This is a genomic window from Micromonospora sp. DT201, from assembly GCF_049841575.1.
Lineage (GTDB): Bacteria > Actinomycetota > Actinomycetes > Mycobacteriales > Micromonosporaceae > Micromonospora.
This window is the reverse complement of the sequence record NZ_JBNCKP010000030.1, coordinates 1-57,497: the sequence shown is the minus strand read 5'-3', so window position 1 is coordinate 57,497 and position 57,497 is coordinate 1. Positions and strand designations below refer to the sequence as shown.

The 57,497-nt window shown below is 66.7% G+C and carries 50 protein-coding genes and 2 pseudogenes; 16 read left to right on the top strand and 36 right to left on the bottom strand.

Features of this window, described 5'->3' with window-relative positions:
- Window positions 1–299 precede the first annotated feature (299 nt).
- Window positions 300–776: a hypothetical protein gene (locus tag ACLQ28_RS31610; RefSeq protein ID WP_425689916.1), complete on the bottom strand. Its 477-nt coding sequence runs from the start codon at window positions 774–776 to the stop codon at window positions 300–302.
- 1,148 nt (window positions 777–1,924) lie between these two features.
- Between ACLQ28_RS31610 and ACLQ28_RS31605 the strand changes: the two genes are divergently transcribed.
- Entirely contained in the window at window positions 1,925–4,447 is a 2,523-nt protein-coding gene (locus ACLQ28_RS31605; RefSeq protein WP_425689915.1) for a CHAT domain-containing protein, read from the top strand.
- Between the two features lie 12 nt (window positions 4,448–4,459).
- Here ACLQ28_RS31605 and ACLQ28_RS31600 read toward each other — a convergent pair whose 3' ends face one another.
- On the bottom strand, window positions 4,460–7,573 hold the full coding sequence (locus tag ACLQ28_RS31600; RefSeq protein WP_425689914.1) for a CHAT domain-containing protein: 3,114 nt from the start codon (window positions 7,571–7,573) through the stop codon (window positions 4,460–4,462).
- A gap of 73 nt (window positions 7,574–7,646) precedes the next feature.
- On the opposite strand from ACLQ28_RS31600, the gene ACLQ28_RS31595 reads away from it, so the two are divergent.
- The 3 genes from ACLQ28_RS31595 to ACLQ28_RS31585 all read left to right on the top strand — a co-directional run bounded on the left by ACLQ28_RS31595 (window position 7,647) and on the right by ACLQ28_RS31585 (window position 12,191).
- Complete coding sequence (locus tag ACLQ28_RS31595) at window positions 7,647–10,646, top strand: CHAT domain-containing protein (protein WP_425689913.1); 3,000 nt, start codon at window positions 7,647–7,649, stop codon at window positions 10,644–10,646.
- Window positions 10,647–10,732: 86 nt separating this feature from the next.
- The gene (locus tag ACLQ28_RS31590; RefSeq protein WP_425689912.1) at window positions 10,733–11,275 is read left to right on the top strand and encodes a TIR domain-containing protein; all 543 of its coding nucleotides are present in this window, start codon (window positions 10,733–10,735) and stop codon (window positions 11,273–11,275) included.
- 70 nt (window positions 11,276–11,345) lie between these two features.
- Window positions 11,346–12,191: a macro domain-containing protein gene (locus ACLQ28_RS31585; RefSeq protein WP_425689911.1), complete on the top strand. Its 846-nt coding sequence runs from the start codon at window positions 11,346–11,348 to the stop codon at window positions 12,189–12,191.
- An 81-nt stretch (window positions 12,192–12,272) separates the two neighbouring features.
- On the opposite strand, the gene ACLQ28_RS31580 is transcribed toward ACLQ28_RS31585, so the two are convergent.
- Window positions 12,273–14,456: a CATRA conflict system CASPASE/TPR repeat-associated protein gene (locus ACLQ28_RS31580; protein ID WP_425689910.1), complete on the bottom strand. Its 2,184-nt coding sequence runs from the start codon at window positions 14,454–14,456 to the stop codon at window positions 12,273–12,275.
- On the bottom strand, window positions 14,434–14,802 hold the full coding sequence (locus ACLQ28_RS31575; protein ID WP_425689909.1) for a CATRA system-associated protein: 369 nt from the start codon (window positions 14,800–14,802) through the stop codon (window positions 14,434–14,436). Before ACLQ28_RS31575 ends, ACLQ28_RS31580 begins: the two co-directional genes overlap by 23 nt.
- Window positions 14,803–14,862: 60 nt before the next feature.
- On the opposite strand from ACLQ28_RS31575, the gene ACLQ28_RS31570 reads away from it, so the two are divergent.
- Window positions 14,863–15,336: a toprim domain-containing protein gene (locus ACLQ28_RS31570; protein WP_425689908.1), complete on the top strand. Its 474-nt coding sequence runs from the start codon at window positions 14,863–14,865 to the stop codon at window positions 15,334–15,336.
- Window positions 15,337–15,394: 58 nt separating this feature from the next.
- Window positions 15,395–15,883, top strand: a complete 489-nt coding sequence (locus ACLQ28_RS31565; RefSeq protein ID WP_425689907.1) for a hypothetical protein — start codon at window positions 15,395–15,397, stop codon at window positions 15,881–15,883.
- Between the two features lie 389 nt (window positions 15,884–16,272).
- Here the strand turns inward: ACLQ28_RS31565 and ACLQ28_RS31560 are convergent, their stop codons facing one another.
- The 4 genes from ACLQ28_RS31560 to ACLQ28_RS31545 all read right to left on the bottom strand — a co-directional run bounded on the left by ACLQ28_RS31560 (window position 16,273) and on the right by ACLQ28_RS31545 (window position 21,585).
- Window positions 16,273–16,557 carry a hypothetical protein gene (locus ACLQ28_RS31560; protein WP_425689906.1) on the bottom strand — a complete coding sequence of 95 codons (285 nt, stop codon included), beginning with the start codon at window positions 16,555–16,557 and terminating at the stop codon, window positions 16,273–16,275.
- Window positions 16,558–16,742: 185 nt separating this feature from the next.
- The gene (locus tag ACLQ28_RS31555) at window positions 16,743–18,971 is read right to left on the bottom strand and encodes a UvrD-helicase domain-containing protein (protein ID WP_425689905.1); all 2,229 of its coding nucleotides are present in this window, start codon (window positions 18,969–18,971) and stop codon (window positions 16,743–16,745) included.
- Entirely contained in the window at window positions 18,968–19,798 is an 831-nt protein-coding gene (locus tag ACLQ28_RS31550) for a hypothetical protein (RefSeq protein WP_425689904.1), read from the bottom strand. Before ACLQ28_RS31550 ends, ACLQ28_RS31555 begins: the two co-directional genes overlap by 4 nt.
- Window positions 19,799–20,379: 581 nt before the next feature.
- Window positions 20,380–21,585 carry a hypothetical protein gene (locus ACLQ28_RS31545; RefSeq protein WP_425689903.1) on the bottom strand — a complete coding sequence of 402 codons (1,206 nt, stop codon included), beginning with the start codon at window positions 21,583–21,585 and terminating at the stop codon, window positions 20,380–20,382.
- A gap of 328 nt (window positions 21,586–21,913) precedes the next feature.
- Between ACLQ28_RS31545 and ACLQ28_RS31540 the strand changes: the two genes are divergently transcribed.
- Entirely contained in the window at window positions 21,914–22,048 is a 135-nt protein-coding gene (locus tag ACLQ28_RS31540) for an ATP-grasp domain-containing protein (RefSeq protein ID WP_425689919.1), read from the top strand.
- Here ACLQ28_RS31540 and ACLQ28_RS31535 read toward each other — a convergent pair.
- The 6 genes from ACLQ28_RS31535 to ACLQ28_RS31510 form a co-directional block, all read right to left on the bottom strand.
- On the bottom strand, window positions 22,002–22,229 hold the full coding sequence (locus ACLQ28_RS31535; protein WP_425689902.1) for a hypothetical protein: 228 nt from the start codon (window positions 22,227–22,229) through the stop codon (window positions 22,002–22,004). The genes ACLQ28_RS31540 and ACLQ28_RS31535 overlap by 47 nt on opposite strands.
- Window positions 22,230–22,286: 57 nt before the next feature.
- On the bottom strand, window positions 22,287–23,102 hold the full coding sequence (locus ACLQ28_RS31530; protein WP_425689901.1) for a class I SAM-dependent methyltransferase: 816 nt from the start codon (window positions 23,100–23,102) through the stop codon (window positions 22,287–22,289).
- Entirely contained in the window at window positions 23,099–24,661 is a 1,563-nt protein-coding gene (locus tag ACLQ28_RS31525; protein WP_425689900.1) for a carbamoyltransferase C-terminal domain-containing protein, read from the bottom strand. The genes ACLQ28_RS31530 and ACLQ28_RS31525 overlap by 4 nt, the downstream gene beginning before the upstream one ends.
- Before the next feature lie 59 nt (window positions 24,662–24,720).
- Window positions 24,721–26,205, bottom strand: a complete 1,485-nt coding sequence (locus ACLQ28_RS31520) for a hypothetical protein (protein WP_425689899.1) — start codon at window positions 26,203–26,205, stop codon at window positions 24,721–24,723.
- 718 nt (window positions 26,206–26,923) lie between these two features.
- Complete coding sequence (locus ACLQ28_RS31515) at window positions 26,924–28,306, bottom strand: helix-turn-helix domain-containing protein (RefSeq protein ID WP_425689898.1); 1,383 nt, start codon at window positions 28,304–28,306, stop codon at window positions 26,924–26,926.
- Between the two features lie 23 nt (window positions 28,307–28,329).
- On the bottom strand, window positions 28,330–28,605 hold the full coding sequence (locus tag ACLQ28_RS31510; RefSeq protein ID WP_425689897.1) for a hypothetical protein: 276 nt from the start codon (window positions 28,603–28,605) through the stop codon (window positions 28,330–28,332).
- A gap of 247 nt (window positions 28,606–28,852) precedes the next feature.
- Here ACLQ28_RS31510 and ACLQ28_RS31505 point away from each other — a divergent pair, with 247 nt between their 5' ends.
- Window positions 28,853–29,188, top strand: a complete 336-nt coding sequence (locus tag ACLQ28_RS31505; RefSeq protein WP_425689896.1) for a hypothetical protein — start codon at window positions 28,853–28,855, stop codon at window positions 29,186–29,188.
- 171 nt (window positions 29,189–29,359) lie between these two features.
- Here the strand turns inward: ACLQ28_RS31505 and ACLQ28_RS31500 are convergent, their stop codons facing one another.
- Complete coding sequence (locus tag ACLQ28_RS31500; RefSeq protein WP_425689895.1) at window positions 29,360–30,034, bottom strand: HNH endonuclease family protein; 675 nt, start codon at window positions 30,032–30,034, stop codon at window positions 29,360–29,362.
- Between the two features lie 572 nt (window positions 30,035–30,606).
- Window positions 30,607–30,795, bottom strand: a complete 189-nt coding sequence (locus ACLQ28_RS31495) for a hypothetical protein (RefSeq protein WP_425689894.1) — start codon at window positions 30,793–30,795, stop codon at window positions 30,607–30,609.
- Between the two features lie 53 nt (window positions 30,796–30,848).
- Between ACLQ28_RS31495 and ACLQ28_RS31490 the strand changes: the two are divergent.
- Window positions 30,849–31,502 (top strand): annotated as a pseudogene (locus ACLQ28_RS31490) (endonuclease/exonuclease/phosphatase family protein); the annotation flags it as partial.
- 181 nt (window positions 31,503–31,683) lie between these two features.
- On the opposite strand, the gene ACLQ28_RS31485 reads toward ACLQ28_RS31490, so the two are convergent.
- From ACLQ28_RS31485 to ACLQ28_RS31470, 4 genes are all read right to left on the bottom strand, one after another.
- Window positions 31,684–32,343, bottom strand: coding sequence for an HAD family hydrolase (locus ACLQ28_RS31485; RefSeq protein ID WP_425689893.1), 660 nt, complete (start codon window positions 32,341–32,343; stop codon window positions 31,684–31,686).
- 733 nt (window positions 32,344–33,076) lie between these two features.
- Window positions 33,077–34,090 carry a ComEC/Rec2 family competence protein gene (locus ACLQ28_RS31480; RefSeq protein WP_425689892.1) on the bottom strand — a complete coding sequence of 338 codons (1,014 nt, stop codon included), beginning with the start codon at window positions 34,088–34,090 and terminating at the stop codon, window positions 33,077–33,079.
- 8 nt (window positions 34,091–34,098) lie between these two features.
- Window positions 34,099–34,803 (bottom strand): hypothetical protein, encoded by a 705-nt coding sequence (locus tag ACLQ28_RS31475; RefSeq protein WP_425689891.1) that lies wholly within the window; start codon window positions 34,801–34,803, stop codon window positions 34,099–34,101.
- Complete coding sequence (locus ACLQ28_RS31470) at window positions 34,800–37,028, bottom strand: ATP-binding protein (protein WP_425689890.1); 2,229 nt, start codon at window positions 37,026–37,028, stop codon at window positions 34,800–34,802. Before ACLQ28_RS31470 ends, ACLQ28_RS31475 begins: the two co-directional genes overlap by 4 nt.
- Before the next feature lie 623 nt (window positions 37,029–37,651).
- Between ACLQ28_RS31470 and ACLQ28_RS31465 the strand changes: the two genes are divergently transcribed.
- A complete protein-coding gene (locus ACLQ28_RS31465) occupies window positions 37,652–38,017 on the top strand; it encodes a hypothetical protein (RefSeq protein WP_425689889.1) in 366 nt (121 codons plus the stop codon).
- 483 nt (window positions 38,018–38,500) lie between these two features.
- Here ACLQ28_RS31465 and alaS read toward each other — a convergent pair whose 3' ends face one another.
- From alaS to ACLQ28_RS31405, 12 genes are all read right to left on the bottom strand, one after another.
- The gene (gene alaS, locus ACLQ28_RS31460) at window positions 38,501–41,164 is read right to left on the bottom strand and encodes an alanine--tRNA ligase (RefSeq protein WP_425689888.1); all 2,664 of its coding nucleotides are present in this window, start codon (window positions 41,162–41,164) and stop codon (window positions 38,501–38,503) included.
- Window positions 41,165–41,354: 190 nt separating this feature from the next.
- Window positions 41,355–42,119: an HAD family hydrolase gene (locus ACLQ28_RS31455; RefSeq protein WP_425689887.1), complete on the bottom strand. Its 765-nt coding sequence runs from the start codon at window positions 42,117–42,119 to the stop codon at window positions 41,355–41,357.
- Complete coding sequence (locus ACLQ28_RS31450; protein ID WP_355493831.1) at window positions 42,116–42,664, bottom strand: orotate phosphoribosyltransferase; 549 nt, start codon at window positions 42,662–42,664, stop codon at window positions 42,116–42,118. Before ACLQ28_RS31450 ends, ACLQ28_RS31455 begins: the two co-directional genes overlap by 4 nt.
- Complete coding sequence (locus tag ACLQ28_RS31445; RefSeq protein WP_425689886.1) at window positions 42,658–43,233, bottom strand: LOG family protein; 576 nt, start codon at window positions 43,231–43,233, stop codon at window positions 42,658–42,660. The genes ACLQ28_RS31450 and ACLQ28_RS31445 overlap by 7 nt, the downstream gene beginning before the upstream one ends.
- Complete coding sequence (locus ACLQ28_RS31440; protein ID WP_425689885.1) at window positions 43,230–44,093, bottom strand: hypothetical protein; 864 nt, start codon at window positions 44,091–44,093, stop codon at window positions 43,230–43,232. The genes ACLQ28_RS31445 and ACLQ28_RS31440 overlap by 4 nt, the downstream gene beginning before the upstream one ends.
- Before the next feature lie 34 nt (window positions 44,094–44,127).
- On the bottom strand, window positions 44,128–44,973 hold the full coding sequence (locus ACLQ28_RS31435; protein WP_425689884.1) for an aspartyl/asparaginyl beta-hydroxylase domain-containing protein: 846 nt from the start codon (window positions 44,971–44,973) through the stop codon (window positions 44,128–44,130).
- A gap of 199 nt (window positions 44,974–45,172) precedes the next feature.
- Window positions 45,173–45,943, bottom strand: a complete 771-nt coding sequence (locus tag ACLQ28_RS31430) for a class I SAM-dependent methyltransferase (RefSeq protein WP_425689883.1) — start codon at window positions 45,941–45,943, stop codon at window positions 45,173–45,175.
- A 17-nt stretch (window positions 45,944–45,960) separates the two neighbouring features.
- Window positions 45,961–46,842, bottom strand: coding sequence for a hypothetical protein (locus ACLQ28_RS31425; protein WP_425689882.1), 882 nt, complete (start codon window positions 46,840–46,842; stop codon window positions 45,961–45,963).
- Between the two features lie 176 nt (window positions 46,843–47,018).
- Window positions 47,019–48,233 carry a histidine decarboxylase gene (locus ACLQ28_RS31420; protein WP_425689881.1) on the bottom strand — a complete coding sequence of 405 codons (1,215 nt, stop codon included), beginning with the start codon at window positions 48,231–48,233 and terminating at the stop codon, window positions 47,019–47,021.
- Window positions 48,230–49,201: a hypothetical protein gene (locus tag ACLQ28_RS31415; RefSeq protein ID WP_425689880.1), complete on the bottom strand. Its 972-nt coding sequence runs from the start codon at window positions 49,199–49,201 to the stop codon at window positions 48,230–48,232. Before ACLQ28_RS31415 ends, ACLQ28_RS31420 begins: the two co-directional genes overlap by 4 nt.
- A gap of 10 nt (window positions 49,202–49,211) precedes the next feature.
- On the bottom strand, window positions 49,212–50,657 hold the full coding sequence (locus ACLQ28_RS31410) for an APC family permease (protein ID WP_425689918.1): 1,446 nt from the start codon (window positions 50,655–50,657) through the stop codon (window positions 49,212–49,214).
- Between the two features lie 11 nt (window positions 50,658–50,668).
- The gene (locus ACLQ28_RS31405) at window positions 50,669–50,974 is read right to left on the bottom strand and encodes a hypothetical protein (protein ID WP_355493824.1); all 306 of its coding nucleotides are present in this window, start codon (window positions 50,972–50,974) and stop codon (window positions 50,669–50,671) included.
- A 219-nt stretch (window positions 50,975–51,193) separates the two neighbouring features.
- On the opposite strand from ACLQ28_RS31405, the gene ACLQ28_RS31400 reads away from it, so the two are divergent.
- Window positions 51,194–51,544, top strand: coding sequence for a hypothetical protein (locus tag ACLQ28_RS31400; protein WP_425689879.1), 351 nt, complete (start codon window positions 51,194–51,196; stop codon window positions 51,542–51,544).
- A gap of 314 nt (window positions 51,545–51,858) precedes the next feature.
- Here ACLQ28_RS31400 and ACLQ28_RS31395 read toward each other — a convergent pair whose 3' ends face one another.
- Window positions 51,859–52,422, bottom strand: coding sequence for a hypothetical protein (locus tag ACLQ28_RS31395; RefSeq protein WP_425689917.1), 564 nt, complete (start codon window positions 52,420–52,422; stop codon window positions 51,859–51,861).
- A 6-nt stretch (window positions 52,423–52,428) separates the two neighbouring features.
- Window positions 52,429–52,863, bottom strand: a pseudogene (locus tag ACLQ28_RS31390) (FAD-binding oxidoreductase); the annotation flags it as partial.
- 486 nt (window positions 52,864–53,349) lie between these two features.
- Between ACLQ28_RS31390 and ACLQ28_RS31385 the strand changes: the two are divergent.
- The 5 genes from ACLQ28_RS31385 to ACLQ28_RS31365 all read left to right on the top strand — a co-directional run bounded on the left by ACLQ28_RS31385 (window position 53,350) and on the right by ACLQ28_RS31365 (window position 56,254).
- Window positions 53,350–54,222, top strand: coding sequence for a helix-turn-helix domain-containing protein (locus ACLQ28_RS31385; protein ID WP_425689878.1), 873 nt, complete (start codon window positions 53,350–53,352; stop codon window positions 54,220–54,222).
- Complete coding sequence (locus tag ACLQ28_RS31380; protein WP_425689877.1) at window positions 54,219–54,413, top strand: DUF397 domain-containing protein; 195 nt, start codon at window positions 54,219–54,221, stop codon at window positions 54,411–54,413. Before ACLQ28_RS31385 ends, ACLQ28_RS31380 begins: the two co-directional genes overlap by 4 nt.
- 207 nt (window positions 54,414–54,620) lie before the next feature.
- Window positions 54,621–54,827, top strand: a complete 207-nt coding sequence (locus ACLQ28_RS31375; RefSeq protein ID WP_354945072.1) for a hypothetical protein — start codon at window positions 54,621–54,623, stop codon at window positions 54,825–54,827.
- 2 nt (window positions 54,828–54,829) lie between these two features.
- Window positions 54,830–55,357 carry a DUF6879 family protein gene (locus tag ACLQ28_RS31370; RefSeq protein ID WP_425689876.1) on the top strand — a complete coding sequence of 176 codons (528 nt, stop codon included), beginning with the start codon at window positions 54,830–54,832 and terminating at the stop codon, window positions 55,355–55,357.
- Window positions 55,358–55,399: 42 nt separating this feature from the next.
- Window positions 55,400–56,254 (top strand): helix-turn-helix domain-containing protein, encoded by an 855-nt coding sequence (locus tag ACLQ28_RS31365; RefSeq protein ID WP_425689875.1) that lies wholly within the window; start codon window positions 55,400–55,402, stop codon window positions 56,252–56,254.
- A gap of 26 nt (window positions 56,255–56,280) precedes the next feature.
- Here ACLQ28_RS31365 and ACLQ28_RS31360 read toward each other — a convergent pair whose 3' ends face one another.
- Entirely contained in the window at window positions 56,281–56,964 is a 684-nt protein-coding gene (locus tag ACLQ28_RS31360) for a prepilin peptidase (RefSeq protein WP_425689874.1), read from the bottom strand.
- 9 nt (window positions 56,965–56,973) lie between these two features.
- Window positions 56,974–57,282, bottom strand: a complete 309-nt coding sequence (locus ACLQ28_RS31355; RefSeq protein ID WP_425689873.1) for a winged helix-turn-helix transcriptional regulator — start codon at window positions 57,280–57,282, stop codon at window positions 56,974–56,976.
- Between the last annotated feature and the right edge of the window lie 215 nt (window positions 57,283–57,497).

The following is a 57,497-nucleotide window of genomic DNA, read 5'->3' as shown; positions in this document are numbered from 1 at the left end:
AAGGATCTCCGATCCCCGTCCTCAGGTCAGCACCCCCAACTCACACGGGGTGTCTCACACCATCCTGACCAAGAGGGATGAACCGATCGACCACAACCTGCAGGTCCCGCACGGGGTCATTCTCTCCAGACCGGGATCCACAAGGCCACTGGCTTACCTGGTGGGGCCCTGCACGCCGGTGAACCTGTGCACCGTCAACTTGGAAGAGCGCAATCAACCGGTCGTGATGCCCGAAACGCCTAGTCGCGGCGGCCATGCGGCTACGGTTCGCGCCCGCTCGTGCCCGTCCATCCTCGTGACTACTGGCCCGTGGAAGGCCCACGGCGGTCCCCGGCGTGCGGCTTCGGCCAATCGACGACCGGGCACGCCTGTGCCCCGGAAGCGAGGCAGTGGTTGAGATCGCGGGCGTCGAGCCACGCCTGATGGGCTGCGTGGATCCTGCTCAGCCCGTCATGCTCCTGGCGCAGCGCCAGGAAGTCGTCCAAGCACTGAAACAGCGTTTCGATGGCTCGTGCATCAGTCTCGGGGTCCATGTCCCCCAGGCTCGTCGCGCCTTCCGGATCCGTCAGCCGAAGAACCAGGTGCCACCAGACCACGTTGTTCCCGCACCCGGCACGGGTCACCAGCCACTTCTGGAGGCCAGTGAGCAGGTTGAAGTCGTTGCCGTGGTTGCAGCCTTCCACGAAGGCAACGACACTAGCGAAGTCTCCCCGGGGCATGTACATGTGCGGTCGCTTACGCACCGCCGCGAACAGCTCCCGGTAGTTCCCAATCACCAACGCATTTCACCACCCATGCAGCCCCGCTGTCCGTGCTGATCCTGCCCGCTTACTGCCATGGTCATAGGGGCAGAAGGCGAGTCGTGCCAGGAACGATACGGCTTGGGTAGCGGATCTCCTCGTCGGGCAGTCGCAGACCGTCCAGCCTCCCCAGACGGGGACAAGGTGGAGCGCCTCACCAGCCGAACGACCTTGTCCCCGTCCGGGGAGGCTGGTAGCCCTTGTGGTGCCCGGTGAGGGGATCCGCGGCGGCATCTCTGAGGAGGTCCGGGGTCCGGGGCGGAGCCCCGAGGTCTTCTGATCGCGTCGTCCCCAAGCGTGGCCGGCCGGCCCGGCCGATGCCGGCCAGAGGTCGCCAGCAGGCCGGGGCCGGGCCGGCGCGGCCCGCTTTGCGGGCCGCCTTGATACAGCAAGAGAAGAATTCGGCAATCAACCGCACTGGTCGCACTGGCCGCTGAAGCTTGACCGACGGTCAAGCAGCGCCAGGCCAACTCCAACTTGACTGATCTTGGTCCCCAAAACGGCGAAAGGGCCGACCCGATTTCCGGATCAGCCCTCTGACCTGCGTCGGGACGGCCGGATTCGAACCGACGACCCCTTGTTACCGTCCGTAGCCACCCCAACCTTGTCATTGACTGTCAGAAGTAGGCGCTGAGCTGCGCAGACATGATCAAGCGGTCACCGCTACTTGTCACTGGTTGTCAACCACACGCGGGGTTTTCGGGGGGTAAACGGGGGGCCGACAGGGCGTCACCAGTCCAGCGCGTCCCGCTCCCCCATCAGCAGAACACCCGTCACCAACGGAACGGCGCGCCCCTACCCATCGCTACACGCTGGCCGCAGGCATGGGGGTTCGTGTCGGTGGGTCGACGACAACCGGACATCCATAATCGCCATCAAGGGTAGCGTGCAACTGGTGCCGCAATAGCGAGCGCCAACCGGCTGACGATGGGTGGTGCCGGCGACTCACAGCCGATCGACGCTGCATCCTCAGCCGCAGGTGGAGCCCGGAGGCCCGGTCCTTAGAGCTCCTAACTGTTTGAGCGTTGTACTCGGCGCCAGCAGATGATGCCGCGGGCGAGGGTGAGGAACGCTTCGTGGATGTCGTCGAGCAACACCGCGAGCGGCGACCGGAGGTGGCTGCCATGAACGACGAAGCGCTCATGGCGTGGCGCGCAGCCGCTGCACATGTCGACCGGCATGAGCTTGGTGAGGCGCAACGGCTGCTGCGCCTGTGGGTCGACTGCGAGGGTCTTGCGCCCCTCACGCGGGCTCGGATCCTACTGGAGTGGAGCTGGCTGCTCGCTGCCCAGGGACATCGGGCGGAGGCCTCCACCGGCTACCGGAAGGTGATCGCTCTGGCTGCCGCCGACGACCGGCTGTGGGACCTACGGGCTGAGGCGTTGCTGGAGGCGGGAATCCTGGAACGCAATAACGGAGGGCTCGCGGACGCAGAACAGCTGCTGGCGCAGGCCGGCGAGGTTGCGGCACACCACAACGACTGGCTGCGGGCGGGGCAGGTTCTGGCACAGCGGGCCGCGGTGGCCCATCAGCGCTACCAATTTCTGCAGGCACGAGAGCGGCTCACCGAGCTCGCGGAGGTGCTGTGGCGTTGTCCGCCCTCGGACCGGACCGAGCAGCTACGGGCCGATCTCTGTCATCGCGTCGCCGTGTCGGCGCGTATCGCCCGGGACTTCGACCGGGCCCGCGAATCGCTGGCCGAAGCCCGGGAGCGGTACGCCGGACTCGGTCGCAGGATCGGGGTGGCCAACACCGAGCGGGAACTCGGTGCGGTGCTGGAACAGGTGGGTGACGCGGCGGGCGCACGCCGGGCGTACGAGCGGGCCCTCGCCCAATATCTGCGGGCCGGAAGGGCGTTGGGCGCGGCGCACGCCGCGCGGCGACTCGGGCAGATGCGTTTGCTCGACGTGCCGGAGGATCCCGGCGCGGCCGGCTACGCGCGCCGCCGGTTCGAGCAGGCGTTGCGTCTCGGCGACGGCGAGCCGGGCAATCGCATGCTCTGCGAGATCTACCTGGCCCGGCTCGACCGGTTGACCGGCCGTCTCAACGCGGCGGAGAACCGGCTGGCGGCATTGCCGTACGGCGACGACCCTGATGCCCGCGACCTGTCCCAGGCCGCTCTGGAATGGGCCATGGTGGCCCGCGATCGTGGTGACCGGGCCTCGGCCATCGAGTTGCTTGAACAGGCGGTGCTGCCGCTGGACGCCGATCGGGACCCGAGCGCCGCCTCGATCGCGCACTACCAGCTTGCGTATCAACTCATCCTCGACGACCAGGTGCTGGCCGCCCGGGATCACGCGGTCATCGCGTTCACTCTCGCCGAGAAGGCCGGCCGCCGGCTGGCCGACCCGGACGACCGCGAGACCTTCTACCGGGATCAGCGGCAAGCCTACATTCTTGCAATGCATTGCGCCGCACGCGCGGGCGACGGTCCGGCGGCGTTCGCCGTGGCGACGGCGGCTCGAGCCGAGGCGGTATCCGCGTTCGTGCACAGCGGCGCACGCCTCAGCGATGAGCTGCGCGAGCTCGTCGATGCCATCGCCCTGGCGCGTGACACCCCGCAGCTGCCTGAGCTGTACCGGCGGCTAGAGCGGGCGACCACCACAGAGCTGCGCCGCGCGGTCACCCCGCAACCGGCCGACCTGGCGGAGACCCTGGCCACGCTGCCACCGGGCGGGCACGCGCTCATCGTCGACGTGCTGGAGGACGAGTCCACGATTTGCAGCCGGGTCTGGTTGCCGCCCGACGGCACCCCACGGGTGGACGAGGTACGTATCAGCGACGAGTTACGGTCCTGGCTAGACCGGTACCACGCGGCTGAGCCCGGCGTGGCCGCGGTCGTCCAGGACGCCGAGCTGGCCGCTCTGGGAGCGGCGATCATCCCGCCGGGACTGGCGCAGGTGCTCGCTGCGGGCGAGGAACCGGCGCTGGTCGTGTCGACCGGTGGGCTTCTCGGCCCGGTGCCGCTGGCCGCGGTCCGACTGGGCTCGCGCTACCTGGCGGAGTTAGCCCGCATCGTCGTGGTTCCGGCCATCACGCTGTGGACCTCCCTGCGCGGGCGGGCGCCGCGTACCGGTTCGGGCTTCTGCGCGTACCTCGACCCCGATCTGCCCGGAACGCAGCGCGAGAGGAAGTTGCTACAAAAGGCCTTCCCGCGAGCGCGGCTCCTGCCCCGCACAGCCGTACGTCCGGCCCTGGCAGATGCGGGCGGTTCGGCGGGGCTGCTGCTCAGCATGCACGGAACCGCTGCGAGCGGGCTCGGTCAGGCGCTGCTGCTGGCACCGGGCGACCCGCTGACCGCGGCGGAGCTGCTCACTTGCCGGCTGCCGGACGGGGTGCTGATGCCGGGATGCTGGGCCGGGCGGCTCGATCTGCGCGGAGTGCAGGAACCGCTCGGCCTGCCCACTGCGGCGCTGCTGGCCGGTGCACGTTGGGTGCTTGCCGGTACGGTTGACGTTGCCGGAACGAGAACGGCCACGTTGATGGGTGCCTTCTACCAGCGGCTGGCGGATGGCCTTGCGCCGGTCGACGCCTTGCGCGCTGTGCAGCTTGGCTATCTGAGCCGATATCGCACGGTTCCGCCGATCCTGTGGGCAGGCCTGACCATCGTGGGTGACGGGTACACGCCTGCAACGTTCGGAGCCTGACCGGCGAAGCTCTCACACCCCGATGTGCACGAAGGACGCCCAGATGCTCGGATTCCTCGGGAAGCGTTTGCGCAGGCTGCGTAGCGTCTCCTGCAGGGCACGGGCGGACGCGGAGGAGTCGAGCCGGCCGGCCACGACGATGCGCCGGTAGACGGAGATGCTGACCTCGGCGGCCCGCCGGTCGGACACCGACCAGAGCGTACCGATGACGCGTCGGTATCCAACGTGGTGCAGCGCCACAGCGACGGTCAGCCCCTCGTCCAGCAGCCGAACCCCGCCGACGGCCGTTTTGCAGGCCGAGAGGAAGGCAAGGTCACCGCGCAGCGCCGGCGCACCGGCGCGCAGATCCGCCACAGTGAGAAATCCGTCGTGCACCGCGAGCCCGTTGCGGCCGGGATTCCGCAGATCCTGTACGCCGTGACAGCTGAAGTGCGCGACCCGGTGCTCAGCGACCTGCGCGACGACCGCTGCGCGCGTGGCCCGCGCGCCCACCAGCTCAGTGAGATCTCCGCCGGTCAGCTCACGCAGCGCGTCGAGTTCACGGACGGCGTTGGGCAACGGATCCGATCCGGGAGTCGCTGGCTGGATCACGGCGAGGACATCGGTGACCGACGTCGTGGCTTCCGGCTCGCGGCGCTCGGTCAGTGCGCGCACCGTCGGCGTGTACGACGCGACCACCCGGTCCAACGCGCTCTCCCGGCCGTCGATGCTGCTGGCGGCGTGCAGCGGAAGCAATGTCAACGGGCCGGTGGGGCACCACCAGACGCGGTGGTCGGGCCCAGGTGGGCTTATCTCGGCGAGCACCGGGGCGACCACGGTCCGCCACAGCCAGGACAGCGTCGTGGTGACGGCCTTCTCGTGGGTGGCCGGGTCACCGCCGGCGTCGGCCGTCTCATGGGCGCGCAGCAGGTCGTTGGTCAGGTCGTACGCGTCGTCGAAGGTCAGGTCGGGCAGCCGGACGACCCGTACGCCGTCGCATCTGGTCAGAAGCAGGGCGTCACAGCGGTGCCGGCTGACGGTGACAACGACCGTGGTGCCGTCCGGAAGCCCGGCACGCAGTTGCTCGAATGTCGGCAGCCTGAGGAAGCGGGAAAGACCCGGTAGCCGACGTGCCCGTGTCACCGCAGCTTCCCACGCTTGGGCGGCGGTCATCCGTTGCTCGTGGGCTCGCGGGTCGGCGGGAGACCCACCGGGGTCGCGGTCGAGCACCGTACGCAGGGCTTGCAGTTGCGCGCCCAGCTCCGGGGACGCGGCAACCACCTCGGAGAGGTCACCGCGGGTGGCAAGCCACTGCCCCCACAGCACTGCGCGGCCACCTTCGACCAGTTCGACGGCCTCTTCAGGGCGGCCCGCCTCGGTCGCGGCGGCGGCCGCGTCGTCGATCAGGCCGGCGTACGCACCCACAAGATTCTCGCGTTCGGTCGTCGGCAGGCTGCGCCAGGCGAGAAGAGGCAGCAGTTCGACCGCCGTCCGATAGGCGGTCACGTTCTGTGCGCTGCCGAACTGCAGATCTGATTCCAGATCCGCCCAGGTGCGGGCGGCGTCCAGGCGGAGCTTCGCGGGGGCGGCGACCGATTCGGCGGCCTCCCGGAATAGCGCAGCGGCCTCTCTGGCGTCGGCGGGGTCCGTCGACTGCTGAAAGCGGGCCATCAGCGATTGGCCTAGGTTCAGCGCATCGAGAGCGCGGGAGGGGTCATCCGTGTTCAGGGTGGCGTGCCCGGTTCGGCCGGCGTCGACGGCGGCGTCCAGGTCGACACGATCGCCGGTGCATCCGAACAATGCGCGGAGCCCGATGCCGAGGTTGACCGACGCCGGGCCGTAGAACCGATGCTCCGGTTCGATTGCGGCGAGCGCTGTGCGAAGCATGTCGACCGCCTCACGGACATCTCCCACTTCGTTTGCAGCGTGATAACGGTCCAGCAGAGCGCATCCCAGATGGATGGCGCACGGCACGACGTGCGGGCTACCGTCCCGTGCCGCACGAAGACCATGACGTGCCGCGTCAATGGCCGCCTCCAGATCCGCGTGATCACCGGCCAGCCGGAACCTCTCCCGCAGCGCCGCGCTGTAGTTCGACCACATCGCTGCCGCCTCATGGTGGTCCCGAGCGATGTCGAGCGCCTCGGCACCCGCCGTGATCGCTTGGTTGAGATCATCGCGGTGCCGGTAGTGCTCGTAGCGGATCCGCAACAGGTTGCCCAAGTTGGTGAGGTGACCGGCACGCCTCATGCGGTCGGCATCTCGGGCGGTCACCGCCTCTCGCGCTGCGGTCACCGCGGCTGTCAGGTCCGACGGCCGCCCGGTCATCTCAAACAGGCTGCCCAGTGTGACTGCGAGAGTCGACAGCGCGCCGGCTCGTAGGGGGTCGCCGACAGGCATCAGCTCGACCCGCCGGCGGGCCAGGTCCGCCGATCGAGCGAGATCGTCGTGCCGACGCGTAAGCTGAAACCGGTGTCGCAGGGCGACAGCCAGGTTGGACGACAGGATGTGCGTTCCCCGCTCGTCCGCGCCGGGCAGCTCCTCGTCGATCAACGCGATGACCTCATCCAGTACCGCGAGGTCCGCGAAGCCCCGCAGCATCAGAGCACCGGCGAGGTTGGCGACCAGCACCGACGTCTGCGGGTCGCCGGCCGTCCGTGCCAGCGTGACGGCTTCGCGGTAGGCGCGTACAGCATCATCGGCATCGCCGGGTTGCGGCCGGTGCCGACAGCGTGCGGCCAGTGCGGCGCCCCACTGAGCCAGCGCCGCGATCCGGCGCTCGACGGCGGCCGGGTCATCGGGACTGTCGCCCGCCGGGCGCAGGCCCAGCACCGGCCAGAGCGGCTGCGGCACCCGCTCGGGGGACAGCGGGGCGATGTAACCGAAGAACTGTTTGGCCGCTAGGTAGTCGAGTTCCTGCCGGCCGGGCGGTAGCACTCGATACCGGGCCCAATGCAGCGCTGCCACGAGGTACAGCGCTCTGGCGATGCCCTGCTGATCGAAACGACCGGTCCGCACGGCCTGCAGCACCGATCGCGCGTCGGACAGCGCCTCGTCGGAGGTGACCGCGGCACCGTCGTGATTTTCCACGAACGACCGGACTCGGTCGGCCAGCGCGGTCAGCAGCACCTCGTCAGCATCCTCCATCCCGGCATTGTCGCGGAGACTCGCCGGTATCCGTCGCTCCGTCTATTCTCGATCGTGACGGCGGGAGGACGCGGTGCCCGATCGCATGGCGTTGGCGGCGGCGGTGCGGGCAGCCACCACCGGAAGCGAAGCCTGGGTCACGGCGATGGACGATCTGGCCGAGTCGTGGGCGGGCGACGGTGAACTCAACAACGCCATCAGCATCCGGCGGCAGGCGCTGGACGGTCTCGGTGCTGAGGTTCCGGCGTGGATGCGTCTCGACCGGTCCACGAACCTCGGCATCGATCTGATGGACCGCTACCGGCGCAACCGCAGGATCGCCGACCTCAGGGAAGCCTGCGCAATCGCCGAGCAGGTCTGGGCGGCCTCACCGCCTGCTGCCCGGCTCGAGGCCACCGCCAATCTCGCCGGCCGCCTCGCCACACGATCAGATGTGCCCGGCGAGCCGGATTCCCTCGAGCGGGCCCGGCAGCTGCTGGAGGACGCACTCATGGCGGCGACTACCGACGATCCGGAGCGGCCGGTGGCGATCTCCGCGCTGGCCGGCGTCCACCTGCAGCTCTGGCGGCGCGGCGGCGAGCGAGACCGGCTCGACGCCGCGTTGCGGACCGTGACCGCGGGCCTGGAGCAAGCGACGGCGGGTCCCGAGATGGTCAACGTGGCCGGCCTGGTCGCCGAGGCCGCCGAGCAGCGCTACGACCGAAAACTCCTCGCCCTTGCCGAGCAGTTGGCCCGGTCCGCGATCACGGTCGGACGCCCCGCCACCGCCACGGTCCGGGTGGCGCTGCACCGGTTGCTGGCGTCGGTGCTGCTCACCCGATACGAGTGGACCGGCAAGCGGGACGCCCTCACCGAGGCGTCGGTGTCCGCCCAGAACGCGGTGCGGGAGGCAACCGTCGACGCGGATCGGGCCCTGGCGTTGTCTGTCCGGTCGACGGTGCGCTCAGTCATGGCACGACTGCGTGACGACCAGCCCGGGTTCGCCGCCGCGATCGGCGACGCCCGGGCAGCTCTGGACCTCGTCCGCGGGCAGGGGCGTGACGGCGAGTACGCCACGAACCTCGCCTCCCTGCTGGCCGAGCGCTACGACCTGCTCGGCGACAGCACCGACCTGGACGAGGCAATCAGGCTTCTCGATCGCCTGCTGGCCGAGGGCGTGGACCGGGACACCCGCCCCACCGTCGCCAATAACCAGGCGAACAATCTACTGGCCCGATTCGAGCTTCGTGCCGAACCCGGCGATCTCGACCGGGCGGTCGCACTCGCAGAGGAGGCCGTCGAGGCAACCGCACCCGACAGCTGGGACCTCGCGGCGCGCCACGACACCGCGGGCCGCCTCCACGCGGCTCGGGCGCACCATCGCGGCAGCCGGGACGATCTCGTCACCGCCGAACGGCACGCCGAGCAGGCCGTCGCCGCCACCCGCGAGGGCTCTCCGGACCTGGCGCTGTACCTGAACAACTGGGCAATGTGGCTGACAGATCGATGGGAACAGGACGGCGCGGAGGACGCGCTGTCGCACGCCATCGACCGCCTGCAACAGGCACTGGCCGCGGCAGGCCGGGCCGAGGACGACATCGAGGGGTCGATGACGGCGACGATCGCGTTCAACCTCGGCGCCCGGCTGCAGGACCGGTTCGACCTCGATCTGCGTCGCGGCCGTACCGACATGGAAACTCTGCAACGTGCCGCCGACCTGTTCGACGAGGTGCTCGGTGCCGGTTACCCGCATCTGGCGGTGGTCGCCGGCAGGCGGCTCGGTGACATCGCCTGGCGGGTGGGGATGTGGCCAGAGGCGGAGCAGGCGTTCGGGGCCGCGCTGGAGGCCGCCGGGACGCTGACCGGGATGCGGCCACGGCATCCCGACAAGGAACGCGCCCGCTCGGGTGTGCAGGGCATTGGCGCGCTCGCCGCCCTGGCCGCGGTCCGGGCCGGCGATGTCGCGGCGGCCGCCGTCCACCTGGAACAGGCGTCGGCGACACTGATCGCCGAGGCGACGGGCATCCACGCGGACACCGTGTCGTTCGCCGGCATCTTGGCGGCAGCCGCAGACATGGACCGGCACGTGCTGCTCCTCGGCTGTACCCGAGCCGGCGGCGTAGCGGTCCTGATCGCGCCGAACGGGAGCGCCCAGTACGCGGAGCTGCCGCAGGCGATCGAACCGGCCGTGGCGGATCAGGCGAGCCGCTTCCGTGAGGCGCTGCGCCGTGCCGAGGACAGCCCGGACGCGATGCCGATCCTGCTGGAGGCGGCTGACCAGTTCGCCGCCTGGACCCTAGACTCGTTGGTGGCTCCGCTGTTGCCGCTGGTCGCCACAGCCGGACGGCTGGCCGTGCTCCCGCTGGGACGGCTGGCCTGGCTGCCGCTCACGACCTGCGGCGTACCGGGCCAACGAGCCGCGCTGGGCGCCTACGACCCGATCCTGCTGATCCGGGCCACCGCCCCCAGCCGGAAGCCCCCAGCCAAGGCCCCGGCCGTCGCGCCCCGAGTCGTGGTGTGGGCCGACACCAGCCCGGCTGACCGGCCGATCCCGGCCGCGGGTCGCGAGGCGGCACGGGTGGCTCGCCGGCACGCGGGCGCGGTGACGCGCATTGACCGCATCGCCGCGACCGGTGGAGTGTTCGCCGACGACACCGTGCTCGACGGCCTGCTCGCCGCTGACATCGCGCACCTGGCCTGTCACTGCGACGTCGACGTCGACCACCCGCAGCAGACGGTGCTGCGAGTCCGACCACCGATCCGCGTGGGGTTGCGCGCGCACTCGGCACGCCGGCGGGTCCATGTCGTACTCAGCGCCTGCGACGCCGCGCTCACCGGCGCGGCCCTGCCGGACGAGGCTCTGAGCGCCGCGACCGCCTTCCTGCTGGCCGGCGCCGCAGTCGTCACCGCACCGTTGTGGCCGGTCAACGACACCACCGCGCCCGCTCTGATGAGCGATTACCACGCGGAGCTGGCCGCAGGGGTCCCACCAGCGGCGGCGCTGTCCGCAGTACAGAAGCGGTGGGCGGGCCGCCCGGCATACGTTTACGGGCCGTGGGTGGTTACCGCATGGCCGGACACTGCGGACGGCTGACCTGAGCCCGCACCCACGCTGGCGTACCGCCCGGGTTATTCTCCCCGTCTCGCCTCCGTCCGGAACCGACAGGAGTGTCATCGCTCATGCCCGACAACCGCGACGTCTTCGTCATCCACGGCCGGGACGGGCAGGCACGCCGGGCGCTGTGGCGCTTCCTCCAGTCCATCGACCTGCACCCGCTGGACTGGGAGGAGGTCGTACGGACCACGGGCGGCCCGTCGCCGTACATGGGCGAGGTCCTCGCCAAGGCCTTCGAGACCAATCAGGCCGCCGTCGTCCTGATGACCCCCGATGACGGTGCGATCCTGCACGAGAGCCTGCGCGACCGCGGCGACCGGGCATTCGAGGGAGAACTCACCGGTCAGGTCCGCCCCAATGTCCTGCTGGAGGCCGGCATGGCGCTGGCACTCCAGCGCGACCGCACGGTCATCATCGAGATCGGCACCCTGCGCCCGGTCTCCGACCTGGCCGGTCTCAACACCATTCACTTCGACGGCACGGTCGAGAGCCTCCACAAGATCGTCCAACGCCTTAAGGGCGCCGGATGTGCCATCAATACGAACGGCACCGATTGGCTGGACGTCGACCGATTCAAGAACCTGGCGGCGTACGACCGCACGTTCTGACACCGCGGTCGGACGAGCCATTGCGACATGCTGCGGTCCTCGAGGAGGATCGAGGCATGGGCGGCAGTCGATGACCAGGCGGGCAGTGCGTATCTGGGCCACTCAGTCCTTCGCCGCCTTCGGCGTGATCGCCCTGCTGGCCCAGTCCTACCAGGCGGTGTGGGATCGCTCACCGGTCCCCGGACGGGCCGGTCTGGTCGCCGTCGTGATGGTCGCCGGATCAGTCGGGTTCGGGCTGCTCCGCGTCCGTCCGGAGTCGATGATCGCTCGATCATTTGACCATCCCCGATGCCGGGTCGAGATCGTCCCGGGAGACCTGTTCGAACAGAAGGACTCACATCTGGTCGTCGGGTTCACCGACGTCTTCGACACCGATCCGAGTGACAGCCGGATCGTGGACGAGGGAAGCCTTCAGGCACAGTTTCTCCGGCGTGAGTACGATGGCGACCTGCATCGGCTGGATGCCGACCTGCGGACCGCGCTGGCCGGTACGCCGATCCTGTCGACGGTGCTCCGGGCAGACAAGGCCCACGGCAAGCTAGAGCGCTACCCGCTCGGAACCGTGGCCGTGCTGGGCATCCCACGTCGGCGCTTCTTCTGTGTCGCCTACAGCACGATGTCCGGCGGTCTGGTCGCACGTTCCTCGACGGATGTCCTGTGGCACAGCCTCTCCCTGCTATGGGATGCGGTGGAAGAACATGGCGGGCGGCAGCCACTGGCCATGCCGGTTACCGGAGCGGCCCTGGCCCGGGTGGACGCGCTGGACCAGCAGTCGATCGTGCGGCTCATCCTTCTGTCGTTCGTCGCCGCGTCCCGTGAACGCCTGCGCACCAGTCAGCTCCGCATCGTGCTGCGACCGAAGGATTTCGCCAGGATTGATCACCTGGAGCTGCGGGCGTTCCTCGACTCCCTGTAGGGCATCCACCGCACCGATCCGTCACGCCCCGGCCCCGCGATCTTGCACTTTCTGCCGCCGTCTAGCGGGGTGGTGGACGTTTCAAAGGTCCTTGAACCGGTCCGTGTCCAGCCAGTCTGTGCCGTCCGTCTTGACGGCGTAGCCGAGACGTCGCAGCAGCTGGGCCAGCTGGTGAAGGCCGCGACTGCTGGCACCGTCGAGATGGACGGCGAACCGGCCGCTGAGCTCGTCCGGTAGAACCGCCCCACCCAGCCGCACCAGGACCGTGCGGTCGGGCTGCAGTGCGACGGCCATACCGGCGAGCACGTCAGGTGACCCGCCGGGACCGGGCGCGAAGAGCACCAGCGCGGCGGTGTGGTTGGCGAACGCCTGCCGGAGCACCGCACTGCGCTCAGGGGCGACGCTGCCGGTCTGGGCGACCAGATCATCCCATTCCAGGGGTCGCAACCTGATATCGCGAAGAAGATCGAAGAGCGCTTTGCGGGCACGTTCAGCATCGCCGTGGATGACGAACAGATCGCGCTTCGGCTCATCCCACGGTGCGTGCGGCGAAGGTAGATCCGGCGGCGTCTCCGGCGCCCGAGGCGGTACCGGACCGCCGAGCCAGAGCCAGGCCTGACCGTCGTACGATTTGGCCCGCACCCGCAGCTGCGTGAAATGGCCCGGGTTCAGGCCGGGATGCCCCTCGGCGATGACGTCCGCGTGCAGACGGTCTGAGATCAGGGCAACGAGGTCTGCGTCGGAATGGTCGGTGGCGGCCCTGCGCAGGGCCTCACTGTCCAGCAGCCGGGCGATCTCGATGATCGTGGCGCCGGCGATCCCGATCGCCGCCGCGTGGAACGACCCGGCTGCCACCGACAGACGCAGCCGGATCCGATCCTCCGGATGCATGGCGTTGTCGGCCGCCACTAGCGCGCTCCAGCCGTTGAGCAGCTTCGGAAGTGCCAGGTGCGGCCGGATGTGCGCGGGAAGCACGACCGTCATGCCGTCACCAGCGTCCTGATGATCGGTGTCGTGCAGTGCCAGGCCGATCTCCTCGAGGACCCGTCGCACGATCTTCGCCAGCCGCCGCTGTACCTCAATTTGCTGCAGCACGGTACGGCCGGTGTACGCGACCACGTCGACCCCGAAACTCATCCGTTGTTCCATCGGAATGGGCTGCGCCGGTGCCGGCTGCGCGGAAGGCACGACGATTGCCGAGCGCGGGGGTGCCGGATCCACCGAAGACGGGAGCAGCTGTCGTGTCCGTTCCGCCCGGATGCGGACCTGTTCCAAGAAGTAGACGTCGTCGTCGAGCCACTGCGTCAACGCCGATGCCAGGGCCCGATCGGTGGGTAGTGGCTCCGCCATGGCTGACGTCATGTTCTCGCGCGCGATGTCGACGCTGCGCCGCATGCTGTTGAGCGCTTGCAGGGTGCCGATCACGGCGGCCTCGTCGGCGGCGAGTCCGTTCGCCTCGTCCGCGACCGAGTCTCCGACGGTCAACAGTTCGACGATCCGGTCCATGCGGGTGGCGGCGCGGTCTCGGACTCGATCCAGCCGGCTCCCGTCCCCACGGACGCGGGCCGCGTAGCGCAGTTTCGCAGCGTGCATCAGATAGCGGCCCAGCGGCGGCAGGAGCACGTCGCCGGAGCTCCAGGTGAACCCGCTGAGGCGGTCGTCCTCGTCGGGTCGGCCCAGCACGACGAGTCGCCGCAGCGCGCGGTCGCCCCCTCGTGTGACCTCACAGACGGTGAAGTGATCAACGGCCGTTTTCCTCGTCCACCACCGTTCGCCGTCATCTTCCTGCTCAGGCAACGCCGCGCGCACATCGGCTTGCTCAAGTTCGGCCGACTTGGCCTGATAGATGGCTGCGCCGCCGAGCAGAGCGCTGACGCCGCCTGCGGTAAGGCCTTGCCACCACCGGCTGTACTCGATCCATCCGGGCGAGACCGCAGCGCCGACCCGATTCCGCCTCATCGGTGGCGCCAGCGGTGTGGCCATCACCAGCGAGACGTTCAGGACGTCGTGCTCCCGTCGCGCGATGGCTTGGAAGTTGACGGCCGGGTCCTGAAGTCCCGCAAGCGCACCCTCTGGCATGTGCACATCGACGGGAAAGTCCGCAGGCAGCGAGGTGCCGTCGATCGTGCGCGTCATGCCCATCTGAGTACGACAGGCTTCCCACAGTAGCGTCACCTGATGCAGCGCGAGTTCGGCGTCAGGCCCGCTGAGCGGCGCGAACAGGTGGGCGACGAACTCCTGCTCAGCGATCGGGTCGGTCGCCACGGCCGACCCCCGTCCGCGACGTGTCCTGTTGGTCCCTGCTCTGGAGGTCTCGTTCCCCGGTTAGCGAATGCACGAGCGTGTTCCGGCGCTCGAGGATCGGTTCCGGGATGCCGCACTTCTCAGCCGAACCGATCCGATTCGCCCGTACGGGCCCGCTCAGCTCCAGCTGGACGACGACGTCGCGAGCCTCGTCGGCCTCACCAGTGGCGAGGGCCACCTCAAGTCGGCTCAGCAAGAGTCCGATGTGCTCCCACCGCTCGGGCACCAGATCCCACAAGACCATGTCCTGCAACAAGTCCAGCGCGTCGCTGATCGTCTCGGCGTCCCAGCTCTCAGCGTGGTCCATGGCCAACCACAATAGCCACACCGGGTCCGCCGTAGGAACATCCGGTCGGGCCGGTCAGGAGTGGTCGCCCTCGCGCCGTGCGGCACCACGCTGACCGAGGACCAGGCCGCGCTCTTGCGGGAGCTGCCCGGCGCCGCAGGCGGCATCGTGGCGGCATCCGACGCGGACCCGGCCGGCCGCGATGCAGTCGATCGAGCTTGGCACCTGCTCCGGCGGCAACGCTCGCCCGGCCCGCTCCTGACGGCTGAGTTCAGTGCCGGTGCTGACCCGGCGGACCTGCTCCTGCGAACTACGGCAGGGCGCAGCTGCGGACCGCGTTGCAGCGGGGAGCGCGGCCCGGTGCTCGACGCGGCGGTCAGGCACCGGTTCGCTCGGCTCATCGAACGGCATCCCCGCCTGCTCGAGGACATCGACATTAGTCCAGACGGTCTTCCGCACAGCAAGTTCGGTCCGCGAGAGCGGCCCGGGATGGAGCGTCCACCAGGGACGCTTGCTTCGCTACCAGATATTGCCGATGACCGATACTCTCGGTAGGCGGTACGTAACTCGCCGAACTCGGCGTCTGCATGTATGACCAGCACCGGGGGGATCCATGTCTCGACCAGTCTGGGAGCAAGTCGATCCGCTCACCTTCAACGATGGCGTGTTCTACGTGTCGGCCATGATCGAGTTGCAGCCGCGACTCCCGCTCTGGGGACATCCCCACCAACCCGATCTACACGAACAGCTCGCCAACGACCGCCCCCACGGCACAAGCGGCGAGAAGCTACTCTGCCTGCTCTGCATGCGCCATCAGGCCCAAAGAGGGCTCCCCCGCGCACCGGTCTGGTTGACCTTCGTCGAAGGACAGCACGGGCCGATGTTCCGGCACGAGAACGGCCGCTCGCCCCACGCAGAGCACCAGCTCGAGACCGACACCCACAAGGCGCTCAAAGAGCGCAAGGCCCGCACATGGGAGTCGGTCGGCGGCACCGTGGAAGTCGAGGTGTGGCGGCCACGCGCCCGCCGCCGGCCGGACGTCCTCGCCATCGGTCCGGTCCTGACCGTGGCCGGCGAGGTCCAACCTTCCAAGGAAACTTAACGGACCATACGGGCCCGGCAGCGAGCGCTCCGCAAAGCCGGCGACCGGGTGGTGTGGACCACCGACCGCGGTGCCGGTGACATCGCGTTCCTACACCCGGTGCCGCACCTGTCCGTGCCTGCCCTCGACGACCACCGCATGTACCTGTCCGAGACCCCGCTGGAGATCGGCACCGGCGCGATCACGTTCGAGACGCAGCGGTGCGGCTGGGCAGACCTCTGGACCGGCACCACCCGCTGCCCGGTCACCCGCAAGGCCCGGCCGTGTGGCCGCTTGCATCCGTACCCGACGTTGAACCCGCACAGCTACAGCCGGCAGAAGGCCGCCACAACCGCGATGTTTCCCTGCGGTCCACGCCCACACCTGGACCATCTGCTGGAGGGCATCCTTCACGGGACCTGGTTGCCGTATCGGCACCGCGACCGCGTCAGTTGGATCCCCGCCGACGCCCACGCCGCGGTCACGCCGAACGCGGCGGAACCCTCGACCTGGCCGAGACCGGAAGCGTCCCGCACCGTGATGGGCCTGCGGACCGGGCCTGCGAGCGGCGATACGGTCCAGTCGTCGCGCAGGCGGAAGCGCCCGAGATCGAAAGCCTGCCCCTGTGCTGCGGCGAGAAACCGCCCGGGCGGATCGGTCAGCCGCTGGTCCTCTCCTGCCAACTCTGCAGCCACTCCCCTACCTACTACCGCCGAGATGAACTCGACAGGGAACGGCCCGGCGCCCACCTATAATCGAGCAGTCGGACCCGAAAAGGCTTCCGAAGGGTGGCCGCGGTTGCGGGTCCGCTCGCCCGCGGACCTCACGTCAGACCTTCCAAGCCAGGTCGCGGCCAGGACGGTGTGCATGCCGGCGGTGCTCAGACCAGGCTACCGCGCTCGCGTTTCATGATGCCGTTGGCGACCGCCCGAGTGAGCACCTCGACCTCGCCCCCATCGTCCTCGTTCACATAGACCCGCACCTCCCGCTGGGCGCGGCTCAGCGCGAGATAGAGCAGCGACAGCGAACGGGTCCGTTCATTGGGGGTTTGGTTGATCCGCATTTCCGGAACGCCAGCCACCAAAACCGAGTCGAACTGGAGGCCGGCTAGATACTCAGCAGGCCCGACGACCAGCCCGCGGCCTCGATGGCGGAGACCCTCGACGTCGGATCGGCTCTGGACCGTCGACACGTGAAACTTACCGGACTCGCCGATGCGTGAGGCGAGCTCGCTGAAGCGTCGCCACTGCCTAGGGTCCACAATGGCCAATGCGATCCTGCCTTTCTGGTAGAGCTGCTGCACCGCCTTGGCGATGTCGATCTCCTCAGCCGGTCGTGACGCGGCTACGCTCAGCACCGGCACCTCACCCGGCTGCTGCGCGGACTCGACCGCGCTGAAATTGATGTCCCAGTCACTGCCCAGATCGAGGGTTGGGAACTCATGATGGACGTGCTTGATTAGGTCGAGGATCTGCGGCGTGAACCGATAGACTGTCGCCAATTCGAAGTTAGTGATTTCGCCGATATCGTCGTACATCGCGATCGATGACGACCGGGTCTCATCCGCAGCAAACCCAATGAACGCCTCCGACGGCGACTGCCGTGGGTCGACCGCCATAAACACTCGCGGATACATGCTTACGTCGCGCGAGAGATAGTGGAGTACTTGGCGCTCCAACGGACTAAACAGATGAAACTCGTCGACGAAGATCAGGTCGTACCCCTGGGTCCGGCGATTGCGGTTCCACGCATGCGTCTCGAGGTGGCTAAGCAGGTCGGCAAGCACTTGGTCGGAGGTGAGAATCGCCCGCGCGTCGAGATTCGCCATATATTTTGTGTATAGTGCGAATGTAACGCGTAGGTCGTCCCGGCTTTCCAGCGGCAGCATCCAGGTTGCTCTGGGAAGTTGAAAGTACCGCGCCTCCGCGCCCGCGCCGGGGAAAATGGCCGCAGCCCCTATGACGGAACCGAACTCGACGAGGAGATCCCAGGCCAGGGCCTTGCGTTCGTTAATCTCAGGAGAGTCGAACCTGACCCGAAGGCCTTCGGTGACGCGTTCCCGGTAGGTAATCCAATCGCCAACGATGAATTCGTCCAGCACCTCGAGGATCTGGTCCAGTTGAGCCTGTTTGCCGCTGAGGCTGTCGTCGCCGGCCAAGCTGAAGCCGGAATCGTCGTTGGCGTACTGTGGCGAGATCGTCTTAGCAATCTCCAGGAGTGGAAAGACGTCGATTTCCTGGAACAGCCCCATCCCCATCGAGTCGAGCGAGTCGGCCACGTCGGTGGCCAGGGACCAACTGTGGGTCACCATGAGCACCCGAAGGTCGACGCTGGCTTGGCGAGCCTTGCGGACCTCTCGGGTCGCCTTCAAGGTGAGCGCAAGGGTCTTGCCGGAGCCCGCCGGGCCGCGAAGGCGGATCGACTTGCCGGTGCTCGCTTCGACGAAGGATCGCTGGTCATCGGTGATGGAGGCCAACCACTTCTCGTACGACCATCCCTTCGTAGTCGATTGCTCCCCGAGCGGTGGCATCAGGATCTCGACGTCTGGCGGCGTCGCCGCCCGGCGTCGTTGGGCCCTGCGCTCGGGTATGTTCGCGACCGCAGCCTTCCAGTCGCCTTCCCAACCGGTTGGCATTTCTGGCTTGGCTAGTTCGAAGTCCTCGAGGGCTGCTTTTTTGTCTGAGTTGGTGGTGCCCCAAAGGACGATGTCCGACCCGTCGCCAGGCAGCAGCTCGGCGATCCAGCGACTCGCCTCGGCGCTGCCTCGACTGACTGCGAAGAAGGCAATGAGGTTGTTGTGCTTGTACTGGTGCCAGCCGCGAGGCAACGTCAAGGGTCCTGTGGTGCGGGCGCGCTCCGCGAACGAGGCGACACGGCTGAGCACCTCAGGTCGCAGGTCGACAAGATGCCGGGGCACGAAGCGATCTTCGGAGAATTCATCCCGTATCAGTACGATCCGCTGATCCTTCTCGGTGTCTTCAAGCGTAAGCAGCACGTCGACGCTTTTCCCCGCATTTTCCAGCAGCAACGGGGAAGCCGCGATGGCGTCCGGCGACAGGCCGGTCGCCAGTTCTTTCAGGGCACGCACCGTCGTCACGAGGGGTCTCATGCGTACTTCTCTCCCAATAGCTCGGCGTGCAGGTCGCGGAACTCTTCGTACTCCCTGGGGAGCCCGATGGACATGAATACGAGCGCGAAACGTTGGACGAGCAAGTGGACGTACCGTTCCTGCAGACGGGAGATGCGTCGGTAGCCGACGGACTTTTTGACCGGGGCGATGGCGATCTGGACTTCCCAGACCTGCTCCAGATGACGCAGGTAGGCGAAGTAGCCGAGCTCATGCTTGGGCGCAATAGCAGAGAGAAAGAGCGCGTCGCCGGGCGGCTGACCGTAGGGATTCTTGAGGACGTTAACAATTTGCTGGACGATCTTGTCCCGCTTCTGAGCGTTAGGCACCGCGAGGTGCGCCGCGATCAGGCGCTCGACCGCGTCGTCGAGGGTCTGCGCCGGCTGACTGACCAAGCGGATGGCTTCGAGTATCGCCTTGGCGACGCTAGCCTCTGGATCAGCCAAGCCAAGGGTGGCGACAATCTCATTGGGTTCGACCTCGCCGGGCCAGGCCCGTAGTCGCTCGTCGGAGACGTGCTCGGCGAACGGGGACGGGAGCACCTGACGAAGCACCGGTATGACCTTCGCCAAGGCCCGCTCGCGCAGGAGGGGAACCTTCATCTCCAGCAGGTATTCGTTGGCGGTCAGCAGCGGAACACAGGTGACTCGGCCCTGATGCTTGGCGTGCGCGAAGTCGCAGTCGGCCGTGAGCACGAGCAGATGTCGCTGCCACATCGACGCAACCGGTTCAACCGCCTCGATGATGTCGCCCTGCCGCAACGGGTCGGTGACGCTGATATCGCGGTATTCCGGGAAGGGTCCGGACAACCGTGCCTCCAACGTAGGGGTGCCGCGCTCAAGCCGAGGCCGGATTGAGTCTAGGTCTACAGCAGTAGATGGTGGGTCCCTGAGGTGCTGCTGACACAGCGCCCATGGTTGTCGTGCGTGCCACGGTGGTACTCCCACAGGTGGCTCCGTTTACTACCGTTCTGCGCGACGCACAGGTCAGCGGTCACCTTCAAAGCCGCCGGCAGATGCTGGGTGCCGTGGTGCGGCGCGAGCATCAACGCGTAGTGGGCTGGGTTGAGGTCCGTCTTGGCCAGCCAAGACAGCACTGGTGGGCCGGCATCACCGAAGACAACGAGGCTGCCAGTAACCGAACCAGGCTTGTCACCGCTTGCCGAAAGTGCTCACTGAGCTGCCGAGACGTCGCCAGGCACTCCCGCTGTTTGTCGCCCATCGTCAACGATTGGCCGGGGTTTTCGGGGGGTAAAAGGGGGTCCCGCAGACGACCCTGCCAGCCGCCGCCACCCCAACTGCGACCGCGCCGTGCACGCCTGAAAGACCTCCAAATTCCGCGCGAGGATATTCTGGTCTTCGACGTGACCGAAGCCGCTCAACGCCCCCCATCAGCGCGGATTGAGCATCAACACCGCTCCGTCGTCAGAGACAGCGGTGACGTCGTCACTCGGCTCGCGGCCCGCAACATCAGGCTCCTGCGCTCGCCGCCCGGCCACCGACCTCTGGGCCTCGATCACCCTGTCGGCGTCGCGTTCGGCAAGCGCCTCGTCCACCTCCGCGACCAGGCCGAACAGCACCTCCAGCTCTCCGCCCGGCAGCGAGATCAAATTCCGGACGCCGACGACGTCCAGGCCACCACGGGTCTGGCGCGCGACCCGCTGCGGTCGTGCCCGCACGTCCCGATCCAAGTTGGTCCGGAACACCGGAGGTGCCCACCTCTGGAAGGCATAGTCGTTACCGGCGAAATCGGCGAGGCTGGCCCATGAGGCCTGCGTCCCCGCCCGCACTAGGTTCTCCGCCGACAGCGACGCTTCCTCATCCATGTCGACATGAACGGCCTGCTCGAACATCTCGCGCTCGACGTGTACCTCGGCCGTATCCTCGACTAGCTCCGTCAGTTCCGCCGGATAGGCCGTTGTCTCATGGTGCCGACGGCGTCTGGGAGACAGCTCGAGCGCCCTACACCATACCCAGTCGTCCGCCAGGACCGTACCGACGGCGAGCCCGGGAGGTTGGCGGCCCTCGACAGCCACACCGCGCAACTGCACACAAGCCGACGCCATCTGATCCAGGCCGTACCTCCAGCCCTTGGTGCCTTTGCATTCGACCACCGCGTAGTGATAACGGTCCGTACTGCCCGGGCTCTCCGCGATCACGAGATAGTCCGGACGCCGTCTCCGACGTTGCACGACGGACGAGGTGACCGCGCCGGCGCTGATGACGCCACTGGACAGCGCGACGTCGATGTCGATGACACCGATGGCCGTAGCGCCGGGCCAACGAGCGGCCACCCATTCCTGCGCCCGGTGCACGGCGAAGCCGACGCCGAGTTCCTCCGAGGTGACCCTCCGTTGGTTCCCGGCGATCCGCCGGCCCGCGGACGACAGGCGCAACTGCCCGTCCAGGTCCGGATCGAACAGACCCAGGTACCGCAGAAGTGACCAGTGACGGTGCACCTCGTACAGATCTGTCTGATACTGGGGCTTCGTCGCTACTGCCAGCCGAAGCAGCACGTCCAACGGCCGCACCGTCGCCTCGCCATCGAGTGCGGGCACGTCCCGCACGCCAAGGTCATGATCGGCGTACGCCTGCACGTCAGCGCAGAGTTGCGCATCGCTGACACCGACGTACGTCCAGGGCTGAGAAACGATGTCGAGCGCTCGCCGTAGATCCATCCTTGGCATTCTGCCCAATCCGACAACACCGCGCTGCCCGCCTCACCTCGATCTTGGATGCCACCGCGCCCGGAACCGCAGCGGCGGGATGTCCGGGGAAGCTGCCGAGGGAGCGGGTCAGGCCAACCGAACTATCTGTCGCCCGGCTCGTAGATCCGGCGCTGCCGAGGTAGTTGGCCCGTGTACTCGGCGTCCCACTCGCCGAGGACTTTCGTGACGAGATGGTCGACGACAGGCCGGATCGCTCATCACCATCGACCTCGCTCAACGCGACGACGGAGTCTGGCGCGTCATCGAGCTCGGCGACGCCCAGGTCAGCGACCGCCCCACCACCATCAGCCCGTACGACTTCGTCGCTGCGCTATCGGCGGACGCCCGCTGACCAGCAACGCCGATCCGTTACCGGGCGACTCTGCATCGAGCACATCCTCGCTACCCGCGACCCGCAGCTGCGCCTGGTCGGCATCGACTCCCTCGCCGAGGACATCACGGTGGGTGTGCGCGGTGTAGCGCGGCCGTGCCCGCCGGTCGGGCAGCACGTTGTCCGGACGGCTGATGTCCATCCGCCCGTGCCAGCTCCGGGACGGTGCCCTTTGGGGGGTCTGCCGTGTGCCGTCAATCTAACGGCCGAGCGGACCGAGGCAAACGCTGCCCTGCCCTGCATTGTCTTGGCCTGGCGGCAATCGGTAGGCGAAGCTGACCCAGTACCGGCTGGTGTTCAGCTGTACCTGTGGCCCAAGTGTCTCCCGCAGCAGCTCTTGCACCTGAGCAGCGGACAGCAGCTGGCTACGCGCCGCCTGTAGGAATGCTCGGCGAAGTAGTCGATTTACCGCAGCCGCCGCGAGGAACCGGATCGATGCCAGCACATGCTCGACCCGGCTGCGGCGGGCCCGCTGGAACTCGTGGAAGTGGTCTGCGGTCCATACGTCGCCGACTAGCAGCCCACCCGGTGCGGCGAGTTCGCGCAGGCGGGTCAGCACCGCCGGTAGCGGACCCACGTGGTGGATCGCGTCGCAGCACAACACGATGTCGAACCCGGCCTCCGGCACCGTGCCTGGCGGCAGCGCGGCGAACAGGTCGGCGCAGACAGTGGTCACTCGCGTTGGGTCTGCGGCCCTGTTGGTGAGCGCGGCCAGTGATGCCGGGGAGACGTCTATCGCGGTCACTCGAGCGGCACCGGCTTCGAGCAGGGCCCGGGTGTAGCGGCCTGTCCCTGCAGCGACATCTACCGCCTCCCATGGCGATGTCAGTCGGGGCGCCAAGCTGGCGAGCAGCGCCTGGATCTGCTTGCGTTCGGCAACGTATGCCGGCCCCAGCACTGCATGCCCCTCTGCCCGATCGCCGTCCCAAACGCGACGCGCCCAATGTTGACGGGGCGCGTGAAAGCCGGAGCGGAGCAGACGTTGGCCGGCTGCAACCGCAAGTCGGGCGATCATGCAGTCACGGCGGTATCGATGACGACATCCCCAACCAGGAGGGCGTCCAACCCGATCGCGGCCGCTGTGTCAACGGCTTGGGCGCCGGTGTGCACCAGGGGTTCGCCGCGCCGATTGAGGCTCGTGTTTAGCACTACTCCGGTCCCCGTCGCCTCCCGCACCTGCTCGATCAGCGCCCGGTACGGCCCGGGTCCGGCGTCGACGGTCTGCACCCTGGCGCTGCTGTCCCGGTGCGCTGCGGCTGGTGCCAACTGCCTGCCCTGCTCGCTCAACTGCACGGACAGCAGCATGAACGGGCTGTCCAGCGAGCGGCCGAGCAGACGATCCGTTTCCTCGCGGAGCAGGCTCGGTGCGAGCGGACGCCACGGCTCACGGCCCTTGCGTGCGTTTAGTCGGTCTCGCACGCCCTCGGGGTCGGGAAGCGCCAGAATGCTGCGGTTGCCGAGCGCACGTGGGCCGACCTCCATCGGCCCCTGCACCCAACCGATCGTCTTGCCTTCAACAAGCAGCTGACGCGCGTCCGCGACCGGGTCCGCACTTGCGCGCACTGGGAGGCCGCGTGCGGTCGCGGCGTCGGCCGCCTCATTGGCGCTGGGCAAAGGGCCGGTGGCCGCCCGCGACCGGTCCCGCCAGGGCTGGCCCGCCGCGAGCCCGGCGAGCTGGGCTGCACCTAGCGCCACGCCCGCGTCGTGCGGGTATGGCGGGATGTGCAGCGTCCGTACCCGGTCTAGCAGGAGTCCGTTCGCAACGCAGTTCAATGCCACTCCGCCGGCGAGGCACACATCCGGGCATCCGGTGAGACCGATTGCGGCGTCGACGAGCCCGAGCATGGCCTGGTTGACCGCCTGTTGTGCGGCGGCCGCGGCCTGCGGCTGGTGCGCCTGCCATGGCGGGTAACCAGGTTCCTCGGCGGGGCGGGATGGTGGGCCGAAGCGGGAGGTGAGCAGCGTCAGCCACCCGTCCACCACGTCGTCCTCCCATGCGCCGTTTGGGAACGGCGACTGCAGATCGCCGTCATGCCAGAGCAGGGGAAGCGGTTCGAACGAGTCCGGGCACCACGACGACAGACCCATCGTCTTGCCAGCGCCGAAGGTACCGAAGCCACAGAACTCGCTCACCGCCCGATACATGAGCCCCAGCGACTGCCCTCGCCCCCAACTGTGTACCCGCCGCAATCCTTGCGCTCCGGCGTGGAAAACGGTGGCACTCTCGTCCTCCCCCTCGGCATCGACGACGAGCACGGTCGCCTCACTCAGGCCACTACCGTAGAAGCTCGACGCGGCGTGCGCGTCGTGGTGCAGCGTCTGCACCACTGGCCTGCCGGCCAGCACTTCCATCCCCGTGAGTCGTCCCGCCAGTCGATCCAGATCTACATCCCGGCCGCGGAGCCGGTTGAACTTCGCGAGATCCCAGCCGTAGGCGATGAGGTCGACATCCTCCGCCGCCACTCCCGCCTCGGCCAAAACGGTCGCCGCGGCGGCGTGCGGCAACTCGCCAATGCCGTGTTTGCGGCGCGACAACCGCTCCTGCTCGATAAAGCTGACCACCACGCCGTTCACCGTCAGGACAGCGGCTGGGTCGTGGGTACGGTCCGTCCAACCGTTCAAGCCGAGCACAATCACCTCGAGTCCTCCGAGCTCTCGTCGGTGGCAGTCCGCCACCCGGCATTGCGGACGGCCAGTAGCGCAGCCACCTGGGGGTTCCCGGCTAACTGCCTCAGGTAGCTGCTGTCGCGCCGGTAGCTGGAGAGGACCTGTTCAGCGGTGACCCGGGCGGCGAAGCGGGCCTTGGCCGTCCGCAGTTCGGCGCTGAAGCCGCCGCCAGGGGTCCGGTCCGCGAGCAGCTCCATGCACAACGGCAGGTACTTGCCCACCTCGTAGTCGATGTCGGTTACGGGCAGCCATGTCACCGTGCTGGGCACGGTCACCTCCATCCAGCGATCACGGTCCGCCATCCACGCCGCCGCTCGGAGAAAATCCTGCATGCCGGTCACGAACACGTCCAGCGGCCCGTGCGCACCATTCAACTGCTGGGTCCAGCGGGTGTCGTGGCGGAAGAAGCGGGGGTGCCCATCGATCCATTCGGAAACCCGTTCCGCCAGCCCGTGCCGGTCCACGCCGGGTGCGGTCAGCGCGACCAGGTCGATATCGGAGCTCAACACCCCGACGGCGCGGGGCAGATACGGCGTCTGCCGGCAGCGCACGCAGGACTTCATAAAGTCCCGTTCCCAGCTCTGCTCCGGGTAGCGGCGCCGATCATGCAAAGTGGTGCACACATGGCACGGCCACGGCCGATCTCCGCGCACGCAAACGTTCGCCCGCTCGAACTCGACCAGCGCGCCCGCCTCGGGAGCCGTGGGCGGCGCGGCACCGTGGCGCAGGTACTCGTATGCGTTCGCCGATTCTTGGCCGATGTTCACTCCGTGACCGGCCAGTTCCTCCTTCGTCCAAATTCGTCCGGGCCGATCGACGAGGACGGTGAGCGGCAGGAGCTTGCCCGCGAACAGCCTCTCCTGCTCCTGGGTATAGACCCTGATGCTCGGCGGGACCGGGTCCCGGTCGGGATGGGTGGTGTCAGTCATGCAGTAAAACGGGAATCCGGTGCCGAGCACGGCCACCAGCTCCGGAAAGGCGTTCAGCAGCTCGTCGGTGGCCTCAGAGCACACCCGCTCAGCCTTGCGCACGTGCGCCGGGTCCCTATATTGCGCTGCGGCGTGTCCCGCGTGAGCGGCAACGTCGGCGTGCGTGGCCCAGGGCTGCGGAGCGGCCTGCGTCGTCTGCGCCCAGCGCAGGGCGTTGCGCACCCCGGCCGCCCCCTGGTCATTGAGCGGCACGGCGACGCCGCGGCAATCGAACAGATCGGTTTGCCGCCCGACGTGTAGATACACCGCCACGCTCTCGCGAAGCGCGACGTCGTCGACTACGACGCCCACACCGACGCACAGGCGCCACACGCCGCCCTCGGTCCACTCCGGCTGAACCTTGGCGCGTCGCTCCCCTGGCTCGGCGACCTCGACCGGAACGTCGGGGGCGAGGGCCAGCCACTCCTCCGCCGGCACCAGGCGTGCTGCCTCCGGGGTCAGCAGCACCCGTTCGACACTCATCGAGTACACGGGTCACCATCGCAACGGAGGTTCGGCCGCGAGCCAGCCAAGCGCCAGCTCTCCTTGCCGCTGCTTCGTCCCGGTCACCCGATCGAACCTCCGAACTGCAATGACAGCGGCACCCAAGCGGAGGTAACGCGGCGTACCCGATCCGCGACGAGCGGTGCAGCCGATGTTAACCGCATCGATCCCCGACGGACCACCCCACCGACCCCTGCGACTCTCCGGCCGGACCGGTGACGACCACAGGCCGGCACCTATCCGCATCCTGTTAGCGCGTGGGATAACCGCACTGGTGCAACGGCGGCCGGCCGACACCTCCTCCGGCGTCAATCTCCGCTACCATGGTCGGCCCTACCCGTAAATACCGCAGCCGCTCGGGCCGGTCTAGCTCACCCCACCAGGACCCGGGCAGGGGCTCGGCCACGGTTGGGCCACGAGCCGAGCTGGCGGGGCTGTCTCGCTAAGGGTGTTTCCGGCGATCTTGGCCAGTAGGTTTCAGCGGCGCCCGGCGGGCGCGCCAAACGCCGGGCAGCGGTGTCGATCAAGCCTAATTGCCCGCCGAGCGTGTCACCGGCTACGCCTACACCGACCCGGACGAGCAGCGCCAGCGCGGGCTGGACATCAGTCCGGCTGGGTGCCCCGCCGTCATCACGCTCCGACCTTCACGCCGCACGAAGCCCCGGCCGCAGGTGGCCGGGGCCTCGTCGAGTAGCGATCAGAGGGTTTCGTCAGTCACTTCGACGCCGTTGGCCTCGGCCCAGCGCATCATCGGGGTTCGCAACCCGCCGGTCCCCCAGTAGGGCCTGCGCACCCTGCCGTCGCGCGAGAACTGGCCCATCTCCGGCACGCCGTACGCCTGGCCGAGCTCGTCGAGCAGCAGCGCCGCGGCTTCGACGAGCTGGGGACCCGGCTGCGCCAGGTCGTCGAGAGGCACGGCGGCCTCGGCCGGCTCGGCCTGAGTCCGGAACTGCTCGCCGGTGCGGGAGTCGGTGAACCCGCTTCGGCTGTGTCCGATGCTGGTAGGGCGCTCGATCGACACCGGGTAGAGCTGCGCCCGGACCAAGGCTGTCCCCCCGGCCGCCGTGCGATCCCGCGCATGACGAGCCAGCTCCAGCAGTCCGGCCATGATCCCCGCCGCGATCCCCTCATCCGACACGAGCTGGAACCTTTGTTCCTCCTCGGCGGGCGGCGGCACCTGCCTCCGCCGCCGCTCATTTAGGTCGCCAGCGGCGTGCGCGAAGACGCCGGCACCGTCGGCATGCAGCTCCAGCGAGATCCACCGAGACTCCACGTCGTAGTTACTCGTCCCGTCGGCAAGCAGGCGACGGCGCCCGACGCGGGTTCGGGAGATCTCCAGCCCCATGCCGGGCAGCGTCAGTGGCCTGCGCCTGACGTCCTGCTCGAACGCCTGGAAGGTCTCCCGGGTGACGGTCATGTCTCCGGGCAGGTCCGGCACCAGCGACACAACGATCCAGGCGTAGTCGGCGAGGGCGAGGTTGCCGATCGCCTCCCGCTCGATCTGCTCGACCCGTTCGGTCTGCCGCTGCGCGCTGGCGAAGCGGTTGCGGTAGGCGGTGGCGACCTCGGGTTCGGAGAGGTAACGGGTCGTGGCGCCGTTGCGCATGGGGTAGCGCAGGCCGTCGTTGATTAACACGGCGTGCGGCGCCCCGGGGCTACGGGGTACTGCCACGACGATGAAGCCCTGCTGGGTACCGTCCTCGCCGGCGTTGGTCGCCGGCTCGGGCACGGTGAGGATGTCGACCACAGGCATCGGCGCGACGAGCGACGCGATCGACTGGCGCATCCGGGCCACCTCGGCATCGGAGATGGCGACGCCCGGCGCCTTCGTGGCGCGCGCCTGGTCGTCCTCCTCCACCCCCAGGATGATCACCCCTCCCCCGGTGTTCGCCAAGGCGGCGACGTCGCCGGCCAGCGCCCGCTTCTCCTGGTCCTTGCCGCCGTAGAGCGTCTGCTTGAAGTCTAGGTCGAAGGCCTCCTGCACGCCGGCGGTCACCAGTGCGTGGATGTGGTGCGAGGCGAGGGTGTCCAGCGCCGTGCCGAAGATGGACTCCAGGCGCCGAGATCGAAGGGCAACCATGTGTGCTCCCTGCCGGGGAGGGGTTAGGGGACTGCGACCGATTCTGCCTGGCCGCCGACGCAGGTGACGTCGGCGCGCTCGGCGACCGGGCGCTCGGTGCTGGGGTAGGCCCGGTAGAGGGCATCGAGGCTCGCGTCGTGAACGGCCTCGCTGTAGGACGTGGTGAGCATGCGGCCGACGGTCTCGGCCACCCGGCACGCGAACCCGGGTGGCCAGGTCAGCGTCCGCAACACCTCCACCGGGCCGGTGTCGGCGTCGACCAGCACCACGTGCACGAGCAGGGTGGGCGCCGAGAGCATCGGGGCGACGGGGGCCGGAGCACCGGCCGTTTGACCGGTGAAGGGTCAGCGGGACGCACCCCCGCTGACCCCTCCTCACTCGGCCGCAACCGGCCACTGCTCCCCCCACCAGGCGATCGTGTCGTCACGCTGCGACAGTCGCAGCATTGGCGCATATGCCCTGTTAACAGGCCTATCCGTCCAATGATCGAAGTGTGTGGGGGAAGGTCGACGTTCTGTGCGAGAGGGCCCGGTCGATGGCCGCTGCTTGACCGTGCCCCTCGACGAAAACGGCGTCCCGGCCCAGACGGTCGATCAGACCTGGTTGTGGATTGAGTACGGCGGCGAGTTGCTCGATGCCGACATGAATGGCGTCGACGAAGCTGGCGCTGGTCGCCGGCGTCGGACCGCCGTGAATATATGTCTGGAATTCGAGGACATGACGAAGCCCTCGGCGATCTGCCGAGGGCTTCGACGGTGGTGTTCAGGGCAGTCGCCCGGCACCGGGCAGCGTAACCGTCGGGATGTGTGGTTGACGCGGAAGGTCAGGTGGAAGGTCACCGCCCGGGCCGGCGATAGCGAGACCGGGCGGGTGCTGCGATAAAAGTTCGACACCGAGGACGAGGCCCTCGCCATGGTCAAGCGCCTCTTGGCCGCTGATGCGTACGGCCAGTGGCGCAAGCAGCAGCCCGACAGCCCGCCGCCACAGCGGGCGTAGGGGCCGGCTTGCGGTCTGTGACCTGAGGGTGCGCGAACCGCAAGCCGGAAATCGTGGTTAGGAACTGCAGGTGTTGAGCATGCTCTGCAGGGCGGATTTCTCCGAAGTCTGCAGGGTGAGGCTCCAGTTGTACTTCACGGTGATCCACATCTTGCTGTAGGTGCACCGGTACGACGACAGGGGCGGTTGCCAGGTGGAGGGGTCCTGGTCGCCCTTGGACTGGTTGACGTTGTCCGTGACCGCGATCAGTTGGGGGCGGGTGAGGTCGTTGGCGAAGCTCTGCCGGCGGCTGGTGGTCCACGAGTTCGCGCCGGAGCGCCACGCCTCCGCCAGCGGCACGACGTGGTCGATGTCGACATCAAAGGCGGCAGTCCAGGTCGCGCCGTCGTAGGGGCTGTACCAGCGGCCGGAGGTGGCGGCGCAGGAGCTGTCGACGACGACGGAGGTGCCGTCGCGCTTGAGGACCTGCTCTCGGGTGTTGCAGCTACCGCTGATCGTGATCCAGTGCGGGAACAGGTCCCGCGAGTAGCCGCTGGTCGAGCCCTGCGCCGCCACGGTCAGGGCGTTGAGCTGCGACTGCGCCGTCGCCTTCGACGGGATCCCGGGAGGTGTGGCCGACGCCGGCTGCGCGCTGACTCCGACCAGGCCGGTGCCGGCGAGCGCGGCGAGGACGACTGCGGCGGCGTGGCGCGTGACGCGTGGGGAACGGGCTGAAACTTGGGTTACCCGCATAGGGCCTCCTCGACGCTGGGTGGACGGCAACCGTCTCTGACGATCATGTCCATCGAAGGGCGAGTTTGTGAAGAGGCGAGAAGCAGCCACGAAACTTCGAAGCACTTCACCGGTGCGCGGGCACGAGCTGGGCGGACCCCGCAGGACGTGTGCCGCCTTTCGTCGCGGATGCCGCCATCGAACTTCGGCAGCATCCAGCGCCACCGCCGAGACCCGCCTGCTCACAGCCAGCCGCGCAGTGCGGCGGCGTCCATCGGGACCGCACCTCGGATGGTCGCCAAGGCGGGACCGGCGGAGTGCCGCCGAGCGGCGGGCTCCAGGATTGGCGGCTTGCTGATAGTTGCTGCCCACTCGGGCGAGTGAACCGTATCGTCAAGCTCATCCAAGGGCCGATCCGTGGACAGTGAGAGCGGGCGGTAGCTGTGAGGATCGCGACGTTCAACGCCAACAACCTGTTCTCCCGCTGGACGTTCCAGGCGGAGCTTTCCCGGACCGTAGCCAATCCCCCGCTCGCCGAGATCGCCACCGACGCCACGCCGCACGCAACAGGCGGGCCGAGCAGCGAGCAACCGTCAGTGGTCGAGGTGGTCCTGACTGACGGCACCCACATGAGCGGGATTCTGCGCACCTTCCGCGGCAGACTCGTGAAGGGTAAGGACCCGAAAGCCCGGGCGTGGATCGCCCGACGCATCGCCGCCCTGAACGCCGACGTGCTGTGCCTGCAGGAAGTCGAAGACCAAGACGCCCTTGACACGTTCCACCGCGACGACCTGCGCCCCCTGGGCATCGACTACCGCTACCGGGTCGTCGTGGAGGGAACGACCCCCGCCGCATCGACGTTGCCATCTGCTCCCGCCACCCGATCACCCGTACCAGCTCCTGGCGGTTCTGGCCCAACCCCGACGGGGAACCGGTGTTCGGCCGCGACCTCCTTCAAGCCGAGATCGCCGCCCCGGACGGCAAACCGTTGCACGTGCTGGTCAACCACCTCAAGAGCAACTTCATCACCGACGAACACACCCTCAGTCCCACCGAGGTCACAGCCGCCCGACAAGCTATCGCCGAACGACGCCGCGACCAAGCCACGGCGATCGCGAAGATTCTGCGCCGGCAGCGGCTGACCCGCCGCGTTGTAGTCACCGGCGACTTCAACGACGCCCCTGACGCCGAGACCCTCGCCGCCCTGCAACAAGCGAACCTCACCGAACACATCCAACGAGGCACCACCATCGCCGGCCCCAACCGCAACGGGACCCTCGTCGACGACACGTTCGCCGACCTGTCCCCCACCATGTGGACACACCGGCACCGGGCAAACGGCGTCACCACCTTCGCCCTCTACGACCAAATCTGGACCACCCCCGATCTCACCGTCACCGCCGCGCACGTGATGCGCCGCACCCAGATCAGCGGTGACGGCTCCGACCACGACCCCGCATACATCGACCTTGCCGTGAACCGACGCTGAACCACTCACCGGAGGCCCCGCCACTGAACGGCCAGCGACGCGCCACAACGTCGACAGCGGCGCCCGCTCAGCCGAAGTCGATCCACGCCGCAGCCCGCCTGACTGGAAGCTGTTATGGCCTGGCCAAGCAAGCAGGGCTCCGGGCGCGCAAGTTCCGGGAGGACGCTTCTCCCAGCGTTTGTCAGTTAACGGGCAAGGCGATGGTCTCCAGCCAGGCGCTCAGGCCGGGCACGACGGCCTGGAGGTCAGGGCCGTTGACCGTTGCGCTGGCGGCGGCACGAGCTTCGGGGGTTGCGTTGAACGCGATGGCACAGCCGACCACGCCGAACAGCGGCACATCCGATCGCCCGTCGCCGATGGCCGCGCAATGCCGGAGTTCGACGCCCAACTCGGCGGCCACCCTGACGGCGAAATCGCGCTTAGCCTGCTCGTCGAACTGCTCGGCGACCTCGCCGCTGTAGCGGCCGTCGACTACCTGCAACCGTGGTCCGCACGCTCGCACGAAGCCGAAGCGGCTGCACAGGTAGGTGCCGACGAAGTCCCACGCCAGCGTGGCCAGCACAGGCACGAGCGAGTGATCCCGGCACCACGAAACCGTCTCCACTATGCCGTCCACCAGCGGCATCGACTCCAGAAACGCCTGGGCTTCAACGGGTGTCCTGCTTGCCCACCCACGAGCCTCGAGCACGCAAGACTCGTCACTGCTCAAGGTGCCGGCTCCATAGCCGGCCTGTATCTCTGCGATCTCCTTGGCATTGCCGACGAGCTCGGCGAGGTGCTGGCCGCTGCTGGTCGGCGTCAGCGTTCCATCGACATCAAAGAACACCGCTCCACGGATCATGGATCGACGATACCCGTCAGGCGTGGGCGCTCGGGCAGTCACCTCATGCTGGCGACGGCCATGCACATGCGCCGGGAGCGCACCAGATTCCTTGATCGGCTTCGCATCTACTGATCCAAGGCATCAACTCTCCCGACCCGCATCAGATGCGTTGTGCCAGGACAGTCCTCATGGGCACCCGAACGGAACAGGCTGTCGCTCGACTTACATAGGGGTCACTATGGTGTTCCCCTTGAGAACACTCCCCGTCTCGGTCTGGACCGAAGCGCCCTGAAGAGCAGGCACGCCAAGTTGGTGACGCCGGGCGGGTTTGCCGCCCATTCGCGTTTGGGGCACAGGTCGGGTTGCCTATTTAAGGTGCTGGCCTGCGGAGCATCCGATGAGGACCTGAACCTGCGACACACGGTTGTCGACCGACGCCCTCGCTGCCTTGTCATCGATCGTCAAGAACCAGCGCTGGCCTGCACAGACACAGCCAGGCGTCGACCACTACTTGTCGTTGGTGGTCAACGCCCAGCACGGGTTTTCGGGGGGTAAACGGGGGCGCTGACCCGATCGCCGGTGGGGCCGGGAGGAACGATCGCCACGTGAGATCGACACGCAATTCTGCCGACATTGGCATTCGATCCGCAAGTCGAGAAAGCCGCGCAGCCATGATAGACCCCAGCGACTTAAAGAACAGCTCAACAAGGCAAAGCCAGAAACTCACCACGCGAATTTGCTGTGGTTGGAATTACGCCTCACATAGAGCGTGTTCGACAGAGGTTACGAAACCGCGATGGTCTGCGAAGTTAGGCGCAATTTTTAGCTGCCCGCCCCTATCGGCCTTGAATACCATCGTGCCGGCACACCGGCATCCTCTTCGGTCCCCGTCCGAAGGCCGGAATGACGGATGCCGAGGGGAAGGAATATCAACACGTGCATCGCACGCTCTACCTAACTGCGTGCAAAGAATTTTTACGCTCGTACTATAATCACGAACGCCTTCAATTATCTCCTGCCGAGGCGTGCCGTAGCCACTGTTTCGACCATGCGAGATTGCGACGATCTCGGGTTGGACGGTTTCGCATAGCTCGCGCGCGAAGGCACGATCATTCCCCGAGCCACTGCGTCCGCCATGGTGGGGAAAAACCAACAGTGGGGCCTTGAGAGACGCCGGAAGGCGCGCAAGCATTCTGTCAAATCCGTATCGGGTGATGTCGCCAGCCAGCAGCGCCAGAGGTTTCTCGTCGACCATCACCCGTAGGACCGCCGAGCAGTCGTTTGGATCTACGGCCCCCTCAAATTTCGAGGATTTCTGTGTAGGGCCATGAAGAACTAGGCTTGGGTCGGGGTGTAGAACTTGCAGCGTCATTCGTCCGACAGCCAGTTCTACCGCACCACCAAAGTGAACAGACGAGAGCCGGGTTTTGCCCAGCAGTATCTGTTCCTCAACAACTGTCCTAAAGTCACGCCAAGCCGCACTGTCCTTTGCACTATCTGCATTCGCAGAAACCAAACCGATGGAGATGCCGCGTGCAATCAGCTTGATCGCGCCAGACATGTGGTCTTCATCCGAATGAGAGATGATCAGGTGACCGATTTGGCGGTCACCCACACGTGCAAGTTCGTCGTAGACCGCATTGTTCCTGGAGCAGTCAACCACCGCTACGTCTTTCCCGTCGCGCAGGATTGTTGTATTGCCGTGGCCGACATCGAGTACAACAATTTCGAGACCTTCAAGCATCTGACCTTCGACGCGCGACACGTCTCTCCTTAGAGCTCGACGGCGGGACGGGCATCCGTCACGAATACCTCATGCGCCGATTCGGCACAGACGTTGATAAGGGCCATATAGCGTCGTCCCACAGCCAGATGCGGAGCATCCTGCAAGGCTATGTCAAGATCGGCCAGTGGGATCTCAACGATCTGCCGAGGATCGAACGCGGGAACGATGACGCTCGCCCGCCATTTCCCGTTAGCTTTTCTGACTTCCACTACCCGAACTACCGTTGGGAACTTCTGGCGCGTGAGTGGCGGCTGATTGAGCAATACCTCGTTGCACGCCACATCAAGCGCAATGGCAATTTGATCAAACCTGTAAAGCTGGTCGCGCGACAGATAAGACGGGAGATGAGCAAGCTCGGCCCGTATTTCAGGAGAGTGCTCAGGATCAGTGAACGAGCTAAACAAGACGGACGGAAGCTGTAAACGGTTAAGCGCAGATGCTAGCTGAGCGCCCGTATAGCGAACCCCCGAGGTTTCGCTCAGCCTATGATCACACAACACGGCGGTACATGGTGACCCCTGCAACTCACGGGCTAGTTCTTCCATACTCTGCTTACGCAGGGGCACCACAACCTCGGCCTCTACCTGGTTGCCCGCGAGTAGTTGACGGATATCCTCGCCTTCCTCCCTCCTGTCGTCGATTACCCGGACTTTCAGGGAACGCACTCGCTCCAGGAGGCCGGTCGTCGTCATAGCAATTGCTCCTGACCGCTTGGCGACTGCTGGCGCGGGGTCTTCGGCGCTGTACGGCCGGCCGCAGCAAGTGGGAGTGAAATGGTGAAGTGCGCGCCACCCAGTTCACCCGAGGGCACTACCTCGGCCTTGCCTTTGAGATCTGACACGACGTCGCGAACGATCGTTAGACCTAGACCTGTTCCGTCGTCATGCGTTGATAGGCCCGGAAGCCAGATATCCGCTACCCCGATATTACGAATCCCTGGACCGTTATCCATGACCTCGACGAGGATCCGGTTGGGCCCATTGGAAGTCCGTACCACGATTTTTCTCTCCGATGGAGGGGGCCCATCCTCACCACTGAGTTCTTTGGTCGCGTTTACAAGAAGGTTAACAAGGATTGCCTCAATGCTGGCGATCGTCGTGACCACCGCGTCATCAACCGCTTCGAAATGTTGCTCAAGGGAGATGTGCCTACCCTGCAGGCGGGGCAGGATCGTGGAAACTAGCTCAGCTACGGTCTCATGAATCGAGATCGTCCCAGCTTGGCGCTTGCTTCTCTTAGCCAGACGAAGTGGAATTTGCGCTGAAACGTGCAGCGAGTCCGCTGCGCTTCGAATCCTATCTAAACTGCGACCGACGCGGTCTTCGTAGTCAGAGGCGAAAGTCGCCCTCGTCTGCATTTCGATCAACTCTGCCTGCATCTTGAGGTTCTGCACAGGCATCAGGGATTCATGGGCGAAGACTGCGGCCGTCGTTCCGACTGTTCCCAGAGTCCGGTAAAGTGCCAGATCTTGCTCCAGAAGTCGGACGCGGTCCTCTTGCGTCTTCTGCCACGCTTCGGCCTTCTCTTCAATCGGGCGACGATCAGCCTCTGGAAGGCGCTCTAATTCTTTCTTGAACTCCTTCTTCGAGCGATCCATAGCTTGCTTCGTTTGATCGCGTTTTTTCTCACGAGCTGCGTCGCGGCGCCGGACACGGTCTCGTGCGACACGCGCTAGCACAGACTTTCCAAATTCCCTGAGTTCGTCGAAAGATTCATTCTCTACGAACCCACTTCGGTCTGTCTTCTGTATCAACAAGTCGTCGTCACCAAAAACTTCAACAATTCCAATAGAGTTGTTGGTGCTGGGCCGACCTTCGGGGCTTCCCGACCGGGAAAGGTTCATGTCGAGCCAGTCGTGCCCTTGGTCGCCGTAGGGGTGCACCCGCAGCCCGCGATGATAGAGGTGCACGCCACCAACCTGTTGAAGCCAACCTCGCAGTTCACTAATTGGAACGGTGGCACCTCGTTGCCTGTAGGATTCACCACCAAGCGGAACTACCCAAAGCCTAAATCTGCAAGCCGGCGCCGCGAAATGGCGATAATCTCGGTCGCTCGCGATTTCGTCGTGTGCGAAAGTGCTAGTTTCTACACCGCGCCAATCAAATACTTGGGCTTGCGCTCTTCCATTTTCATCAAGGGTTGCTTCGATTCGGTACTCCGCCTGGTCGAAATACCCGTGCGTTAATCGCGTTGCTTGCTCCTCAAATCCTGGAGCAACGAGCTTCACGATGAAGCCGCCCGCTTGCGCTCCAAAAGGGTCGTTGATGAGGAAAAGTGCACGCACTAGCCGCGTGACGTCAGCATGCGTTAGAGGTTTGCGGAGGTACTTCACGGTAATCGTGGTGCCCGGCTCCGCTGACGTCGCCACCGTAACCAGAGGAAGCTCTACCGTGTCCACGGAAGCTGCGGTGTCGTACGCATCCCAATCGATCGAGAGTCGATGCTCGACACCTCTCTCGCCGCGGGGTCGCGTGCGTACCTCGACACGGTGCCCGAGCCTAAGTCCGGCCAATCGACCTAAGCCTTTTTCGCCGATCTTGCGTCTGTTATTCCCAGTAATGGGATCCGACAATTTTCGGGAGCGACCGATCAGAAGGAAGCCCGCGTCAAGCTCTTCCCTGCTCATCCCGTCGCCATTGTCGGTTATGGTGACGCTACCGCCCACAACCTCAACCTGGTTCAAAGTCACGGTGCAGGAGGGGGCACCAGCATCGTAGCAGTTACGCACCAGCTCAACGATGCCAAGATCGGCATGCGGGATAAGCTCCTCGCCAAGCCTGGCCAGGATTTCTGGAGCGAACCGCAACCGCCCCGGTGCCTCGTGCCGCTCTTCTGCTGCCACAGTGTCAGACAGTAACTGGCCGCCCGCAGGTAGTACAACCACCGAGGCAGACTTGGCTACGTTGCCCTGCTCCATCCAACAAACCCCTAGTTGCTCTGTTGGTCCCAAAGATCTCGCTGCAAGGGGAGCTCCGAGATCGCGGCCGTGGTCAAGTGTCGGCACCTGATGCGCTGGTCGATCCATAGCGACGATTCTGTGCTAGAGAGAGCCGTTATAATCAGTTTGCATGTGTCTTCTGAGTGGTCATGTGGCCTGACCACGATCAGGTGGTTGTCAACGACAACGGGAGTGCCCGTCTTGATGAGGACTGGCCTGAGAGGCCGCCCGCCCGAAGCCGGCCGAGAGGTCCTCCGCAATACGATGAATGGCGGAAGTTCTGTACGCCTATCGCTGTGACGCGTTCGGTTTATTTCATCAATCTCATCAGAATTGCTGAGGTCACGCGCAGTCAGATAGGGTTGTTCAGGTCCCTCATGGGGATCCCTATTGTCGACGACGGCACCGACCTTGACATCCGCGATGGCCGAGAGAGGCTGAGTCGAAGCGGCAGCCGGTGGCCACCAAAAGATAGTACGTTTATTCCCCGCTGCCGTAATTCTTCCGGTCAGCCCAAAGACGTCGATGTCTGCCTCTGGGCCAAAGATGCCAGTACAGAGGATTTTTCCATGACTGAGGCGGCTTTGGACATTATCTCGTAGATGAACGTACCCAGAGCCGGTCCGGATTACATCCGGCAACAAGGCAATCAGCCTGGATCCTGCATTGTTCTCAGCGGCGACATTCAGAAAAAGTGCCGCAGTCGAGATTGCGCCAGTCCGCCAATTCACGTCAGCCGGTGTGGATTGATTCGTATATGGCGGATTCATTATGATGCCCTGATAAATAGTTTCGGAGCGCATACAGTCGAGACCGTCGCCTACCCGGATATTCGTGAAGACTTGAGCCTGTTCGCGCAACAGGGTCGGCTTGGTCGGATACTTTTGACGAAACCTATTCGTTGCGCATACGAGGAGGCGCAGGCGAGCGGCCTCGACGAATTCAGGCTCCAGATCGACGCCGTGTAGGCAGTCGCCCCAAAGCCTAAGAGTTTCCTCGAAGGAGGACCTGACTGGCAGTCGTTGTGCCACGCCTAGGAGCAAATCACCAGCCCCGCAGGCCGGGTCAAGCCATTTTCCGGTTAGCCTGACCGGGACAGCATTTGTCAGCAGTTCGCGCCATGCCGACGAGGTGAAGTAGGCACCTGCGGCCCTCCGGGTGGGGCGGTCCACGAGGCTGACAAGGGCTCGTGCCGCTGCACCATCCAATGCAGCAGCAATCTCGCTTGGGCCAGACCCCCCGCCCAACGTGCGCTCCGCAAGGTCCCGAAGTGAGTTCACGAAAGGCTCAAAACGTGCGAACTTTGCCACGTCTGGCGGTGCCTGCGTCGTATCGAGGGTCACGTGCACAGTCTGCAGCACCTTCTGCTTGCGGCAAAAGCATCAATCTGGCCACGCGGGTCGGCTGGCGAGGTGCCCCGGCTAGCGCCAGGGCACCTCCCGCGCTCCTACCTAGTTCGGCAGCAAGGCTTCAGCAGCTAGCGTTGCCTGCCGGATGGCGTCGGTCATGTTCTCGACCTGGCGACCGCCTGCACTCGCGAGGTTCCCGTTGCCGCCCGCGCCGCCACCAATCACCTGCGCTGCCCTCGTTAGTACCTCGCGCGCTTGGATGCCTGTGTCGGCTAGCCCGGAGGTAACGGCTGAGGTGAGTTGGACCTTGTCATCAGTTGCGGCGGCGAGGATCACCACTCCTGGCCGGTCACTGGGACACCGGTTGAGGACGTTGTTGGTTAGCGGTCGCAGTTCGGCGGCAGTGACGTCGTCCAGGATGGCGGTGATGAGCCAGCCACTGCCGACGTGACGGCGTTGACCAGCGAGGCGTTCGGCGACGAGGTCAAGTGCGCGCTGCCGGTGTTGCTTGAGCGACTGTTCGGCTCCTGCCAGTGCGGCTAGCCGTTTGGTCAATGTGGCGATCAGGTCATCCGGGCGGGCATTAACCAGCCGGCCGACTTCGGCCAAGAGGTGCCGCTCGTGGTCGGCGTGGTCGAGTGCGTCACGGCCGGTAAGTGCTTCGACGCGTCGTAGGCCGGCTCCGATGGAAGATTCGCCGAGGATGCGGACGGGGCCGGCTTGGGTGCCGTGGCCGACGTGAGTGCCGCCGCAGAGTTCTCGGGAGGCGTCGCCGATGTCGACGATGCGGACGTGCTCGCCGTACTTCTCGCCGAAGAAGGCGGTGGCGCCGGCGGCTTCTGCTTCGGCGCGGGTGGCGTGCCAGACGCGTACGTCGGGGTCGTCGAGGAGGTAGTCGTTGACCAGGGCGCTGATGGTGGTCAGTTGGGTGTCGTCTAGGGGTGCGAAGTGGGTGAAGTCGAAGCGGAGCCGTCCCGGTGCGACGAGTGAGCCCTGTTGGCGGGCGTGGTCTCCGAGGGTGCGGCGAAGCATGGCGTGGACGATGTGGGTGGCGGAGTGGGAGCGGGCGGTGGCGGCTCTGCGGCGGGTGTCGACGTTGGCCTGGGCGGTCTGCCCTGGCCGGGCTTCGCCGTGGGTGATGCGTCCGGTGTGAATCTGGAAGCCGTCGAGGCCGTACTGGGTGTCGGTGATGTCGATGCGGGTGCCATCGCTGGTGTGGATGGTGCCGGTGTCGCCGACCTGTCCGCCGGATTCGGCGTAGAACGGGCTGCGGTCGAGGACGAGTTCGACCTGTTGGCCCTCAGACGCTTCTTGCACCGGTTCACCGTCGCGCAGGATCGCGAGGAGTTGGGTGTCGGCGGTGGTGTCGGTGTAGCCGATGAAGTCGGTGCGGCCGTATCGGGCGAGGATTTCCCGGTAGGTGTCTTGCCGGCGCATTGCGGCGGCCGTCTTGCCCTTACCGGTGCTCTTGGCGCGGCGGCGTTGTTCATCGAGCAGAGCCGCGTACCGGTCGGAGTCCACGACGAGGCCCGCGGCGTGGGCGGCTTCGATGGTGAGGTCGATCGGGAAGCCGTAGGTGTCGTGCAGCTCGAACGCGGTGTCCCCCGGTAGGAGGTTGGCTCCATCGGTGTGGGCGCGGCTGATCGCGGCGTCCAGCAGGCGGGTGCCCTGGCGCAGGGTCGCGCCGAAGGTCTCCTCTTCCCGGGTGGTGACGGCCTCGATCAGGGAGCGTTGCGCCGCCAACTCGGGCCAGTCGGCGGCGAGGTTGTCGATGACGCTGCCGGTGATGGTGGTCAGGACGGGGGCATCGATGCCCAAGGCGCGGGCATGGCGGATCGCCCGGCGCATCAACCGTCGCAGCACATATCCGCGTCCCTCGTTCGAGGGCAGCACGCCGTCAGCGATGAGGAACGCCGTGGAGCGGGCGTGCTCGGTCACGACCTGGAACGACACGGATGCGTCGCTGCCGTCGCGACCTGGGAAGCGTCGACCGGCGAGGGTTTCGACGGTGGCGAGGGTGGGGGCGAGGAGATCCGTTTCGCAGACGGTGTCCACGCCTTGCAGGATCGCGGCCAGCCGGTCCAGGCCAAGGCCGGTGTCGATGCTCTTGTTGGGCAGCTCCCCGACGATCGGGAAGTCGCCTTTGCCGTCGCCTGGCCCGCGCAGGTTCTGCATGAACACGAGATTCCAGATTTCGAGGTAGCGCTCGCCGTTGGCTTCCGGGCCTCCGTCCGGGCCGAAGGCGGGTCCGCGGTCGTAGCAGATTTCGGAACTGGGGCCGCACGGTCCGGGTACGCCCATAGACCAGAAGTTGTCGTCCATGCCGAGGCGTTGGATGCGCTCGGCGGGGACTCCGACGCGGCGCCATAGATCGAATGCCTCGTCGTCGTCGCGGTAGACAGTGATCCACAGCCGCTCGGGGTCGAGGTGGTAGTGCTCGGTAAGTAGCTCCCAAGCGTAGGTGATGGCGTCGGCTTTGAAGTAGTCGCCGAAGGAGAAGTTCCCGAGCATCTCGAAGAACGTGGCGTGGCGGGTGGTGCGCCCGACATTCTCGATGTCGGAGGTCCGGGCGCACTTCTGCACCGTGGTCGCCCTCGGGTACGCCGGCTGCACCTCGCCGAGGAAGTAGGGCTTGAACTGGTTCATGCCGGCGTTGGCGAGTAGCAGGGTCGGGTCGTCCGGGATGAGTGGACTCGACGGCACCCGGTTATGGCCGCGGCTAGTGAAGAAGTCGAAGAAGGTCGTGCGGATTTCGTCTGAACGCATGGAAAAGCCTCACTGGGCGGTGACGCGAACGCACCCGGCACCCCACCTGCGCGGAGCAGCGCGGGCGGGGTCCTCGCCGGTGTCCGTCCAGGCGGGTTCGCGAGGGAACAGCGGTGGGATGTCAGGTCACGCCGAGCTGGGCCGAGGGGGTCAGGCGAGGACGCTGTCCTCGTTCCCCAGCTCGGCGCGGCTAGCTCGCCGCCCCACCATGCCCATCACGCGTTGTCCTATCCCTGTTGCCTATCGCGCCGCTGCTCACCGATGCTGTCCCTGGTGGCGCGGCGCTGCCGCTGGCACTGCCAGCGTAGCCTACCGTGACGATCGCCTGCTCCAGGGCGACTGCCTCGATCTGCGCCGGGTCGGTGAGCACCACATCGGCCCCGGCTTGTTCAAGCACCTCGGCGCTGGAGTAGCCCCACGCCGCGCCGGCAACCCGGACTCCCGCCGCGTGCCCGGCGACGATGTCGGTCACGGTGTCCCCGACGAACCACGCCTCGTGCGGGGGCACGTTCAGTCGGAAGAGTGCGGCCAGTACCGGGTCCGGTGCGGGTTTAGGCTTGGCGTCCTCGAACGTCACGAATGTGTCCATCAGCGTGGTTACGACACCAAGACCCAGTAGCGCGATGCGGTGCCGTCGTTGGAGCGTGACGACCGCTTGGCGCATCCCGTTCATGCGGAGTCGTCGCATCGCACGCACGATGCCGGGTACGAGGGCGGCGTTCGCGGCGTGGGCGGCGTAGGCGAGGTCGAAGCCGTCATCGAATGCCCCGACCGGGTCGGTCAGGCCGAGGATGCCGAGCGCCTGCACCGGGGGTAGGTGGATCAATTCGGCCACCGCACGATGGTCCGGTCTACGTCCGAGCACGTTCGTTGCCACGTCGGACAGCGCGGCGGCCACCAAAGCGCGGCTGTCCACGATCACGCCGTCGAGGTCGAAGAGCACTGCCCCGATCATCGGCGCATCACCGTCGCCAGCGAATCATGCTGGGGCACCTCGGGAAGCATGCAGTCCAGCGAGATCCCGCGTTCGGCCAGCACGGCGCGGGCGGGGCCGGGGCGTGTCAGTACCGCGACTGCCGCCGTCGGCAGGCCACCGGCCGCTTTCAGCGCGTCGGCTGCGGTCAGGATCTGCCGCCCTGACCGCACCACGTCATCGATCATGGCGACCCGCTGGCCGACAAGCGGGTGGCCTTCGACCTGGCGTCGGGTGCCGTAGGGCTTGATGACCTTCCGGATCAGGACGAGGGGCAGCCGCGTGACGGCGGAGACCGCGAGCGCGAACGGCACCCCACCCAGCTCCAGCCCGGCCACCACCTCGACGCGAGGGGGCAGCAGTTCGGCCAGTGCCCGCCCGACGTCACCCAGCATCTTCGGGTCGCCGGCGACCCGATACTCATCGAAGTACGAGCTGATCACCGTGCCGTCCGGCAGAGCGTAGGGCTCAGCGACGGTGCCGAGGGCAAGGACCTGACCGGCGATATCGCCGGTGGGCCTCACCATGCCGGGCTCCGCGACTCGTCGCGATCGAGTACGGGGATCAGGTCGGCCGCGGAATCGACCTCGTGCAGGAAGTCCAGCGGACGCGTCGGTGAGCTGTAGACCCATCGCTCGTCGCGCAGGAAGGCCAGCAGGCGGCGGGCGGTCGGCCCGGCGACGACGACCGGGACCGGACGAATGTTCCCGGCGTACCAGAGGGCGGCGGTCAGCTCGTGCAGGGTGCCGACGCCGCCGGCCATGGACACGATCACGCTGGCGTTGTCGAGATAGGTATGCATTCGGGCACCCATGGTGGGCTGGTGGGTCACGGTGGTGACGTGGGGGTTGAAGGCCCCCCATGCCGCACCTGCCAGGGTGACCGCGACGACCGATCCGCCGCCTTCGACGGCTCCGTGGGCGGCGTGTTCCATCAGGCCGTTGTAGCCGCCGTGTAGCAGCGTGAGGCCCTGCCCTGCCAGGGTTGCCCCTATGTCATAGGCGAGGCGTTCCTCCTGCCGGGAGGCCGGTACGCAGCCGCCGAAGAACACGGCGTGGCCGGGCCTGGTCGGCACGCCGGGACTGGTGGCGCTCATGCGAATTCCAGGTAGTGCCAGTAGGCGTCGATGGCCGGGCGCAGCGGCTCCAGGATCGTCGGGGCCGCACGTTCGGCAACGGTCAGCGCGGTACTCAGCGCTGCCGCGAGGTCCCCGCCGGTGGGAACCGCGTTGCCGGTGATGAGGCGCTCCAAGTCGGCGAGGCATCGCCGTCCGATCGGGGTGGAGCCAACCTCCTCAGGGAGCTGGTACCAGCCGTAGAACGACGATCCGGGCGCGAGCACCGCCTTGATCAGGTTCTTTACCGCCGTGTGAAGGGCAAACATCTCCGCGTACGCGATGAACCGCTGCCCCCGGGCGATGCGTTTGCGGATCATGTGGCCGAGTACGAGGATCTCCACCAATAGCTCGCTGGGGGTGTGCGGGCGCTCCAGTGTGCTGTTGATGACCCAGTCGACGTGGCTGTGCGGGCGGCTGGTTGCCCCGTCGGCGAGGTAGACCGGCATGGCCGTAGTCCGGGCCAACACGGTGTCGAGGCGGCTGACCGGCACGATGTAGAGGTCGACCTGGTACAGCTTCCGGCCGTCGGCGACGAGGTAGACGTAACCGAGGCCGCCCATTTGGGCGACGATGGTGTCCCGCCATCCCGGCAGGACTGCGCCGAGTTCGGCGGTCATCAGGGCATCGGCGACCTGGATGAACGACGCGAAGCTCGGATCGTGTACGGCGACGATGAAGTCCAGGTCCGACAGGCGGTCGGCGGTGCCCGCTGCTAGCGACCCTCGAACGTGTAGGGACTGTACGGCCGGGCTGTGTGACAGCACCTCGACCGACTTCTCCAACAGCTCGAACTGGTGTGGCAGGTTGGCAGCGGCAACGGTGTCCAGGAGGGTACTCACGGCGACTGGTCCTTTCCTCGGGAGAGGTCGATGGTCAGGCGTGGCCGAGCATGATGGCCTTCTTTGACCGCCACCGTTCGGCGTCTTCGTCCCGGTGTAACGCGGCATACATGAGCGCGATCAAGTCGTAGACCTGCCCTTCCGGAAGCGCGTAGCGGTAGAACAGCTCCAGCAGGGTGGTCTCGGCGGCCCGGTCGTAGCCGAGCTGCGCCAGGCCGGATGCCGTCGCCACGTGTTCTTCCAGCTCATCGGCGGCGGGTGTGGGCAACGCCGCCACCGAGTCCGCGACGGAATCCGCGCTGGCGTTCAAGGCGGTGAACGCATCGTCGGCATAGCAGTCGATCACCAGGTGAATCCGTGCCGGGCCGAATCGGTTGCACACCCCATGCGGGCTGGTCGGCGTCAACCGCCACACCCGGCCATCGCTCATGTGCACTTTCGTCCCGCCGAGGATCAGGTACGCCGACGAGTTCGTCACCAGCGGCACGTGCACCCGATGACGTTCCACGTCGTTCAATTCGCCGTAGTCGCGGTGCTCCCAGAGGAAGGCTCCGGCCTCCAGCCGGGCAAGCCGCGCCCACATGCACCGCAACCCAAGCTCGGCGAGTAACTCCCGCACAGCAGGCATGCGAGTAAGCAAGCCTGTAGCAACCGGCTCGGGGCAATCGCGGATGGTGACGTCACGCGGATTACCGGTGTCGTTGAGCAGCGACAGGGTGTGCCAGCCGCCGTTCTGATAGTCGCCATATTCGACGACCCAGTTGCCCGGCACGGTGAGCGCCTCGTGCCGCAGCCGTTCCATCAGGTCGGCCCTGATCGGACGCAGAGCAGCGACTTCAGTAGGCAGGCTGGCCGGGGTAGCTAGCCCAGTGTTGGTCATGGCGATAGCTCCTTGACGTGGAGGAAATCGGGCAGGTCTTTGCGAGGTGGCAGTCGACACGGCTGACCGGGCCGGGCTGCCGCGTCTGGTCATGAACAGCAGGCGGTCTGGTAGTTGCCTCGCGGCCACGACTGGGTGGGTCCTGGTGGGGCGACAGCATCACGACGGCCCCGGTTTGGAGGGGTCGAGGCCGCGTAGCTCAGGTGGCCTTACGGGCGTGGATTGCCCTGCTTTCGTAGGAGCCGAGGACCACGCCGGGGTCGGACATGAGGGTGACGAACCGATCGAGGGCGGTGTTGGTGATCTCGGGTGTGAGCAGGACGGGGCGGAGCTGGTTGACCGCGTCGGCGAGCAGCTGGCATCCGGGGCCGTTGCCGGTCCAGGTCTCGGTGATCGTGTGGGCGCAGACCTGCGCCATGTTCTTGGCGACGAGGAGTGCGGGGGTGTCGGTCGTCCAGGTTGCGGCGGCGTCCGGCCCGGCGATGGTGCGGTAGACGCGCCGCAGAACGGCGTGGATGAGGGCGGCGTCGTCACCGGGTGCTCTGAAGACACGCGGTGGGGTGCCGGTGACGTCGGCCAGGACGAGCCAGCCGCCGGGACGTAGCCGGGTGATCATCTGCTCCAGCACCTGGACCGGGTGCGGTAGTGCGCCGTGCAGCCATCGGGCGACGACGAGGTGAAAGCGGTTGGGCTCGCCGGGAAGGGAGTCGCGGCCAAGGTCGCGGTGGTAGACGTTGATGACGGCGGTCGGGTTGAGGCAGCTGGTGTCGTTGTCGACCGCGCTGACCGTGCCGTAGTTGCCGACGAGGCGGGCGAGGCGGGCGGTGATGGCGCCGGTACCGGCGCCGATTTCAAGCACGTGATGCCCGGGGCGGATGTCGAGCTTGTCCAGCTCATGCCCGATGGTTGGGTCGAGCAGTTCGCGTAGTCGGGCTGGGTGTACCTGGCCGTTGTGAGCGGTTGTCGTCACGGTGCTCCCTCTCGTGATCAGGGTTCGGGCGTGCAGGGGTACTCGCCGGGGACAAGCCACACACCGGAGCGGCGAGGCATCTCCAGCTGGCCCGGGTGGGCCGGGAGTGGTGCGTGGGTGGTGGATGGCTCCCACCAACGGCGCTTGGCGTGGGTGTGGGTGAGCAGGAGTAGGTAGACCCCTGTCCGCCAGCCTGCAGGCGTGAGGGTGGCGCGCTCGTAGGCCAAGACCGCTCCGGTGCTGGGGTGCAGGATCAGCAGGTGCCGATTGCGGCCGTCGTCGCTGGTGGCGCTCAGGGCGATGCCGGTGCGGCCGGCGAGGTCGAGCGTGTTGGGGTGGGCGGTCAGCCCGCTGGTGTCGGCGAGGGCCTGCACGGCGAGGGCGCGTTGCGGCGGGCCGGGGCTGTGCCAGGTGGCGAGCGCGGCGATACCGGCCACGAGTCCCGTGTTCCTGTCAGCGTGCCCGTTCTGCAGGCGTGCCCGGGCACGGAGCCAATCGGTGCTGCGGTATGCGCGGGACAGATCCCTGTCGTCCAACCACCCTGGCGGCCAGAAGTCGCGCATGACCCCGAACCCGAAGCTCGGGTGCTGGGTCATCAGTTCCGCGCCGGAGTCGTCGTCGGCGTACCAGCGCACGACCTGCCGTGTGCTCTGCTCGCCATCGTTGGCGTACCAGGCGCGATGGTGCACCACGTTAAATCGGCCGCTGACCGAATCGCAGGGGTCCTCTGCTGGTTGGTGCGCGAGGCGCAGCAGGATCGGGCGAGCCGGCTGACCGGACCGCAGCATCGTCGGCGGCGGGGTGCGCGCGGTGCCAGCGAGATCCTCGTTCGGCGACGGAACGCTGCAAGCATGAGCTGCGGCGAGCAGCGGCGGTGACTGTTGGCTAGGTGGTGGCATCTGCCCCGTGATGAGAGCCACGGCAAGGACGGCCATCCCAACGGCATTGCGGTGTGCCCACTGGCCAGGGGCGGCGACGCACAACAGCGGCGGGGTGCGGGTGTTCACGCCGCCCATAGGGACGGCACGGGGTGCGGCCGTGGCCTCGCCGAGACGGCTTGAGAGGGGCCTGGGGCTCATGACGTCCTGCTCGGGGTTGGTGGGCCGTCCGGTCGCGGTCGAGGTCGCGGGATCAGCCGCGGTTGGGCAGTGGCGGCGAGGTCGGCGACGAAGGCGTCGATCTGACCGTGGGTGATTCCGGGCATGCAGATGAGATGGCTGACGGCTCCGTCACAGGCAAGCAGCCACTTCTTGCGCACCTGCTCGGGTGGGGTAGGCAGGACAACGGTGAAGGCATGCGGGTATCGCCAGGCAGGCCAGCCGACGGCAGTGAGCTGATCGACGGCATAGGCCGCGAGGCGGCGGGCTTGGGTCGCTCGCCAGCGGTGCCCTTCGTGGCCGAGGGCGGCGATGGCGTGCCAGAGCAAGGCGGCGGCCAGGCCGCAGCGGGAGCCGGTGATGGTGGTGTCGAGCGTGTCCGTGTATGGAATCTGGTTGCCGTACTTGCGGACGCTTTCGCGATTGAGCACGACTCCGCATGGCGTTGGCACGCCCAGGAATTTGTGGCCGCTGATGGCGATGCTGCCGATACCGCTGCCGTCATCGAGTCGTAGTTGTCCGTCGAGGGCGAGCGGAATGCCGGACAGGGCCGCGTCGACGTGGAGGTGCCCGATGACCTCGTGTTCGTCGAGGACGGCGCGGATGGAGGCGGTGTCGTCCACGGCTTCGGTCAGGGTGGTGCCGGCGGTGGCCACCACGATGGCGGGCCAGCGTCGGCGGCGGCGGACCTGCGCGGCGAGGTGTGCGTAGTCCATCTCTCCGCCCGGGTTCGCGTTGACGACTACGCCCCGCGCCCCGAGCAAGTGGACGATCTTGGGGATCGAGTAGTGGGCGGCGGTCGAGTAGTAGACGCGTGCGCTCGGGTGGCGACGGTAGGCGGCGTGCAAGGCGGACAGATTGCCTTCGGTGCCGCCGGTGGTGACGTAGCCCCACCGGTCATCGCGCGGCATGGCGAGGGTGTCGGCGACCCAGGCGATGACGGCCCTCTCCAGCACTCGGGTATGGGCGATCCCGCCGAGGTCCGTTGGGTCGCCGATGTTGTTCCACAGCCGGTTGCCGAGGCGGGTCAAGACCTCGCCATAGTCGAGGTCTACGGCGCCGGGAAACCCGATGCTCGTTGGTGCGGCTGCGTCGGCCTCGTGGATCAGGTGGTCAATGACGACCGTGACGTCGATCGGCGCGCGGCTGAGGTCCGCGGCGTCGGCGAAGCTGAGGCTCTGATGACCGGTCACGCCCGCCGCCCCGCGAGCAGGTGCGTAGTGAGGGTGTGGTGAAGCGCGCCGAGCTGCCGCCAGATGTCGCGGGTCTCGTCGTCGCCCTGCTCGGTGAGGTGCTCGTACGGGTTGTAGTAGGTGATCCGGTCCGGGTTGAGGGTTTTGTTACAGCGCACGCCGTCGTCGCCGACTCGGGCTTGCGGGTCGCGGTCGATGTGCAGGGCGGTGCCGTCGGTCAACAGGACGTAGCACTGCCCTTTGAGGTTGAACGCCGACATGTAGCGGCCAGCGGCGGCGGCGTCGCGCAGTGTCCGGGCGACTTGGTACCAGCGGCCCTGGTCGGAGTCGAGGGTGCTGACACCCACGCCGACGTACCATGCCCCTGGAGGCAGGGTCATGTCCCCGCCGTTGACCATGGAACCCTCTGGACCGAGGGGACTCCACTCGCGTCCGATGGAGGCGATGTTGTCCGCGGCCACCTCAGCCATCTCCGCGAGCAGTTGCGGCAAGACATCGGAGTCCGGCGACTGCGGCCACGTGCGGTGGGCGGTGTGCAAGCGGTAGCCGTGCGGCTCGTTGGGCGCGTCGGAGACGAAGAACAGCATCAACGCGTGAGGGCCGACCGCGCCGCGCCCCCCGAACGCCTGATCGGCCTCAATAAGGTGGCCGGTGTTCAGCCGCTTGGACCGGTACACGACCTGCAGGCGCAGGTCCGCCCAGCGCAGGTCAGCCGGCACCTCGCCGTCGGCAGAGCGGTGGTCATAGCCGGCCGGGCCTGGGGGCGGGATCGGGGGAACGGCGGCGTCGGGTGGCCGCTGGTACCCGGTGGGGACAGGTGCCGCGCCGTAGCCGGGCGGCGGCACAGTGACCGCAGGCTCGGGGTGGTCGGCAGGTGGCGCTGCGGGCGGGTAGCCCGCTTGCCAGCGCGGGTCCAGGGGGTCGACGCCGTAGTGCCCGCCGGGTGACGTAGCCGCTTGGGTCCTCATTATCGCTTCCTCAGATCGAAAGGTTCATGGCGTCGGGAACGGCATGCCTCTTTGGTGTGCCACGGCCGATGCCGGCGTAGACCTCCGGGCGGGCCTGGCGCAGATGCCCGGCCCACACTCCGCCCGCAACGGCGGTGGCCAGGAGGATCACGGGCAGCAGGAACGGATGCAGCGATCCGGGTGCGGCACCGAGCAGAGAGCCGGCGTTGCCGACCATCAGCGCGAGCACCACCGACCCGCCGAGCACGCCTAGGGCGGGCGCGAGCCGCCACTCCCACGCGCCGGCCTGCGGGCCGCGCACCCTGGCCGGTGCCGTCATCGCGGCCACCGACGCGGCCAGCAGCAGACACAGCAGGCCCATCGCCCCCAACGCCGACAGCCACGTGAACATCACCGCCACCGGGTCAGCACCGCTGACTGCGAACACCACCACCACCACCGCCGCGACGGCCGTCTGCATCAACGACCCCCCACGCGGCGCACTAACCCGGGTCGCGCTACCGGTCCGGGCAAGACCCGCCGGCAGTACCTTCTCCCGGGCCATGGCGAACACATACCGGGCGAGCACCGCATGGAACGCCAGCATCGACGTGACGATCGCGAAGATCAGCACCACGTTCGCGAGGGCCGTCCACCAGCTGCCCAGGCGCGTCAGGACCGAGAACGGCAACCCGGACGCCGGATCAGCGGCCACCTCTCCAACGACGTCCGGGCCGACCGCCACCCCCATCGCGAACGCGGCAACGGCATACACCCCGCCGAGAACGAGTGCCCCGCCGACGGTGGCCCGGCCAACTGACCTACGGTCGACGGCCTCCTCGACGAGCGACCCCGGCGCGTCGAAGCCCATCAGCGCGGCTACGCCGAAGGCGACCGCGCCGCCGATCCCGCTGACCGCCAGACCCGAGGCGTGGAAGCCGTCCCAGGACACCTCCCCGCCGGCTGGCTGTCCCACCCCGGCCAGGACGAACGCCGCGACGATCAGCAACGACACCGCCAGCACGACGGCCAAGACACGGGTCGACAGCACGATCGCCCGTACACCGAGCACCCCGACGACGACCAGGGCGATGCCCGCCCACACCCACCAGGTGCCGCCGAGGTGGTCGGCCATCGTCGCGCCGAACGGCCCGTACAGGCTGATCTGGATGGCGTTGTAGGCCACCAGCGCGACCATGCCGGCAGCGACACCCCAACTACGGCCCAGCCCGTGCGCGAGGATCCCGTAATAGGCCGCCGGATGCCCCAGCTGGCGAGCCATCGCCGCGTACCCCACCGCGAGCACCGCAACAACGCCCGCGACCAACCCGAAGGTTAGAGGCAGGGCCGTCACCCTCGTCGTCGCATACGTGGCGACGATGCCTCCGCTGAGCACCACCATGGGCGCCGACGCCGCCGCTCCAAACATCCACAACCCGAACGGAGTCAGCGTCCGCCGCGCCAGACCCACCTGCACCTGCGCCGACTTCACCGCTGCCCCCGCTCCGGCGAGTCCGGGCACCCCACCATGCGGCAGCCATCCACCGGATGCGAGTCGACATCGGCGGCGTTGGCGGGCACGACGTACACGGCCATCGGCCGTACCGGACCGCCGCGCCAGAAGCTCCGGTCGCGGTCGAGCCGGCGGATCGCAGTGTCCGCGTCAGGCGTGAACCCGAACAGGTCGTGGGTCCCGCCCGGCCACTCACGCCGGACGGCGTACCCCCACGCGTACTCGGTCGACGTCACGTCGTCCGTGAGCGTGAGGTCGGTGTCGGTGCTGGTGCTGGCCATGCCGATTCCGACTGTCACCCACCGCCATAAGGCGGGACCTCGTGGTCGGAGTGCGGTGGTGGGCTGAGTGGCTCGGGTCAGCATGAGGGGTGCCTTCCTTCGGTATCTGGGCGTGATGAAGTGGCCCGCCGGTCGAGACGTCGCCGCCAGCAGGTAATGAATCCGTGCCTTACTGGGTTCTCAGGGAAAACGCCGCGGCGCAGCCGGGAGGACGCGGCCATGGAAAGGAGTCGCGGTGCGGTCAAGGCGGACTCGCGGCGGAAGTCCACCGCCAGCCGCTCCGCAGGGCTGCTCGTCGCCGGGTTGAGGGCGCCACATCCGCCACAAGACGGGACCTCCTGGCGCAAGCAGGACCGGCGAGCGCGGTTGATAACCGACTCGCGCGAGCAGTCCGTCTCGGGGCCGGTCGCTGCTGTACTCCGCACACGACGGCAGCCCCGCGAGGTCCAGGGTCTGGTGGTGGGTGGCCAGCAACGCCCGTGCGGCGTCCTCGTGCCCCGGACGGACCGCGACGTGAGCGAGCTGGTGGTGCGGGCGGTGTGGACGCAGCCCATCGACGTATGCGTGTAGCAAGGCGAATCGGCCCGCGTGCGGGCCGAGGAGCCGGTGCAGGTCGTACATCCAAGGCGCGGCCGGCGGTGATGGCTCCAGCCGCGAATACCAAACCGCAACCGCCGCACGATCGCCGGTCATATCGACTCGGCCATGCTCCAGCCCCTGCATCAACACGAGCCGCGCGTAGCGACGCACAACCGGCGGACGCTTGGCCCGAGCTGGTACCAGCCATACACCCAGGGTCTGGGCCATCAGCGCGTCAGCTAGGACCATGGACAAGGCGTCGACGTCCTCGTCGGTCGCGCAACGGACCGCCGTCTCCATCAGCCTCATCGCGCATCCCTCAGGGAGAGGCCGAGCCCGCTACCGTCATCGGCCGTCCGCAGCGCGGACGCCAGGTAGGCGGTGTCCGGCGAGCCGCGGCGAGACCCCCATAGCGCCGAATCGAGTGCGCGTTGAAAGGTCGCGGCGAGGTGCAGGCTGTCCGTGGGAACCCCCGCGAAAGGCAGTCGCTTCCGCGCCGCCTCGATCAATTGCGGCGGGCCGCAGACATAGAACGCCTGCCCTGGCTTATGGAGATACAGGGCCATGCTGAGCAGATCGCCCTGCGCGGCTGGCTCAACATCACGGTCATCGGAGAGAGCCGGCACAACCGTGAGCCAGTCACCATGTGCCAGCTCAAGCTTGTGTAACGCGACCGCGTCGTAAAGGTCGAGTAGGGTCCGCGCCCCCACCACCAACGTCACCTGACGGCCGCTTGGCGACGCGGCGACTTGTTCGACCAGAGCCCGCAGCGGCGCAAGCCCCGTGCCGCCAGCCGCCAACAGCAGGTCGGCGTCACCGGCGGCCTCCAGTGACAGTCCCACGTCGCAAGCCGGCCCCAGCCACAGCATGTCCCCAGGTGCTACCCGATCGACCAGCACGGGTGATACCACACCTCCGGCGACGGCACGGACGTGAAACTCCACCCGCCCATCCGGGCGCGGAGCGTTGGCCGGGGAATACCACCTCCACATTCCGGGCAGTCGAGGCGTACACACCGGCATCGCCTGACCAGGCATGTACCTGAGCCGCCGCATCGGCCGGACAGTCAACACCGCTACGCCGTCAGAGACCGCCTCGTACGTCTCCACCTCGCCGGGCGTCACGTGCGGACCATCGCCCAGCGCCCCCGCCGCTCGCTCCGCGAGCCGAAGCGCCCGGCGGCACCCCCGCTCCCAATCGCTCGCCAGCTCGGGCTCCCAGCCGTCGCCTGCGAACCGGCGCACGGTATCGATCAAAGCAGCCGCAATGGCCGTAGCGTGATACGGCTGTAGCTCGAAACGCCGATACATTCGACCCAACACGGCCACGGCAGCACGCCGACCGGCAGGATCACCCCGATTCGCGATCAGCTGCCCAAGCGTTGAGAAGAACATCGGCGCAGCCGGGGGCGGGAGTAACCGAACGCCCCGGTCCTCCATGAACGACCAGAAGTGATCTGCTGCGCGATCATGCGCCGCGAGGGTGACCGCCAGCGACAGTCCCAAGTCAGCCACGAGGCGGCACCTTGCCTGTTACGTGCGAACTGCAGTCTCCCGCTAGGACCTTCATCCCCAGCTCCCTCCTGACCAGGCGATTGGCCATCGCTGACATCCTGCGGAGAATATATTCTCCGCATGCAGCGTGGCATTCTGCACTAGGGATGTCAATCTTCTGATGTAACTTTGCGTCTCCGGATCGCTGCCCAGGGGATGTACGCTCCACGAGCCGTGCTGTGGTTTCGCGCTGGGTCGGGAGCACCGGACGTCGCGATACTGCTGGCCCCAAGGAGGAGCCCCATGCCCAGGCCAATCGGCCCGACCATCCCGAGGTGGCAGCTCGGCGAGCAACTCAGCGCTCTACGCGAGGGGGCGCGCGTATCCCAGAGTCAGATCGCAGACCGCCTTGGTTGCTCTGTGAGCAAGATTCAGAAGATCGAGGCCGGCGAGGTCGGCGTTGTACGGGCCGAGCTGGAGTTGATGCTCACTACTTACGATGTGGCGGACGAGCAGCTGCGCACCGAGCTGTATGCGCTGCAGAAGCTCGGGAAACAACGTGGATGGTGGTCAAAGTTTGGGGCGGTGCCTGCCCCCTTCGCGACCTTCCTCGGCATCGAGAGTGCGGCGACCAGAATCAGGGCCTATGAGCCGATGGTCATCCACGGTCTCCTGCAGACCGAGGAGTATGCCCGCGCCATCGCCGGCACCGTCGCCCTCATCGCGGACGACGGCCAGCGCGAACGACAGGTGCGGATCCGAATGGAACGGCAGGAAAAGCTGCTCGGCGACGACCCTCCAGAGATATGGGCCATCCTGGACGAGAGTGTCCTGCGCCGTGAGGTCGGCGGCTCTCACGTGATGGCTGCCCAGCTCAAGCACCTACTGGCCATGCCTCAGTGGATCACGGTGCAGGTCGTGCCCTTCAAGAGCGGGGGGTACCCCGGCACTCGTGGCGCGATGACTATCTTTGATTTCGACGATCGCCTGCACAGCCCTGTGGTCTACGTAGAGTGCCAGGCGGGCAATCTCTACCTGGAGAAGGCCGACGACCTGGATCGCTGCAACCTTGCGTACAACCACATGACCGCTTCCGCTCTCAGCAAGCAAGAGTCCGCCCGGCTGATCGAGGCCGTGGCCCACCAGTACGAGGATTTCGCGAGGAGTGAACGTTGAAACCCGATCTGTCCGGCGCTCGGTGGCGCAAGAGCAGGCGTTCCCAGGACAACGGAGGCTGTGTCGAGGTTGCGACCAACCTTGGCCCTTGCGTCGCCGTCCGGGACTCGAAGGATCCCGCAGGCCCCGCGCTGGTCTTCGACAGCAAGACGTGGCTTGAGTTCTTGGCTCGTGTCCCAGGGCATCGGTGAGCACACATCAGGCTGGCCTGACCTCAGCCGCTTAGGGCCAAGGAACTACTCCCCCGAGTAGTGCCAGCGAGCCCAGCCCTTGGCTGCACCGGCACACACCAGCCCTGCCAGGGCCCTCGAATATTGCGAATAATTCGGGGGTATGCGAGCATCCTCCTGCGCACGCGCTACGACGGGAGCGGCGCGGTGAGGGAGAGGTGCGACGACATGCAACTCGAGTTCATTCGCAAGTGGAGCGAAAGCGGTACAGGCAACTGCCCCGCGCTGTACCGCGCCGAGAACGGAAACTATGTAGTCCAGGGCTGGCAGCTGGACGAGGCGACGCGCGCCAACCTCCGTGATCTCGGCGAGAACGAAACGGCCATCGAGGTCCCTGCCGATGTCATCGCAGGCATCGTGGCGCGGGAATCCTGACCATGCCCGAGCAGCTCACCGGCGACGACTTCAATCATTTGTTCCGCTACTTCACCTCAACGGCATTCAGGCTTGAGGTGCAACCTGTCTACCAGGTAGCAGAGGAACAGCAGTCGATAGACGAGTTCCTCGCCGGTGAGCCGCGTCCCGTGACCGAATTTGAGTTTTATGCTGCATGGCTAGATCAAATTCGTTCTGTGACCTCCCAGGGACGGAAGGTCGAACGAGTCCGCGTCCTCAACGAACCTCCGACCGACTATCAACGGTGGGAGATCTGGAGTGGCCAGTTCAACTCGGCCGCTGGCGAGGTCATCCGCTACATACCCAGAAGTAAAGCTGAGAGCATCGACCTGCCAATCAAGGACGACTGGTGGCTCTTTGACTCACAACGCCTTGCCGTGATGCGGTTCAGCGATCGAGGCGAGCCGCTTGGAGGCGAGATAGTCACAGACCCAACGGTCGTAAGTCAGCACATTCACTGGTGGCGTCTCGCCCTGCAGAACAGTAGTTCCGAGTCCCACATCGGCTAATCCGGGCGAGGCATACCCGGCATCGAAGAAAAGTTCCTGACAGTGGACTCGATTGAGGATTGGCTCCGACGGCCCGGCGGGTTGGCCGGACATCTGCGTGGGCTTCGTCGCAGCGCCGGCCTTACGGGTGCCCAGATGGCACGCCAGTTGGGCTGGACGCAATCCAAGGTCTCGAAAATTGAGACTGGCAAGCAGATGCCCACCGATGACGATCTGGATGGCTGGATAACTGTCTGCCATGCTTCTGATGTCGCGGGAGCCACACTCAGGACGCTTCTCGCCGAGGCTCAGGGATTGCACCAGGAGTGGAAGCAGCAAGTCCGGCTCGGCCAGACCGCGATCCAGCAGAACTACGACCAGCTGGTTAGCAGAGCAACACTCGTCCGCAACGCGGAGATCATCTACATTCCAGGCTTACTACAGACACCTGGATACGCTCGAAGTCGAATCGAGGAAGGCGTGCGACTTCACGGTGCCGACCCCGGCGACGTGGATTCCGCAACAGCTCGCCGCATGTCTCGGCAGCAGGCCCTCTATGACACTTCGAAAACTTTTGAGTTTGTGATTTCAGAAGCCGCGCTGCGACTTCTGCTGTGCCCTCCGCTAGACATGCTTGCGCAGCTAGACAGGCTCATCCACCTAGCTGACATGCAACATGTCACGCTGGGCATCCTGCCGTTCGGACGGCAACTCTCGATCGCACCTCAAAACTCGTTCCTTCTGCTTGGCCCTCAACTTGCCATAGTCGAGACCTTCATCGGTGAGTACATGTTTCATCACGAAGAAGCAGCAGCGTACTCGGCGGTGATGGATCGCCTGCTCAGTGAATCCGCGATTGGGGTCGAAGCTCAAGAAGTCATTCGGCGCGCAATGGCTGATCTTCGCCGCCTGATTTAGAGACGTTCGCGGAACAGCTGAGAAAATTAGACGGTCAGCACGAAGGCGTGCCATCCGAGCGCGACCGTTAAGAGCCATCCAACCATAAGGGCTGGTCCCATTGGAGTGAGGGCATACCCGGCCCTCCAGTGCTTAAGTGTGGCAGCAAAAACGCTGTGAAGGATCAGTCCGGTGAAGAGGCCGAGCCCCGCGGCTGACCAGCTCAACCAGCCAAGGTTGAAGGTGATTGCTCCCGCGAACGCAACATCTCCCAGCCCTAGCTGACCGGGCAGGGACAGGGCGATCACGAGCATGCCCGTGACTGTGGCGATGCCTGCGGCGGCGGCTCGCCCGAGGGGTCCGATTTCGCCGTTAGAGAGGGCCGCGACGGCGAAATACAGGCCAGACGAGGTCCACAGCGCCCCAGTGAGGCAATGGGGCAGTCTTCGGCAACGAAGGTCGATGATTGCCAGCCCGACGCCGATGACAGCGAAGAGCGCATAGAAAACAAGGCCGACGGTCGGCGGCATCACGGCACCAACGATCGCGGCTGCAACCCCCGCACAGACGGCGGTGGCGATGACGACGCTGGGACGTGCCGCGCCGCCAAGCCACCAACGTTCGGGTATCCGGACCGGTCCGGAGGCTTGCACTCCGTAGGCGACGGCCGCCAGTGGTACTCCGACGATGGCGCCTGAGATGCCGAGGCCGGCGGTCGCGAGGCTGTTCACCTGGCCCGGCTACTGGTCGCCGCTGACGCGGTGCTGCCGTTCCCACCGCCTGATCTCGGTAAGGAGGTCGACAAGTTCTCGACCTCCGGCAGTGAGCCTGTAGTCCGCGCCGTGGTACTGGTGCTCGACGAGTTGTTGGGCACTGAGGTAGTTCAGGGTGTCGGTCAGCGTGCGTGAGTGCACGGGCTCGTCCTTGACCCGCGACACCACGTGTTGAAGCGTGGTGTAGCGAAGTGGCCCGTCGTGGAGAGCTGTCAGGATCGCCACGGAGAGCTTCCGCTTGGCCAGAAGGTTCAGAAGCTCTTGCACTTCCTCCATCAGCGCTACTCACCTCCCCCCGAATCCGAGAGCGCTGCACGAAGGGCACAGTCTATGCAGGTAGGGCCACACTCAGCGAGAGATCTTGCCAGGGTTGGCAGCATCTACGATGGAGCACGCACGGGTCTGCTGCACCGGTAGGTGACAGTTTCAGTCACGCGGCCTGACTGGCCGGTGGGGTCATGATGGTCTCGTACTCGATAGGGGTCAACCGG

Coding starts and splice junctions, on each gene's coding strand:
- ACLQ28_RS31510 (WP_425689897.1), bottom strand. CDS start 28,605: ATGCTCTCGGCGCCCACCCTGCTCGTGCACGTGGTGCTGGTCGACGCC.
- ACLQ28_RS31395 (WP_425689917.1), bottom strand. CDS start 52,422: ATGCTGTGGCTGGGGCCGGCTTGCGACGTGGGACTGTCACTGGAGGCC.
- ACLQ28_RS31415 (WP_425689880.1), bottom strand. CDS start 49,201: ATGAGGACCCAAGCGGCTACGTCACCCGGCGGGCACTACGGCGTCGAC.
- ACLQ28_RS31425 (WP_425689882.1), bottom strand. CDS start 46,842: ATGCCACCACCTAGCCAACAGTCACCGCCGCTGCTCGCCGCAGCTCAT.
- ACLQ28_RS31585 (WP_425689911.1), top strand. CDS start 11,346: ATGACCAGGCGGGCAGTGCGTATCTGGGCCACTCAGTCCTTCGCCGCC.
- ACLQ28_RS31590 (WP_425689912.1), top strand. CDS start 10,733: ATGCCCGACAACCGCGACGTCTTCGTCATCCACGGCCGGGACGGGCAG.
- ACLQ28_RS31465 (WP_425689889.1), top strand. CDS start 37,652: ATGAACGTACCCAGAGCCGGTCCGGATTACATCCGGCAACAAGGCAAT.
- ACLQ28_RS31385 (WP_425689878.1), top strand. CDS start 53,350: ATGCCCAGGCCAATCGGCCCGACCATCCCGAGGTGGCAGCTCGGCGAG.
- ACLQ28_RS31575 (WP_425689909.1), bottom strand. CDS start 14,802: ATGGACCACGCTGAGAGCTGGGACGCCGAGACGATCAGCGACGCGCTG.
- ACLQ28_RS31400 (WP_425689879.1), top strand. CDS start 51,194: ATGGAAAGGAGTCGCGGTGCGGTCAAGGCGGACTCGCGGCGGAAGTCC.
- ACLQ28_RS31555 (WP_425689905.1), bottom strand. CDS start 18,971: ATGAGACCCCTCGTGACGACGGTGCGTGCCCTGAAAGAACTGGCGACC.
- ACLQ28_RS31605 (WP_425689915.1), top strand. CDS start 1,925: ATGAACGACGAAGCGCTCATGGCGTGGCGCGCAGCCGCTGCACATGTC.
- ACLQ28_RS31530 (WP_425689901.1), bottom strand. CDS start 23,102: ATGATCGCCCGACTTGCGGTTGCAGCCGGCCAACGTCTGCTCCGCTCC.
- ACLQ28_RS31475 (WP_425689891.1), bottom strand. CDS start 34,803: ATGACGACGACCGGCCTCCTGGAGCGAGTGCGTTCCCTGAAAGTCCGG.
- ACLQ28_RS31405 (WP_355493824.1), bottom strand. CDS start 50,974: ATGGCCAGCACCAGCACCGACACCGACCTCACGCTCACGGACGACGTG.
- ACLQ28_RS31375 (WP_354945072.1), top strand. CDS start 54,621: ATGCAACTCGAGTTCATTCGCAAGTGGAGCGAAAGCGGTACAGGCAAC.
- ACLQ28_RS31455 (WP_425689887.1), bottom strand. CDS start 42,119: ATGATCGGGGCAGTGCTCTTCGACCTCGACGGCGTGATCGTGGACAGC.
- ACLQ28_RS31565 (WP_425689907.1), top strand. CDS start 15,395: ATGTCTCGACCAGTCTGGGAGCAAGTCGATCCGCTCACCTTCAACGAT.
- ACLQ28_RS31370 (WP_425689876.1), top strand. CDS start 54,830: ATGCCCGAGCAGCTCACCGGCGACGACTTCAATCATTTGTTCCGCTAC.
- ACLQ28_RS31535 (WP_425689902.1), bottom strand. CDS start 22,229: ATGGACATCAGCCGTCCGGACAACGTGCTGCCCGACCGGCGGGCACGG.
- ACLQ28_RS31450 (WP_355493831.1), bottom strand. CDS start 42,664: ATGGTGAGGCCCACCGGCGATATCGCCGGTCAGGTCCTTGCCCTCGGC.
- ACLQ28_RS31435 (WP_425689884.1), bottom strand. CDS start 44,973: ATGACCAACACTGGGCTAGCTACCCCGGCCAGCCTGCCTACTGAAGTC.
- ACLQ28_RS31515 (WP_425689898.1), bottom strand. CDS start 28,306: ATGGTTGCCCTTCGATCTCGGCGCCTGGAGTCCATCTTCGGCACGGCG.
- ACLQ28_RS31470 (WP_425689890.1), bottom strand. CDS start 37,028: ATGGAGCAGGGCAACGTAGCCAAGTCTGCCTCGGTGGTTGTACTACCT.
- alaS (WP_425689888.1), bottom strand. CDS start 41,164: ATGCGTTCAGACGAAATCCGCACGACCTTCTTCGACTTCTTCACTAGC.
- ACLQ28_RS31520 (WP_425689899.1), bottom strand. CDS start 26,205: ATGAGTGTCGAACGGGTGCTGCTGACCCCGGAGGCAGCACGCCTGGTG.
- ACLQ28_RS31500 (WP_425689895.1), bottom strand. CDS start 30,034: ATGCGGGTAACCCAAGTTTCAGCCCGTTCCCCACGCGTCACGCGCCAC.
- ACLQ28_RS31355 (WP_425689873.1), bottom strand. CDS start 57,282: ATGGAGGAAGTGCAAGAGCTTCTGAACCTTCTGGCCAAGCGGAAGCTC.
- ACLQ28_RS31600 (WP_425689914.1), bottom strand. CDS start 7,573: ATGGAGGATGCTGACGAGGTGCTGCTGACCGCGCTGGCCGACCGAGTC.
- ACLQ28_RS31445 (WP_425689886.1), bottom strand. CDS start 43,233: ATGAGCGCCACCAGTCCCGGCGTGCCGACCAGGCCCGGCCACGCCGTG.
- ACLQ28_RS31485 (WP_425689893.1), bottom strand. CDS start 32,343: ATGATCCGTGGAGCGGTGTTCTTTGATGTCGATGGAACGCTGACGCCG.